The organism is Bradyrhizobium sp. UFLA05-112, from assembly GCF_053572325.1.
On the sequence record NZ_JBANBK010000005.1, the window covers coordinates 57,672 to 115,162 of the forward strand.

Consider the following 57,491-nt stretch of genomic DNA (forward strand, 5'->3'; position numbering starts at 1 on the left):
GCAATGAGCGCCACGAAAGACAGCGAAACGCTCGTCGCGGGCCACCCAGACCAGACGTAAGCTATCGAGGCGATCGCGAACCATGCGGCGGTGCGGACGCCAGCTTCGGCCGCAGTTCGATAAGATCGATGCAAGGGTGCCCGCCAGAGCCGCAGCGGCCATCTCGCCGACCTCAGGGCGACGAGATCCTGGCGAGCTTCGTCATCCCGGCGCAGAAATTCTCTGGTTGCCCATTCCGAAGCTTCGGTCTCGGGATCGCGCTTGAACCGCGCTGCCTGCAATTCGGCGACCAGCGCGACCGCAGCGCTACGTCCTGCGGCGCTTCTGACTGAACCGCTGCTCGACTCAGGCGCCATGCTCGCGATCTCAGGCCGGAGCGCCACAATGTCCCGTAGCAGCGTCAGGAATGTCGTCGCGTTGCCTGCTTCGCTGAAGGCGGCGCCTGCATACTGGCGAATGCGGCGATGAATCGCTGCAAGTCGTGCGACCAGCCGAGATTGATCGTCGGGTGCAAGTATCAGCGTATTGACCAATGCAGTTGCAAGAATGCCGATCGCGATCGCAGCGCCACGCGCCATGCCGGATTCAAACACGTGGTACGGGGTGTCGATCTGCTGTGTCGCAATAAATCCTACGGTGTAGCCGGACAGCACGGCCGCATAGGCCCGATAGCCGTCCAAAAGCTTCGCCGCAAAGACGCAAACGCCGAGCCACACCGCAAACGCCGCGAGGATGAGATCCCTCGTCTGCGAGAACAGACCGGTGATGGCGATCGACGCTGTCACGCCTACGACCGTGGCGAGCAACCGAAAACCCGCCTTGTCCAGCGCCTGACCGCGGGTTGGTTCGGCAAGAACCACAATCGTCAGAGCCGCCGTCGTCGGCGATTCAAGTTGGAGCCAAAAACTCACGAACAAGGCCAGGACTATAGCCAGCCAAACGCGAATGGCGAAGCTCCAGGAACTGACGGGAATGTTTGCCACACTGAATGTCCGTTCCCACGTCGTCGCAATCATGACCGCTCCTCATCGAATCTAGCGGATGCTCCGCCGCTCGCATTCAGTTCCCGTGTCCCGATAGCTCGACCGAGGCAACGAAGCGATAGCCCCGACCTTTGATGTTGATGATGAATCGATTTCCATCCCGGCCGTCACGTAGCGCGCGGCGCAGAGCAGACATATGGACCGTGAGATTGGAGGGGTCGACAAAAAGATTAGGCCAAACGCGAGCAGTCAAATCTTGCTTGCTGACTAGCTCCCCTCGCCGTTCAAGCAAAGCAATCAGGATTTCCAGAGCACGGCTTCCGAGAGGCACGGGCTTGCCGCTCTCCAACAAAAGAAACTCTGTCGGAAGCAGACAAAACGGTCCGAATGAAACTTTAGCTGGCGGGACAACGGCCGATTCGGTTCGCTTCTCGAAGAATGCCTTGTTCATATCCTGACGTTGAGCGGCGTGATTTACCTCAAATCCCGGTTCGATATCCGCCAAGCGTGCGATAGATGAGCGCATTATGACCTCGCGTGCCTGATACAGCTGGTGTTTCCGACAAGAGCCCAATGAGGGCGTAATTTGGCGGCTAGGTGCGATGCGGTCGATTGCGCAGGAGGTAGCCTGAGGCTCGCTTATGGTTGGTTGTGCTAAGCGATCGCTTAGAAGCGATCTGACGAAACCTCGCTCTGAAACCGTTAGTCGATGAGCACCTGACGGAGGGATCAGCCGCGCAGCAAGATGCGGCAGATACCAATTTGGCAAATGGATAGCGCCTTCGCCTCTCTAGAAGAGAAGGTCTATGGCTGCGGTAGCCTCACATTGAGGGTATCCGCCATCCGGCTGAGCTCGGGAAGCGAACGCGCCTCCATCTTCCGCATCAAGTGGGTGCGATGCACCTTCACCGTGGATTCGGTGATGCCGATATCATTGGCGATCTGTTTGTTCAGGCGACCGGCCACAACGTGAAGCATGATTTCACGCTCTCGGGAGCTGAGCGTGTCAAAACGCTTCCTGAGCGCAGCTAATGACCGTTCACTTTCTCGACGGATACGATCTCGAGCAAGGCCGGCCGCGACGGCGTCAAGCAGATCCTGATCACGGAACGGCTTTGTGAGGAACTCTAAGGCACCGCCCTTCATCGCTTGCACCGTCATTGGTACGTCGGCGTGCGCTGTGATGAAGATGATCGGCACTTGGCTGCTTGCAGCGGCAAGCTCGCGCTGGAGTTCAAGACCGCTTCGCCCCGGCATTCTCACGTCGAGTACGAGGCAAGTAGGGCCGTCCGGCGGCTCGGCTTTGAGAAATTCGGGAACAGATGAAAATTCGCGGGTATGCAGCCCGACCGTCCGCAACAGCCGCGCGACCGAACCGCGAAACTCGGGATCGTCATCGATGAGCAAGACACTTGGATCTGCGTTACCCATCTCCGGCACCCTGCGTTAGAGGGAGCGCATTCCTCCACCGGAACAACGTTATTTTACGGATAATCCGGCAGGATGAACAGCATTTGTTGCATAAGCGGATAGCCGGAGGCCTAAACCATCGCTTACGAGCGCCGTCATTGCATTCTTGTGGAATGTCCCCGACACTAGAAATTGCACGCAGGCGCGAAGTCTTCCGCCGGTATGGTGGAGCGAGTAAGGCACCTCGAAGCCGCCAATGTCGAACCGCACACTCATATCTATCGTCGACGACGATGAGCCTTATCGCGATTCAATGCGAAAACTCATCATGTTGCTGGGCTACGCTGTCGAAGCATTTCCGTCGCCGGCCGATTTCCTTGCATCGCGTCACTTACCTGAAACCGCCTGCTTGGTCGCCGACATCCACATGCCTGGAATGACCGGTGTCGAGCTGCACAGGCGTTTGGTCAATGCAGGGTACGCGATCCCGACGATCCTCATTACCGCGTACCCCGATGAGGTTGTCAGGGATCAGGCTCTAAAGGACGGGGTTGTTTGCTACCTCAGCAAGCCGGTAGACGACTACCATCTTGAACGATGCCTTCGTTCGGCCCTGCAGCCTGGTAGGCCGATCGAAGAAAACTCATGAGTCCTCTCGGGCCGCCGGCAGCGTGAACTGAAATACAGCGCCGCGAGGCTCGCTCGCCTCCACCCACAGCTTGCCTCCATGAGCCTGGATGATGGAGCGGCATATCGACAGCCCCATACCTGTTCCACTTGACTTCGTGGTGTAGAAGGCATCGAAGACTCGATCGAGATCCGCCGGATCAATGCCTGGCCCGGAATCGCGGACGGCCACGAGGGCGCCCGCTTCGTCCTGCTCGGTGCTGATCATCAGCTCTCGTGCCCCCGCCTCTACCGAGCCCATTGCCTCTGCTGCGTTCAGAATTAGGTTCAGCAAGACCTGTTGCAGCTGAATGCGATCCCCCAAAATCGGAAGCAATCCATCCGCAAGTCGGGTCTGAACCGAAACGCCATTCCTCTGGGTCACGCTTTGTGCCAATACGAGCACTTCGTCGATCGCCGCATTAAGATCAAAGCGCTTCTTTTGCGGCGGCGCCTTTTTGACGTGATCGCGCATCCGTCCGACGATGTCCGTAGCTCGGTCCGCGTCCCTGACAACACAACCGAACGCTTCCCTGGCCTCATCCAGATTCGGCGGATTCATTTCCATAAAGCGTATCCCCGCGCGAGCGTTGTTGCGAGCGGTAGCGATCGGATGCAGAATTTCATGAGACAGCGAGGCAGCCAGCTCTCCCATCATGCTCACGCGATTTATGTGGGCGAAATCAGATTGCATCTGCTGCAGCCTCGCCAGCGCTTGTGTGCGATCCTCAATGTCCGTGTTGGTGCCGTACCACGCGACTAGCGCTCCTGTGTCGTCGCGCAAAGGCTCGGCACGAATAAGGAACCGGCGATATGATCCGTCAGAACTGCGCATGCGGGCTTCGGCTTCACCTGCCTCTTCCGATGCAAACACCCGCAGCCAGCAATCATGCAGGTGCTCAACGTCGTCGGGATGGATCGAAGCAAGCCATCCCCAGCCCAGCGCTTGATCAAGCGAAAACCCCATGTAGTCGAGCCAGCGCTTGTTGACGTACTCAGTGAACCCGTCTGCCCTCGCGCGCCACGCAGCGGCTGGAATTGAGTCAAGCGTTTGCCGCACGCGCCTGATGTCGGCCAATTCGGCCTCGCTCCGTCGCAAGGCACTCTCGGCTGCCTTCAAGTCCTGGATATCCGTGTTGGTGCCGTACCACGCGACAATCGATCCTGTGTCGTCGCGCAATGGCTCCGCACGAATGAGAAACCACCGATACGATCCGTCAGAGCCCCGCATACGGGCTTCGGCTTCACCCGGCTCTTTAGATGCAAACACCCGCAGCCAGCAATCATGCAGGTGCTCAGCGTCATCGGGATGGATCAAATCAAGCCACTGCCAACCCAGCGCTTGATCAAGCGAGACGCCTGTGTAATCGAGCCAACGCTTATTGATGTAATCGGTGGAGCCGTCAGCTCCCGCGCGCCAAGCCATCGCTGGGATCGAATCAAGCGTCGCCTGTAGCTGGAGCGCTTGTTCCGCACGTTTGCGCTCGGTCAGATCGAGCACGAACGCGAAGCCCTCCTCCGCGCCTTTTGTGACGAGTGCGGCGCCAACAAGCACGGGAACGCGGCTGCCGTCTTTCCGAAAATACTCCTTCTCGAAGGGCGGAACGATCCCCGTTGAGTCCAGTAGTTCCCGCGTGAGCAGATCGCGCTCGCGCCATTCCGGGGGACTCAGATCGGCCCAGTGTACGCGCCCCCCATCCATGTCCTCGCGGTCATATCCCAGGATACGGAGAAACGCGTCATTGGCTTCAACAATCCGACCTTGGCGGGCAAAGAATATCCCGATGATGTTGGAGTCGACCAAACGTCTGATCTTCGCTTCCCGATCCGCGAGATCGCGATAAAGCCGCGAATTTTCAAGCGAGATCGCTGCTTGCGACGCAAGTACCTCCAGCAACGTGACGCGATCAGGCGTAAAGACGTTCGGTGCCAAATTATTCTCAAGATAGAGAATACCGATGAGCTTGTCCTGGCTAATCAATGGCAAACAGAGAATGGAACGAGGGCTGCTCCGAACGATGTAAGGATCCGCAGAAAACGCATTCTGAGATGACGCATCATTGAGGATCAGGCGCTCGTGGGTGCGCGTTCCGTATCGAACGAGTGACTCCGGGAAGCTGGCCGCCTCGTCGGGACTATTCCGCAAATGCACTGTTACATTTTCGCCACTGGCGAACGCGTCCGCTTCTATCTGCAGCACATCTCCTCGCGGAATGATCAAGAGACCTCGCTCGGCGCCGGCGTGCTCGAGCGCCGCTCGCAAGAGCCTATCGACGAGTTTTTCGAGAACCATCTCGCTAGAAAGTGCTTGCGAGGCTCCAATCATTGTCGCGAGATCGAGATGTTCGACAGGCGCTTCGATCGTGCTCGCTGGAGCTGGAGCACGCTCGTCCTGCCTCAGCCACGGATGGAGCTCATCGAGTTGCCGCACCTTGCCATGAGCTCCCCAACGCAGATAGCAATGCCGAGCGTCTCGCAAATAGACCCGAGCAATCTTCTCGAAACGCCGCTTCGTATAGAACCGCGCGGCGAGTTCGTTGGCGATCGCTTCGTTCTGGACGAAGCCGTTTGCGCGAGCTGAGTAGATCGCACGTTCGTACAGTTCCATCGCATCAAGCGGACGACCCTCGATACGGGCAATCTCGGCGCCGACCAGCGCCGCACGATCCTCAAAGTTCTGCGGGCAATTCACCGCCCATGCCCGAAGCTGTCGCTCGTGACGTTTAAGTCTTTCTCGATGATTGTCGTACGGGTCGGGGCCTATGGGCTCGTACAATGCGGCGCGAGCCAGCGCAGCATAGAAATGATATTCCTCCTCCTCCAGCATAAAGAGCGACAGCGTGTCCAGCCTCGCGTACCATGCCTCCACTTTCTCCACCGCGTCGATTGCCGATACGTAATCTTCGGCGAAGAAGCGCGCCTGAAGTTTTCTGATCCAGTAATAACAATCCTGGAATGGCTGGGTTGGTTGCTCCTCAAAGGCGCGCTCAGAGAACCGACCATCGTCCAGGGAGCCAAACTTCGTAGTTTCTCCACGTAGGGTCCGCACCAACGCGAGCGGCGCGGAAATTCTGTCGAGATAGAATCCGAAACGCCGCGAGAACTCCAACCCGTAGTTGGCCTCATGTTCGACCTGGTCGAGCGGATGGCCCAAGGCAAGGAAAACGGAATTGAGAGCACGAGAAGTCACCGCGGCATAAAGTGGATCGCCGTGCTCTTGCGCCATCTGGAAAGCGCGACGCGCCGGATCGATCGCATCCCCGAAGGGGCGTGTCCACGGAAGCAGCGTAGCAAAAACGAAATACGTCCGTCCCCCAAAATGATGCCATCCTCGACGCTCAAGCAGATCGCAGCCCATCCTTCCGAGTCGGTAACCTCGATCGTAGTGACCAAAGCGAGCGCTGGCGATCAGGCTCATTGCCGCGTAGTTGTATGGGGCCAACTCGCTATTACCACGCTCAAGGGTGAGATTGGCGGCCCTGCAGATGGCAAGCGCGAACAAGTTCAGATCGGTGTAACAGGCTGGTGAGTGCAGCGCGGTGACCAGCTCGATCGTCGCCAGCCCCTCCGGATCCTGCATGAGTGGCAGGTCAACGAGATCCTCGATCGCGCGATTTCCGAGCCGAGACCAGAACTGCTCGTACTCGGCGCGCGTTTCCGCCTCGGTGGGATGCGTCGACCAGTTGATACCCACATACCTGAGACATTCCAGCGCTATCTCCACTCCCTGCTCGTGCGCGTTAAGCATCATGTACAGATGCGCGCGCCGGCGTGCCACGACGCATCGTTGGACTGTGCCGACGGCACGCATTGCGAGCGCCACCAGACGTTGCTCGGCCGCTTGCAACGGTCCCATACCGATCTCACAGTCGGCCGATTGTAGCTCCAACTGGAAGGTCAGCTCCTGCCGGCGTTCCCACGCATCTTCCGGCAGCAGCGCCGCACCGGCGGTGAGATACGTCAGCGCGGAGGCGTAGGCCGACGCCGCCATGGCGCGCTTGCCAGCGGCGAGGTTCAGCTCGGCGAGCTGCTCTCGCTCCTCGTGTGCCCTGATCAACGGTCCGGCACGGTTGAACTGGTTGACGATCTCGAAGATGGCCTCGTCGTACTTTTCCGGAGGTGTCTGCGCCAAGAGCAGACGGCCGATGGTCAAATGCGCTTCCGCACGAGACGTCTCCGGGATCAGCGCATAGGCGGCTTCCTGCACCCGATCATGAAAAAACTTGTACGAGCGGCCGACATGATCGAGCAATTGTTGACTCCGGGCCTCCCACAGAGCTGCGTGCACCTTTTCTTCGGTCGTCGCCATGATTGTCGAAAGCATCGCGACATCGGCGACGTGACCGAGGCAGGCGAGCTGCCGCAACGCTTCCTGCGTGCCGAGCGGTAGCCGCGTCAGCTTCCCAGCCAGGAGTTCAACGACGTTGTCGGTGTACCGTTTGGCGTGGATGCCTTCGAGGTCCCAGGACCAGCACGCCTGCTCGTGGTCAAAGGCCAAGAGCCCCTCATCGGCGAGCACGTGAAGAAACTGGATCACGAAGAACGGATTGCCGTCCGTTTTGGCGTGCACTAACCCTGTGAGCGCGTCGCCCTGCTCGACGTCGCAGCGAAGCGAGTCCGCAACAAGTTTTCCGAGGTCATTGGTCGTCAGGGGCGCGAGCTTGATGTCCTGCACCCTCCCCGTTCCGCGGATCACCTCCAGCTTTCGTATCAGGGGATGGGATGCTGTGACTTCATTGTCGCGGAAGGCACCGACGAGGAGAAGATTGCGGAGATCGGATCGGTTCAATAGGTCGTCCAGGAGGTCCAGCGTCGCCGCGTCGAGCCATTGCAAGTCATCGAGGAAGAGAGCCAGGGGATGTTCAGGTCGAGCGAAGACACCGATGAACTGGCGAAACACTACCTGAAAACGCCGTTGCGCATCTTGTGGCGGAAGTTCAAGAACCGGCGGCGGCTCTCCAATGATGAGCTTTAGTTCAGGAACGAGATCCGCAATCAGTCCTGCGTTTTGTCCCAGCGCCTCCCGCAATGCATCGCGCCAGGGTGCAAGGTCCGCTTCGCTTTTGCCGAGCAGCGGCCGGATCAGGGTCTGAAAGGCCTGCGCCAGCGTCGAATAGGGAATGTCGCGCTTGTACTGATCGAACTTACCGGCAGCGAACAGGCCGCGCGGAGGTACCAGCACCGGCTGGAGCTCGTTGACAACCGACGACTTGCCGACGCCGGAATAGCCGTAAACCAGGACGAGTTCCGGGGGGCCACCATTGACCACGCGATCGAAGGCGGCGAACAGAGTCTCGACCTCGCGCCGCCGTCCATACAGTTTCTCGGGAATCACGAGCCGGTCGGACGTGTCGCGTTCGCCGAGGGGAAAGTCATCAATGCGGCCGTGCGAAGTCCATTCGATCAGACAGCTGCGAAGGTCGCTTTCGAGGCCGGCCGCGGTCTGATAGCGGTCTTCGGCCCTCTTCGCGAGCAGCTTCATGACGATCGCTGAGATGGCGCCAGGGATTTCTTTCAGCCGCTCGGCAGGAGGCACCGGCCGCCTGGCGACATGGCAGTGCACCCATTCCATCGGCTCTGCGGCGGCAAACGGCAACGCACCGGTGAGCATCTGGTAGAAGGTGACGCCAAGCGCGTAGAGGTCGCTCCGGGAATCGATAGACCGATTCATTCGTCCGGTCTGTTCCGGCGCCATGTAGGCGAGCGTACCGGCGATCGTCTCGAGAGGATGCGGCGACTGACGTTCGCGCGCGAAGCGCGTGGCGATGCCGAAGCCGGTCAACCGCACCTCGCCGGTCGCGTCGTTGAACAGGATGTTGGCTGGCTTGATATCTTTGTGAACGAGCCCGCGCTGGTGAAGTTTGCCGAGAGCCTGGGAGATAGCGATGGCGAGGTGCAAGAAGCGTCCCGCCTCCAATGGGACGTCGAGTAACTGCTCGAGCGGCACGCCGCCGGCATCCTCGAGCACCAGCATGGTTCGACCGGCGTCATTTACAAGATCAAGCGGGCGCACTGCCCACGTCGCGTCGAGTTCGTCCTTCAGTTCGTATTCGTGCCTGAGGCGCTCGAGGCTTGAACGGGACGGGTGGTCGGTGGCTGGAACAGCGATCAGCACCTCGCGACGCTTGCCGTCTTCGTCTGATCGCCAGCCGCGGTGAAAGACGCGCTCGCTGTCCCTCCACAAGACCTGAGAGCCACCGTCCGAGTTCGCGACGTTCAGCGACTGCAATACCATCTGTCAGACTCCGGCATCGGCTTTACCGGGTTGCACGCGCGGGCCTCTCTCCGCCTGCAGAAAATCGTACCCCACTGGTTGAGAAATACCAACCATCCATTGATCTTGCCTCATCCGGCGTACGTGGATCGCCTCCTCTTTCCCAGCAATTCCGCGCGATTCGCGATGCTTAACTCGCCACGGCGGCCCGTGTGCGTCAAATAGAGCCAACGTAGACAGGTTGAGAGAAAGCAACTTCGACACCGAAGGAAAGAACATGACAGTACTTGAAGCAACCCAATCGAAGAACTCATCGGGCGCCACCCGCGCCGGCCGCCTGTTCGTACTCGAACTGAGCGGCGATCGGATTCACTCGATGAATCCCGATGGTTCCGACCGCAAGACCATCGTCACCGACTGCCGCTACCCCGATGGCATCGCCGTGGATGTGCAGGCCGGTCACATCTATTGGACCAACATGGGCATCCCCAATCTCAACGACGGCTCGATCGAGCGTGCCGACCTCGACGGCGGCAATCGCAAGGTCATCGTCCCAGAGGGCGTCACACACACGCCGAAACAGCTCCATCTCGATAAGGAGAACGGCAAGCTCTATTGGGGCGACCGCGAGGGCATGCGTATGATGCGCGCCAACCTCGACGGCTCGCAGGTCGAAACGCTGGTCGAGACCGGCCGCGGCGACAAGGATGTGCGCGATCAGACCAAGTGGTGCGTCGGGATCACGGTCGATCCGAAGGGCGGCAAATTCTACTGGACGCAAAAAGGCCCCGACAATGGCGAGGTGGGCCGCATCTTCCGTGCCAATCTCGAGATCCCGAAGGGCGAGACGGCAGCGAACCGCTCCGACATCGAGGTGCTGTTCGATCGCCTGCCCGAGCCGATCGACCTCGAGCTCGATCTCGTGAACCGCGTCCTCTACTGGACCGACCGCGGCGATGCGCCACGCGGCAACACCGTCAATCGCGCACCGATCGACACAAAGGCTGAGCCGGAAATCCTCGTCACGCATCTGATGGAGGGCATCGGCATCGCACTCGATGTCCCCGGCCACCGGATGTTTGTCACGGACTTCGCCGGTTCGATCTATTCCGTCGACCTCGATGGCAAGAACGGGCGCAACTTCCTCTACGCCCAGGGCAACCTCACCGGCATCGCCTACGCCGAAGTCTGAAGACCGAACAGGAGACTCGAACCATGTCGAACAACAAACCCATTCGCCGCATTGCCATCGTCGGCACCGGCGTCATCGGCGCGAGCTGGGCAGCCTTGTACCTGGCCCAGGGGCTGGAAGTGGTGGCGACTGATCCTGCGCCGGGCGCAGAGACCAGGCTCAGGGAATTCGTCGCGAGCGCCTGGCCGGCGCTGACGCGCCTTGGACTCGCGCCCGGCGCGTCGCAGTCGAACCTGACCTTCACCGCCGACCTCGCCAAGGCGATGGCGAACGCCGACTTCGTCCAGGAAAACGGGCCCGAGCGGGTCGACTTCAAGCAGAAGCTCTACGGCCAACTCGACGAATTGCTCCCGCCACATGTGATCATCGCCTCAAGCTCGTCGGGAATCCCGATGAGCCAGATCCAGCCGGGTGCCCACGCGCATCCCGAGCGCTGCGTGATCGGACATCCCTTCAATCCTCCGCATTTGATCCCGCTGGTCGAGATCGTCGGCGGAGCCAAGACCTCGGCAGAGACGATCGAGCGTGCCGATGAATTCTACACGTCGATCGGCCGGAAGACGGTGCGCGTCAAGAAGGAGATGGCCGGCCACATCGCCAACCGCCTGCAGGCCGCCCTGGCACGCGAGGTGTGGTACCTCGTCGCCGAGGATGTCGTGAGCGCCGCCGATGTCGACACGGCCCTGTCATGGGGACCGGGTCTGCGCTGGGGCGTCATGGGCAACATGCTGCTCAATCATCTCGCCGGCGGCGCCGGTGGCATCGAGCATGCCCTGAAGGGATTGGGCGGCCCGATGGCGGCCTGGTGGAAGACGCTTGGTACGCCGGAGATGACCCCGGAGTTCCAGCAGAAGCTCATCGACAGCGTCCATGCCGAAGTCGGCTCGCGAAGCATCGAAGAGCTGGAGGCCGAGCGCGACGAGCTCCTGATCGGCCTTGTCGAAATGCGCAACAAGCGGACCCAGACCACCACCTCGCACAAGGTCGCAGCCGAGTAGCGATCCGCCGCAGGCCGCAACACTCCTCCAAACGAGAAGGAATTCACATATGAATATCGCGACGACCATCCAGCCGGCAGAAGAGCTCAAGCCGGATCTGCTCACCGAGAAAATCGTATCGAAGCTCGCAAATCCGGTGACCAACTCGGATTTCGATTTTCACGCCACCGTCGATGACGTCCTGAAGGACGTTGGACTGTCGACCGCGGACAGCGGCGGCAAAGTCACCTTCTACGGCCGCGATCCGATCATTCCGAGCCCCCATCGGTTTGGCACTATGGCCGCGGTCGCTTCGGCTGCCAAGGCGGTGGCAATCTCCGCCTTGTGGCGAGACCGGAGCGGTGAAGGACAGGATATCGCGGTCGATGTCCGCAAGGCGCTCCGACGCTTCTCCGGCTTCTACGACCGGAAATGGGAGACGATCAATGGCCGCGCACCTGCCCTGACTGATCCCATGAATCCATTCCTCGAATTGCCGCTGTTCCGCGAGACGCGGGATGGACGGCATGTCGTCGCCCTGAACATCTATCCCAAGTCCGGAGCCCGCGCCCTCAGTTTCCTGAGGTGCGGCGTCAGCGTCGAATCCCTCAACAATGCCATCCTGCAGTGGAGGGCCGACGATCTGGAGAACGCAGCCTCAGAAGCCGGACTCATCTTCGCGAAAGTGCGCTCCTTCGAGGAATTCCGTAAGGAAGCTCAATACACCGAAGTCCTGTCCAGGATGTCATTGATCAGCATCGAGAAGATCGGCGAGAGTGAGCCGATCCGCTTCAAGAAGGATGGCAAGAGCCCGCTGGATGGCATTCGCGCATTTGGAATGGGGCATGTGATTGCCGGCGCCGCTATCGGCAGGGACCTCGCCGGTTACGGCGCCGACGTCCTCAATATCTGGCGGCCCGACGACACTGAGGTCGACGGCCTCGCCTGGGACGCGCAGATCGGGATGCGTTCGACGTTCCTCGATACCTCCAAAGAGGACCGCGCAAAATTCGATGAGCTGTTGAAGGATGCCGACATCTTCTTCGCCAACAAGCGCCCGGGTTATCTGGAGCGCCACGGCCTTGACGCCGAAACGCTCGCCGCGAAGAAGCCTGGTCTGATCCACGTTCAGGTCCTGCTTCACGGCAACAAAGGTCCGTGGAAGAACCGTCCCGGATTCGATGAAATCGGTGCAGCCGTAACGGGCGTGTTCGCCACCGAAGGCACCCTCGCGCATCCAAAATCGCCGCCCATCATCCCGATTGTCGACAATATCGTGGCCTGGCTCGGCACGATCGGCACCATCGCGGCACTGCGCCGGCGCGCTGTCGAGGGCGGCAGCTACCGCGTCACCGTTTCCCTGACGCGAACCGTGCTGTGGCTGATCTCACTCGGCATCTTCGACAAGGAATACGCCAAGGCCGCTGCCGGATCCGCCGAGGAGCACGCGAACATTGCTCCGGACCTGTTCACCGCGCAGACGCCGCTCGGCACGTATCAGGGAATGACCGACCAGGGAATCCTGTCGGGGACTCCCGACTCCTTCAGGACGGTGCTCGTGCCACGCGGATCGAGCAAGCCCGAATGGTTGGAGCGTTGACACCATAGAAGTCCCGCGAAGCAGGTCTGCCATGAAAGACGTCTTGACTGTCGTCACGTTCGTCATTTGGGCGCTCTGCTTCGCGGTGTTCCTTGTAATCGTGAAGCCGGATGCGCTCAGTACGGTCGCCGCACCGAGCCAATCCGCGCGTTGCAAAAATACGGGTTTCTGGTGCACCGGGACGCCGTAGCAATCCCGAATGGCTGGCGTGTTGAGAGCTTCATTTTCAACAGAAGCTTGCTGAAGTCGTCGATGACAAGAAGACAAACGAGGTGATCCATGAGCGCGATGTTGGCTGAACCCCGGTCTGACGAGGCAACTACCGTTGCCGAGACCCCCCACCTAAAGCGAAAACGCGTCGTCATTGTCGGAGGCGGCTTTGCCGGCATAGCCGCGACACGGGCGCTGCGGCACGCTGATGTCGACGTCGTCCTGATCGATCGCCGCAACCACCATATCTTTCAGCCCCTGCTCTATCAGGTGGCGACGGCGGTCCTTTCGCCTGCGGAGATCGCCGCGCCCATTCGGCAGCTCGAGGTGAAGCAGCAAAACCTCAGCGTGCTTCTTGCAGAGGTCACCGGCGTCGACGTTGCTTCCCGCACAATCGAGACGGCCTCTCCTGGCGTGGGCGCCCGCAAGATCGCGTACGACTATCTGGTGGTCGGAGCCGGCGCGCGCCCAAGCTATTTCGGGCACGACGAGTTCGCGCAGTTTGCCCCGGGACTCAAGAACCTCAGCGATGCCGAGGCGATCCGATCCAAGATCCTGGGTGCGTTTGAACTCGCCGCAACGACCGAGGATGAAAGCGAGCGCGCACGACAGATGACATTCGTGTTGGTCGGCGCAGGCGCTACGGGCGTGGAACTCGCGGCGTCGCTGGCGCAGATGGTGAAGGTCACGCTACGCGGAAACTTCCGTCGCATCGATCCCACACAGGCCAGCATCATTCTGCTCGACGCAGGCAAGCGGGTTCTGCCGAACTTTGCGGAGTCGCTGTCCCGCAGGGTAGCCCGACGGCTCACGAAGCTCGGCGTGAAGATCTTGACCGGAGTGAAGGTCGAGACCGTCGACGCGGAGGGCGTGGTCGCCGGCGGAAACAGGATCCCGAGCGCCACTGTGTTATGGACCGCCGGGGTTGCGGCGTCGCCCATTCCAAAGATGCTCGGTACCAACACCGACCGCGCGGGCCGTGCGCTCGTTGATCCCTTCCTGAAGGTCGCGGACGCGCCCGGCGTGTTCGTCGTGGGTGATGCGGCGTCCGTCATGCAAGACGGCCACCCGGTGCCCGGCGTGGCGCAGGCGGCAATCCAGCAAGGGCGCTATGTCGGCCGGTTGATCGCGAAGGAACTGAAGGGACGAAGGGTCAAGCGTCAGTTCCGCTATTTCGACAAGGGCAACATGGCCGTCGTCGGCAAGAATTACGCCGTGCTGGAGCGCGGTTGGCTGCGCACAAGCGGGTTTCTGACGTGGATGGTCTGGGCATGCATTCACATTCTCGCCCTCCCGCAGCTGCAGAACCGCCTGCGCGTGCAGCGCCAGTGGCTCTGGTCGTATTTCACCGGCCAACGCAGCTCGCGATTGATCCCTGAGCCGCCGCGGGTCGCCGCTTCCGGATGCGAGCACTGAGCGGTCGGTTGCGCCGTGGACACCCCCTACCTCCCTGCACTCGCTGCGTTGGCGGGGTCGGCGATCGGCGGACTTACGTCGTTCGCGTCAACCTGGCTTACGCAGCACCATCAGGATCGCGTGAAACGCCTGTCGGGGGAAAAGACCCGACGGCAGAAGCTGTACAAGCAATTCATCGATGAGGCGTCGAAGCTCTACGCGGATGCGCTGGTCCACGATAAAGCGGAGGTCTCGGCGCTAGTCAGCGTCTACGCGCTGATTAGTCGGATGCGCGTCGTATCGAGCCCCGCCGTGATCGAAAAGGCAGATGCGGTCCTTCACCTGATCATCGATACGTATTTTACGCCCAACAAGACCTTTTCGGATGTTCGCGAACTGATGAACGGCCACGCCACCAACCCCTTGCGGGTCTTCAGCGAGGAATGCCGGACCGAATTGCAGTCCCTCAATGATCGTTGAGCACGCGCTCAACGTAGATGCCGCGATGCCCGAATTCGACGACAGCGGCATGCGGGCGCGGCGCTTCGCGATGACAACGTTCGCGTATTAGGCATCGGAGTTTCTATCCCGAGCCTTTGAAGACTTTTGAGTCTTGCGACCGGACGCGAGATCTATGTCTTCGCCCAGCCTGCATGGTCCGTAGCACGCGCATTGTTGTTGTTCGTTCTCGTTCCCAACGATTCGTTGGGATTCGGCATTCTTCACTCACGCTTTTGGCTTCAGTCAGTTTAGCTATCGGGGAAGTCGCTCGATCCCTTGCGACGGCGAACTAGTGGATTTCACAAACGACCCTCTGGCTTGAGGAAACAACCACCATGAACACCACCGCGATTCCGCTATCGCGCCTTTCATTGACTTCGCGGCCTGGTTTGATGGCGCGACTCCCCTACTTCATCACGTTGGTGAAGCCGCGCGTCATGGCGCTCGCGCTGTTCACCGCGTTCGTCGGATTGATGATCGCACCGACACGCCTCGATCCACTCGCTGGCCTGATTGCAATTCTCGCCATCGCAGCCGGTGCCGGAGCCGCCGGCGCACTGAACATGTGGTACGACGCCGATATCGACGCCATCATGGCTCGTACTGCGATGCGGCCCATTCCGCGCGGCAAGGTCTCGAAGCTTGAGGCGCTTGTCATTGGGCTCGTCCTTGGCGTTTTCGCGGTCGCGGCTCTCGCTTTGGCTACGAACCTCGCGGCAGCCGCGCTGCTGGCCTGCACGATCCTCTTCTATGTTGTCGTGTACACGGCGTGGCTGAAACGGACCACGCCCCAGAACATCGTCATTGGCGGTGCAGCCGGCGCGCTGCCACCCGTTATCGGATGGGTCGCAGCGACCGGACAAGCGGGGCTCGAGCCGCTTGCACTTTTCCTCATCATCTTCCTTTGGACACCGCCCCATTTCTGGGCTCTCGCGCTGAATCGCAGCGATGATTATGCCCGTGCCGGCGTTCCCATGCTGCCGGTGGTTGCAGGACGGGCGGCAACCACGCGGCAGATCCTGATCTACAGCAGCCTCCTTGTGCTTGCTTCGGAGTTGCCCTGGGGACTCGGGTTTGCAGGCGCGATTTATGGCGCGATCGCCACAATCTGCGGCGCGCTTTTCCTCCTGTTCGCATTTCAGTTGAACAAGAGCATTGGAGCCGATCGTCGCGCCGCTCACCGGCTGTTCCTGTTTTCCATCTTCTATCTGTTCGTGTTGTTTGCCGCGCTCCTGATCGATCACGGCGGCGGTTCGAATTCGCGGGAATCTGGCCCGCGCGCTGACCGCAGCATCGGATGGGTCCACGCCGGCACCCTGCACCGCACCGCTCGCAGCGGAAGCTGCCTCATCAATCTCAGCACGTGCGAGGTCTGACATGCGATACGGTTTGCTTTCCTTAGTCCTGATCGGCACCTTGCTCCTCGGTGGCTGCACCGAAGGCGTGTTCGATCCGAAGGGACCCATCGCGTTTGCCGAACGCCAGATTCTGATCAACGCGACCGGCATCATGCTGGCGATCGTGATCCCGGTGGTCATTGCGACGCTTGGCGTTGCCTTCTGGTTCCGCGCATCGAATGAGCGCGCGCGCTACCGGCCGGACTTCGTCTATTCGGGCCGCCTCGAGATGCTTGTCTGGTCGATCCCGCTGATGACCGTGCTGCTCACCGGCACGGTGGCCTGGATCGGTGCATACGATCTCGATCCGCCCAGGCAGATTGTTTCTTCGACGAAGCCGATCAAGGTTCAAGCCGTCTCGCTCGACTGGAAATGGCTGTTCATCTATCCGGAGCTGGGTGTCGCGAGCGTCAATCATCTGACGATACCCGTCGGCACGCCGGTGAGCTTCGAGCTGACCTCCTCGGGTGTCATGAACAGCTTCTTCGTGCCGCAACTCGCCGGCCAGATCTACACCATGGCCGGAATGGTGACGCGGCTCAACATACGAGCCGACTACGCGGGAACGTATCGCGGCCTGTCGGCCAATTTCAGCGGCGACGGCTTCGCCGATATGCACTTCAACGTCGACGCGATGCCGCCTGAACGCTTTGCGCAGTGGGCAGCTTCCACCCGCGGCGCCGGTCCAGTGCTCGATTCGAAGAGCTATGCCGATCTCGCAAAGCCGAGCGCCGCCGTGACACCATTTACCTATCATTCCGTCGCGCCCGGTCTGTTTGACAGCATCCGGATGTCTTCCATGCAGTCCGACGAAGCGTTGTGCCGCAGCTATCCCACATCGATGAGGGCCGAAAAATGACTCTACTTGGCAAACTGGACTGGAGCGCTGTTCCCTTCGACCAGCCGATCATCATGGGCACGGTCGGCGGCGTTGTCGTCGTCATCGCCTCCGTGCTGTCCTGGGTCCTTCTCAAGGGTTACGTGCCCTATCTCTGGCGGGAGTGGATCACCTCCGTCGACCACAAGCGCATCGGCGTCATGTACATTCTGCTGGCGCTGATCATGCTGCTGCGCGGTTTCGCGGACGGAATCATGATGCGCACGCAGCAGGCGATCGCAGTCGGCGGAGCGCAAGGCTACCTGCCGCCCGAGCATTTCGACCAGATCTTCTCGGCGCATGGCACGATCATGATTTTCTTTGTGGCCATGCCGCTCGTGATCGGCTTGATGAACTTTGCCGTCCCGCTGCAACTCGGCGCCCGCGATGTCGCGTTCCCCACGATGAACTCGATCAGCTTCTGGCTCACCGCGTCCGGCGTTCTCCTGACGAATGTCTCGCTCGCGGTCGGCGAGTTCGCGAAGACCGGATGGTTCGCCTATCCGCCGCTCAGCGAGCTGCAATTCTCGCCCGGCGTCGGCGTCGACTACTATCTCTGGTCACTGCAAATCTCTGGCATCGGGACACTGTTGAGTGGCGTCAACTTCGTCACCACGATTCTGAAGATGCGGGCTCCCGGCATGAGCTACATGCGCATGCCAGTCTTCTGCTGGACGGCACTCGCATCGAACCTGTTGATGGTGGCGGCGTTCCCGGTGCTCACCGCGCTCTTCGCGATGCTTCTTCTCGATCGCTACCTTGGCTTCCACTTCTTTACCGTGGATGCCGGCGGCAACGTGATGATGTATGTGAACCTGTTCTGGGTCTGGGGCCATCCCGAGGTCTACATCCTGGTCCTGCCTGCATTCGGCATCTTTTCCGAGGTGGCCGCGACCTTTTCTGGCAAGCCGCTGTTCGGTTATCGCTCGATGGTGCTCGCGACCATGGCGATCTGCGTGCTCTCCTACACGGTCTGGCTCCATCATTTCTTCACGATGGGCGCCAGCGCGAGCGTCAACGCCTTCTTCGGCATCACGAGCATGATCATCGGGGTGCCGACAGGCGTCAAAGTGTTCAATTGGCTGTTCACGATGTACGGCGGCCGGGTCCGGTTCACCGTGCCGGTGTTGTGGACGATCGGCTTCATGGTGTCGTTCGTGTTCGGCGGCCTGACCGGCGTGCTGCTGGCGTTGCCTCCGGTCGATTGGCAGGTCCACAATACTGTCTTCCTGGTTGCCCATTTCCATCATGTCATCATCCCGGGCGTCCTGTTCGGGTGCATGGCCGGCTACAATTACTGGTTTCCAAAGGCATTCGGCTTCAAGCTGGATGAGCGCTGGGGCAAGGCGGCCTTCTGGTGCTGGTTCATCGGCTTCCATCTCGCGTTCATGCCGCTCTACGTGACGGGGCTGATGGGCATGCCCCGCCGTCTGCAGCACTCCGATGTCCTCTCCTGGCAGCCCTGGCTCTTGGTCGCCGAGGTCGGTGCACTGGTCATCCTGGCCGGAATCATCTGCCAGGTCGTCCAGATCGTGGTGTCCATTCGTCATCGTGAGCAACTGCGCGACACGACCGGCGATCCGTGGAACGGCCGCACCCTGGAGTGGGCGACCGCATCGCCACCGCCGGCCTGGAATTTCGCGGTCCTGCCGCGCGTCGATGGGCTTGATGCCTTCTGGGCACACAAGCAGCGCGTGCTTGCGAAGCAGGAGCTGCCGCTGCGGCAGCACTCGTACCAGCCGATCGAGCTGCCCAAGAACACTCCGACCGGTGTCGTGACCGCGTTCTTCGCAGTGGTCACCGGCTTCGCCCTGATCTGGCACATCTGGTGGATGGCGGGCTTCGGAGTTGTCGGCGCGGCCGCGACGTTGCTGGCCTTCATGTTCCGCACAAAGGACGAAGTCGAGATTCCCACAGATGAGATCGAGCTGTTCGATCGCGCGCACCCGGTGGAGGTATCGCCATGAACGTCGCAGTTGAGATGGATGCAGTCCGCAAGAGCGAGCTGCTGAATGTCAGTGAAGTGGGTCCCGCACCCAAGCGCGTCGTCGCCGGCTTCGGGTTCTGGATCTTCCTGCTGAGCGACATCGTGATGTTCTCGGCGCTGTTTGCGAGCTATGCCGTTCTCACAAAAGCGAGCGCGGGCGGTCTAACCGGTGTTCAGCTGTTTGACCAGCGAAACGTCGCACTGGAGACCGCCCTGCTCCTGCTCTCCAGCTACAGCTGCGGAATGATGTCGCTCGCCATCAATTCGCGGCGATATCTCGCGACCTTCCTTGGCGCCGCGGTGACGTTCCTGCTGGGAGCGGCTTTTCTTGCTCTAGAGCTCCGCGAATTCCAGGGCATGATTGCGTTGGGAGCGACGCCCCAACGCAGCGCCTTTCTGTCCGCGTTCTTCACGCTGGTCGGCAGTCACGGGCTGCATGTGACGGTTGGCCTTGCCTGGCTGGTTCTCATGATGGTTCAGCTGTCATTGAGGGGTTTTCAGGACGTCGTCGTACGTCGCCTGCACTGCTTCTCCCTGTTCTGGCACGCGCTCGACATCATCTGGGTTCTGATCTTCACCGTTGTCTATCTGATGGGAGTCCTTCCATGACCATGACCACCGAAACACATTGGGACGTTGCACCGGGAGACAGGCCGACGATTCCGGCCTCGGAGCAAGGCGCGTCTTCGGGCTTCCTTGTGTACACGATCGGGTTGTTGCTGGCCGTGATCCTGACGGTCACGTCCTTCTGGGTGGCCAACACCTCGGCAATCTGGGCGCCCGGCGTGCCGGCGGGCCTCGCCGTTCTTGCCATCGCGCAGATGGGCGTGCACCTCGTGTTCTTCCTCCACATCACGACCGGACCGGACAGCACCAACAACGTCCTGGCGCTCGCATTCGGCGTGCTCATCGTCTTCCTGGTGCTCGGAGGATCGCTCGTGATCATGGCCGACCTGAATCAGAACATGATGGTGCATGGCGAGATGGTGAACTTGCAAATGCAGCGCTGAGAAGCGGGACATCGCCCCGCGATCGGATCCAACAGTCGAGGAAGGAGCGCGCAGTGCCATTCGCCGCCGACGTGAGGCAGCATCGCTGTCCGATCTTTGTGGCAGTCGGGCAACGAGCCGACGAATTGGCTCGTGGCTCCTTGCTCCTGCGAAAGCTCAACCGTAGGCTCTGGGGAGGGAGGCTGCCGTGAAGATAGGGCGTGTCGCACTCGGCGTTTGTTTCTGCCTTGCCATGGGACGGAACGCGTCGGCGTACACCGGATTGAGCCACTTCGGTTATCTTGCAGCCGAACAGCCCGCGACAGAACAGAAGCCTGCGGCTGCACCTCGCAAGGGAAAAAAGTCGGGCCGGCCACGCCAGGCCGCGATCAAGCCCGTTGATCCCTGGCAGGCAGTACCCACGAAATACGCGTCCCTGGCAAATCTGGCTCCCGGCCTCTTCCCCTTCTTCAACAATGGACCGGTGTTCGGGCTTCCGGGAACGGTGACCGGCGACATCTGGAACCGTACTCAGCTCACCGGCGACTGGGGCGGAGTGCGAACGGACTGGGCTCGCAATGGCGTTTTCATCGACGTCTATTCGACGAGCTACTATCAAAATGTAACGTCTGGTGGACTAAAGACCGGCGGCGCCTTTGTGCAGAATACACAGGCCTCGCTCAATATCGACACCGGGCGTGCTGGTCTCTGGTCTGGCGGCCTGCTGCATCTGACCCTGCAATCGCGCTATGGCGACCTTCCCGCGAATACCTTCACGGTAGGCGCAACGACTCCCCAGTACATGGGGCTGGTTCTTCCCGACCCGCTTCGCCCAAATGATGTCCTGCCCGCCCAATTCTTTATCACCCAATCACTCAGCAAGGAGATCAGCGTCCTTGTTGGCAAGGTAACCGTCGTCGACCTTGCGGATCAAACTATGTTCGGCAACAACTCCAAATACTACTTTGCCAATTTCAACTTCAATAAGAGTCCGGCAGCGCTCAATTACTTCAACGCTGTTTCATGGACGGCAGTGGGCGCGTGGTCGCCCAGTCCACAGCTTGTCGTTTACGGCGGTGTATTCGATCCGAATTCCAGGGCAGACAACTTCGCCGACCATGCCTTCGACAAGGTCAATCTTTATCTCACCGCGATCCTGTCCTACACGGTTGGCGGTCTTCCCGGTCAATTTGCACCGGCCTTCAACTGGTCCAACAAGCCGAAAATCGATCTCGCGTCACCCTTCGGATCCTTGACGACGCCCGCTGCCGCAACCCAGGCCGTTGGTGCTTTGTTGGGTGCTTCCCCGTTTGACGGTTTACCTGCCAATTTCAAAAATGAGAGCTGGGTCGCGATTGCCAATTTTTCGCAATATCTTTACGTCGTTGACGACGCCACCACGACCTCCCAGAAGCTGAAAAGTGGTGAGCCGATCCGTGGCATTGGAATCTTTGGCAGGGCCGGATATGGCCCACAAGTTACGAACCCCATTACCAACTACGCAAGCGTCGCGCTTATTGCAGAGGGTCTCTACAGTGGAAGGGAATACGATAGTTTTGGAGTGGGATACTACTACAACAGGATCAGCAGCAATCTGAAAGCGGACATCACGCAGCTGACACTGGGAACCACCACTGCGAGCGACGAGAGCGGCATTGAAGTCTTTTACGATTTTGCAGTGACGCCGGCTATCCGATTGATTCCCAGCTATCAGCACATATGGCATCCCCTTGCTGCCCAGGTCGCCAAGGGCCAGAATCACTCCGACGTCTTTCAGACGCGCCTCACTGTGGCTTGGTGAATGACGAAACGTAACAGAAATGGGCTCGTTGATTGAAGCCAGCTGCTCCATTCACTTGCCTGCTGCCGCGTGTCGGTCGTCGTTTCCAGCTGAACCGGCACCTGCGGCTTCAGGCCGCGAGACGCTGCTCTTGCTCGGCGTCTGCCAAAGGCTCGCCGACTGCCTTGCAGAGGAAACGAGCGAGCGCCGCCTTCCGAGAGCCGCGGTCAAGTGCGTACGCGGTCTGCTTGAATTCAACGCCGTTGAGCAAGCCCTGGACATAACCCGAGATCGTGTCCGCTGCCATGATCAGCGCGGTATCAAGCGTATGAATGTACTTGCTCGTAACCGATCCCTTTGCGTGCCCGACAAGGGCGGCGATCGTGACCTCGGTGAACCCGAGGTCGTTCGCGATGCTTGCGAAGCTGTGTCGCAATACATGCGGCGTGATATCGGCGAGTGAAGTATTGCGGAAGATTTTCTCCCAATGATTGGGAAAGCTGCCGAACGCATTGTCGTCGCCGTGGCCTGGGAAGACGTAACTGCCGGCTTTGACCATCCATCGCCGTTCCAGAAACTCCACCACCGGCAACCCGATGGCCCGGGTGGAGGCTCCCTCCTTACTTTCGGCCAGACGCAAGCAGCTCGCCTCCATATCGGCTTCTGCCCACCGCAGCTTGACCATTTCCGAACGTCGGCATCCGGTCAGAGCAATCTGACGGATGATGTCGGTCGTCATCTGGTATCTCTCGTCCTCGGCCGCTTTACGCAAGATTCCGCCGAGGGTGCGATACTCAGCTTCGGTCAAGCGGCGGTTGCGAACCCTGTCCTTCGGTTTGCGAATCCCATGCGCGGGGTTTGTCTCGATGATGCCGGCCTCCCCGGCATAGGTGAGAATGCCTCCGAGCAGACCGACCGTCCGCGTGGCAGTGCCAACTCCACCTCGAACGATCGCTTTGCCGCGGAGCTTCTTGGTCTTGACGCTGACACGCGTCTTGCCGGCCTTGATGTCCTTCAAGACCTTGTTGACGTCGGCTTTGACGAGATCCTTTACACGCCGCGTACCGATGAGCGGCAGGATATGGCGGTGTATGCGGCCAGTGTCGGTGACGATTGTCGTCGCCTTCTTCGGGCGCCCGCCCTTTCCGAGTATGAGGCCCGCCTTTAGGTCGTTGAGATAGAGGTCGCACAGCTCTTTGACAGTGATCGCCTTGTGATCGAGCTGGCGCTCCTCGGCCGGATTGTCGCCTTGCGCAACCCGGCCTAGCTGAACCTTCGCCTCTTTCCTCGCAAGCTCTGGCGTCCAGACGCCATGCTGCCCGATCGTGTAGCGGCGCGAACGACCGGCAGATCGATATTGAATGAGATAACTGCGCTTGCCTGACGTGAATACGCGTAGACCGAATCCAGGCAACTCGTCATCCCAGATGACGTAGTCTTTGTCCTGTGCTGCCGCGGCGTCGACAATACGCTTAGTGAGCTTTGCCATCGAATTTCTCCGACTTGAAGCCCGTCTCCCGCGTAAGCACCACGTAAGCAGTTGGAAGGAAATCGGGGCGTGCGGCAGGATAGGCGTTACGGCCGCCGATTCCAGTTTCCCTAGTAATTCGAGTAGCATAGCGAAGCATTACTTGCCCCATCGCATTTTTGCGTAGGGCAGCCTAAATTGCTCCGAAGGCAAAGGTCACACGTTCGAATCGTGTCGGGTGCGCCAGCAAGTTCAAGCAGTTGTACGATTTTCGCCGTTTCGAAGGTGAGCCCGGGTAAGCAAGCCGAACGGCCGCACTAGCCTTTAACGATTCCGGTTATCTCAAGGCTGAACGCGACCGAACAGCTTGTTCGCGAGATCGGCCGAGGCATGAGCCTTGCCGACAAAGGCGGACAGATAACCAAGCACTTCGCCGGTTGCAGAGAGGATTGCGTCGCCCTCGACGCGGTAAGTCTCGCCGTTCTTGCCGATGAGCTTACCATCCTTGACCGATCCGATTGCCTCGCCGGTTTCAGGGTGAAGAACAACACCATAGGCTTCCATCGCGTCGCTCCTCAGCTTTGGCTGTATTGATCGCCGACCGGCACGATCGGCGGCTTCGGCGCCGCGACGGCGAAGGTGATCGGGTTCACGCTCAGGGCGATACTGCCGGGGCTTAGCAAGCCGGTGCTGCCGGCTGTGACGGCGATCTGCGCCATCTGCTTCACAGGCGGCTAAAGATACTCGAAATGGCTGCCGGCAAGCTAGGCGCTGAAGGCGGTGCCGAGAATGACGGGCGCTAATGGGCTACCAGTACGCTGTCTGATCGACATGTCCATGTACTCGAATCAATAGCGCTACCACCTGAACAATACGCTCCCGCGCAGTCCGGGGCGTCACAGGGACGTGAGTGCCCCGCGCCGACCGACCTCACTTGGCATCAGCCCGATCTTGGTTGGGAGGGTTTTCAACACCCACGAAACGCAATAGATCGCGGCCGCCCCGAGCCAGCCGCGAAGCCCCTCGCGCACGGCTCAGGTTGCAGAATTTCCCTCGGAGGTGACATGCAGGATCTTGTCACCCCTTCGGACGCAGCCATCGTCAAAATGGAATCCGAACAAGGTCTCGGCCTCATCTCCGAAGACGGTCAAATACCGGATTTGACCGTGAACGATAATCCGCGCGTCACCCTTGGCGATCGCCATCGCCTGTTCCTGTGTCAGAGGCTCGGTTGAAATCAGTTTTATGCTCTCGACAGCCCCGCTGCCGAGAGAGGAGCTCGACCTGGGCCCAGACTGTTTGAGCGTGAGGGGCCGTTTGTCGCTCTTGAGGCGATATTTGAGGGCTGCCACAAACGTCGTGTTATGCGAGGGCGTCTGGCCACTGTTCTTGGCAACGACAGAGATAGAGACCGGCTTGCCGACTTCGTACTCTTCTGTCCGGCAATTTTGGACGGAGACATAGGCCCGCAATTGCAATCCGGCGTTCCGATCTGCACTTTTGACCAAGGCGCGCGTGGCTAGCCATAACGCCACAGTCGCCAGGAACAGCAGGAACGTGAAGCCGACCAATAGCGTATCGCTTACCTTGAGGCGATAGCCGTAGATGGCCGGCCAATATTCGTCTCCTTCCGGCGTGGCTTCTCTGATCAGATCAGGCCTTTTTCCCCCGAGCACGGCTCCTTTCTCGAGATCAGCTTCGGCGAACTTCTGTTCGTAAACGGGGTTCGCCTGCTTTTCCGTTGTATTGGGTCCATAGACTCCCCAAAAGACGCTTCCGCCGAGCGCGAAGCCCATTACAAGAGCAAACAAGGGCCAAATCAGAGAGCGAGGCGTCATGGCAATTTGCATTGATGTGAAAAACTCAGTTCTGAAGCTAAAGTTGACTTAGAGCCCGCGTTTTGCGGCTCCAAGGCCTCTCTCACCCACGACCGGCAGTAGCTTGAAGGCGCTCCACGTCGCTAGTAATCGATAATTTGCGCCATATTTGCAATGCCGCTTTGATCGCGGGATGTGGCATCGAAAGATCACCCTGGGCGAAATGCGCGAGATCGGATGTCCGACCGGGGCGATTATGGAGCACTAGCAAGTACCGCCCGCACCCAGAGCGCAGCCGTGGGATTGTCAGGAAAAGCCCCAGCTGAAACCTCACGGACAATCAGATTGGTCCCCGGTGGGAGCATAACACCGGTTTCGTCATTAGGAGAGATCACACCCGAAGCTTCCTGCTGAACGTCCCTTCGCCAACCCGGAAGCCGCTGCCGGCAAGCCCGTCGAGCTTGCCGCCGGCATCGAAGCCGTCCAGGACGGCCACATCCCATCTCGGGAAGATCAACGCGCCGTTTCTCTACGCTTAAGGCCAACGGGCCCGAGTTTGGCGCCGGGATCAAACACGCGGTCGAACGCGGTTGGCTCGAGCTGCACGAGAGCGGGACCTATGTCCGGCTCCTGAAGGTCGACGCCGCGGGACATCAATCGGAATGAAAAAGAAACCCGCCTCCGAGTTAGGGAAGAACTGCACGAAATGCGTCCGAAGGCGGGGGCACGAGGACTTAAGTATTGCCATAACATCGAATGACAGTCCGTAAGCCCGCCATCCGACCAGATCAAACTAGCAGGACACCTTGGGAAAAAGTGGTAATTGGGTCTAGCGTGACTCTTGGACGCACCTCTGTGAGGTTGCTGGCCTTTCGAAGATCCGATCGAGGTTAGCCGGGCGCAAGCTGGTCACGCTGCGCGATGCGAGTACATCGCCAAGCTGCCCAAGGCCGTGCACAACGCGCCTTTCATCAAGACTGCCGTCGTGCAGGGGGTTACCGACGGCGCGACGGCTGGCAGAAGCACTGGATCAAGGTGAAGAACCGGAGCCACCCCGCGATGGGGCGCGAGATCTGAGGGCACCTACGTTTAAGCAGTACAGGTCGTGAAACTGCGAGGTATATTCATTTTTGATACGCATGACCAAACCGGATACGGTCGCCAACGTGAAGGACTCATAGACCCGCGATCTCTTAAGGCACCGAGGAACAGTGAAGTGTTGCGAGCGTTGAATTGCGGCTGGAGGCACAGCTGTGATCCGTTATTTTTTCGACATCAGGGACGGAGCCGCGCTTTATCCGGACGAAGAAGGCCTAGAACTGGCGAATCAAAGATCCGCCGAGCGGGAGGCGGTTAATACGTTGGCTGACATGGCGAAGGATCCGCTCGGTATGCGCGATCAGCAGGACATCGCTATCGAAGTCCGCACAGAGGTTGGACCGGTTTTTCAAATCGCCCTCGTATTCGGAGCGAACCGGTTGAAGAACTAGTGAAAATCCGAAGGCATCCCGCCCATGACGCGGATTCGGCGCCGGCAACAGATAGCGGTCGAGGGCGGCTGACTGGAGGCGCACGCGAACGGGACCATGCCGAACCCGCGAACCCAGGGCCTAGGGTTGCAGCATCAAGAGGATGCGATGGCGGTCTTGCTGGCGCCGCCGCTGGCTCTCACGCAACGCCTCCAATTCAGCCTCAGCGTAGCAGGTATCTTGATTCTGTCGTTTCAGACTAACTAGCAGCGCCTCTTGCTCTGCTAAGCGCCGCTCGCACCCAACTACCTCACGCTCTACCTGCCTCAACTCATCGAGAAGTGCGTCATTAATCATCATCATCAAACACGCTGACTCTGCCGACTGGTCCAAGGCAGGGCCCGCGCGGAGAGCCCCGCAAATTGAGACTACCCCGCCTCGCCAGGTCTGGAGAGTTCACTAACGCACACAACCCACATTAAATTTCAAATCCTCCAAGTTCAGTTTTCGATGCGGTCAGCACAGCTCTAGGAACCTAGGATGCTCTCTACACTTGCTTCTTTTTCTTCTCTTCCCAGGGAGCTCCCATGGCCAAAACGAATTGCTTGATTGTGCGAGCCGTCGGAAGTCAACTAGATCAACTGCGCGGAGAGGCATCCCGCCTTTCCCGAGGAAATAAGATCGACTGGTGGGTTGAGCGCGGCGACATTGGGACGCGGTTTTGCTTTGAGACCGCTGAAGCGAAACAAGCGTTTGCGTCAATCTGCGAAAACTTCGCAGTTGCTTGTAGGGAAGTCTAGCGAACGGTGTAGCAGGCCCGCCCGCGTGAACGGTGGCCTGTTCGAGTTTCACTTTTTCAGGCAAAGACCGATTGTCGGCGGGGTCCCGCACTTCGCGCCGTCCGCGGTTCCTCCACTTGGACAGAACACGGAGACAAGGGTTTCGTTGCTGTCGCAGTTGACGGCGCCGTCGGTCTGCACCGTTCGGATATTGAACGACGCTGGATCGCCCTTGTCGCCCTTGTCACCTTTCGGTCCCTGGGGTCCTTGTGGTCCCTGCGCGCCGGCTGGGCCTTGGGCACCTGGCACACCCTGAATCCCTTGGGCACCTTGCGGGCCGGCCGGCCCCTGCGGTCCTGGATCACCTTTCGGTCCAGGCTCCCTGCCACATGCTGCAAGTACGAGCGCGGCAGTCATCACGGCTACCGTAATCACTTTACGCATTGCGATCCTCCCGACGAGCGAAAAACAGTAAACGTAGCGGCAAAATGACACGATGGCCAACAGCGGAGCTTGTGGTGCAATGCGTTAGCCTCTGTGGTCAGGCTTTGATCCGTAAGGGTCGGAGATTTCCAATGTCAGATGCAACGCGATTTCAGTATACGAGCTCCTCGGTTCCGAAAGCTTACGATGAGTTCTTCGTGCCGCGGTTATTCGAGCCATGGGCAATACTGTTGCTCGATGAGGCCAATCTTCAAAGTGGCGAGGCCGTCCTGGACATCGCCACTGGTCCCGGGACGGTTGCACGACTCGCTGCAGCACGAGTTGGGCCCAAGGGCCGCGTCGTGGCGATCGATATCGCACAGCCAATGCTGGACATCGCTAAGGGCAAAGCGCCGCTCCTAGATGCTGCCCTGATTGAATATCTGCAATCTCCGGCCACGCAACTGCCATCCGAGGCCGGCGTGTTCGACGCGGTGTTGTGCCAGCAGGGATTGCAGTTCTTTCCTGATAGACCGGCCGCCCTGAGAGAGATGCATCGAGTACTGAAGCCAAATGGACGTGCGGCAATGGCCGTGTGGGCGGAGCTTGAACGCAATCCGATATTCGTAGCGTACCATACAGCCCTGCGTGCCACAGTGCCCTCCGAGCTGTCCGATTTAGCGACAGCACCGTTCAGTTTCTCAAGCGGCACGGCGTTGAAGGCCGCAGCCGAAAATGCGGGTTTCCGCCAAGTCCGTTTGTTGACGCCGAAGCTGCTCATGGTGTTGGAGGGTGGGTTGGAGCAAGCAGTACAATCCTTCGCTGCCACGCCAATATCGCCGAGTGTTGCAGCACTTCCCCAAGACGTTCAGGAAGCTTTCTTTGCCCGCGTGCGGCACGAAATGACTCCCCTCTTAAGGGAGGGCAAGGTGGTCGGGGAAATGCATTCAAATATCATCATAGCCAATCGCTAACTTCACGCCCGATCCATGCTGGTGAGCGGCCGACATGTCAAAGCAACGCAAGGATGTTTGGGCCAGTGGAAACGCCTACGCGCCGAAATTTATAGAGCCTGAGCATGATCTCCGCGCAAACCCGTTCCGCGTTTGTCGCGGGGGAAAACCGCTCCACACTTTTTCGGATCATGGACTGGGTTCGCAGCCGTGGCGCCTCAGTTGCGCTGGATCAGGTCCCAGCGGTTGCCACAGATATCCCTGAAAACCGCGACGACCCCATAGGCCTCATACCGCGGCTCTTCGACGAAGCGCACGCCGGCTGCGATCATGCGCGCATGATCGCGACCAAAATCATCCGTCTCCAGGAACAGAAAGACCCGCCCGCCGGCCTGGTCACCAATGCGCGCTACTTGGGCCGGATTGTCAGCCCGCGCCAATAGCAGGCCGGAGCCGGCGCCCCCCGTGGGCGCACGACCACCCAACGCTTGCCGCCGCCAAGCGGCGTGTCCTCGCAGAGCTCGAAATCCAGGGCACCGGTGAAGAAGGCGATCGCCTCGTCATAGTCCGCGACTACGAGGCTGACGAGGGAAAGCCGCTGATTCATCGTCCAACCAAGGGAGTTGCGCGACGTTGGCTGTCAAGAAGGGCAGGATACCATGATATCGGCTCGGTCAGGCGGCAGCGCGATGTGGCGTGCTGCAGCGTGAGTGCATGTAGCCGCTCAATTCCAGAGCCGGCGCACCTCCTCCAGTCAGCCAATGGTGTGTGCATTGCAAAACGGCATAGAGGCCCTAGCGCATTTCCTTCCGCGGGTGCATGCTGCCTTTCGCGGGGCTATGAGGAGGCTTGGCGATGCGTCACCCATCCAAACCGCTACTCGACAAGGCATTCGCTTACAAGGCCGGCGCGATCGGTCTCGGGTTGCTTCCCATAGCTATGGCGTTCGCTGCAGTCCTTATACCCTGATCGCGGCGTCGGACCCGCGAGCGCGACTTCGCAAGGCTTTCCACACCTGCGACCAGCAGTGGGCTTGCACTGCGCGGGTCCACTAGGAGTTTATCATTTGCCAGCCAGTTTCGGACGTCGCTGATCGCGGCATGCACCGCCCTCGCCCGCCGCAACGAGGGCGTTCCTTGTCGTGCGACTCGACTGGTCTACTTCGGCAATGCGCCGTTGTCGCGAGCGGACGGTGCCTGCCTCAGAGCGGGCAAGCTGTGCCCGGCGCCGGCGCGCACCCCTGACCAGGAATGATCGGTTGTGGCGTCGGAAGCGGCGGCCACGGATGAATCGGCACCGGATGGATCGGCACCGGATCGACCGGGATATGTGGCGGCCACCACGGCAACGGCGGAGGGCCGATGTGCACGGGAGGCAGCGGACCGATGATGATCGGCAAAGCGGGGTTCGCGGCATTACTGTCGGCATGCGCGACGCCGACCAATGCGCTCACAACGAGGGATGAGAGGCAGAACGCACGGAAAATCATTGTCGTCGGCTCCTGACTAGGCGCACGGCCAATACGATCGTGCCAAGCAAGAATTCCATTGCGCATCGCCAGCGCCAAGCCGGACATGAGAGCTAGAGATAAACGACTAGTCCCAAACAACTAGCCGCTCACCGAGGCGCAGCCGCAATCGAAAGCCCAGTTTGATGGACCGATTCTGCGGCGCGGCGGCAAGCTGACGGAGACACCGTCGAGCTTCCCGAGGTCTCTTTCAGTTTCAGTGCTTGCTCGGTTCGAACATCACGATCACGCCGGTGGGCTCCGGCTCGTGCGCCCTGAGGCTCGTCAGTTCCGGGGCGGTTCGGTCAGCGAGACCGTTGGTCTGTTCTTGAATACGTCGCCGATGGCGCGAAAAAAAATCGATACATGGATCGATACATGGAAGGTGCTTTTGAGGGTAACACGCGAGCGTTGAGTAACGCGCTGTCGCGGGCAACCGCCGGTTCGGTCGCAAAGTCGCGACGAGCGGCATCACTGACGCGTCTCGCGTCCAGTCGTCATCGACCGCGGCACGCCCATCAGCGCGCCGACGGCCGTCGCGGTCGCGCAAACTCCTTCAATGCTTGCTCGGCTCGAACACCACGATCACGCCGGTCGGCTCCGGCTCGTGCGCCCTGAGGCTGGTCAGCTCCGGATCGCTCCAGTCGGCAAGGCTGACGACTTCGCCGGTCCGGCTCTCCATCGCGGATGAGTCGGTGGGCTCCAGCACTTTCAGTCCGCTCTCGTCGACGAAGAACGTATGATCTCCGAACAGGCTGTTGAGCTGAGGCACGGCCGGGTGTCCGTCGGGAAGCACCTGGGCGTCCAACTGTCTCATGGTCTCCTTGACCTGGATGGCGTTCAGCTTCATGAGCCGCTCCATTTCGCGCTTGTGTGGTGTCCCTGGCGTCGCCGTGGCGGACTTTGTTCCAGCACTGGCCGCCCCGGCTTAGACTCCCGAACAGATCGCACGCGCAATTGTTCCGCAGCGCCTCCACGTCCGAGGCGATCGGTTGCGTCCGCCGTGCTCGTGGCATGATTGGGGCGACATCGAGATGGCAGTCGCACGTGGTCCAAAACGCGGCGGCGGTTGCATTCTCAAGAGGCGGCTAAAGATCAAGACGCGTCTAGAGATCGAAATTGGTCGGCAGCATGACCACATCGCGAATGGTCATGCCACGCGGGCGCGTCAGCATGAACATCACCACATTGGCGACCTCGCTGGCTTCGAGCAGGCTTCCGGAGGCCCTCGCTTCCTCCAGCTTCTCCGGCGGCCAGCCCGCGATCAGTGCGGTGATGACGGGACCGGGCGAAATCGATCCCACGCGGATGCCGTGCTTGATCACCTGGCGTCGCACGGTCTGCACGAAACAGTTGATCGCCCATTTGGACGATGCATAGACCGGCTCCCACGGTGTCGGAAAATGCGCCGCGAGCGAACTCGTGATGATGATGTCACCCGTCCGGCGCTCGATCATGTGAGGCAGCACGTCGTGGACATTCTTCATCACGACGTTGACGTTCAGGTTCAGCATCCGGTCGATCGCGATGCTGTCGGCCTCGACGAGATCGCCGCCAATGTACGTGCCCGCATTGGCGTGCAGGATGTCGAGCTGACCGGTCTTCTCCAGAACGCGCGGCAAGAGCGTGGCGCACTCCCTCGGGTCCAGCAGGTCGATGACGAGCGGGATCGCGGCGTCGCCGTGCCTGTCGCAAATGGCCTTCAGGGCTGCGGCGTCGCGGTCGACCAGCACCACGCGCGCGCCTGCGGCCAGCATCGCCTCGGTGCTCGCCAGGCCAATGCCCGACGCAGCCCCTGTCACGACGGCAACCTTGCCTTCCAGATCTCCTGCCATGGGCGCTTCTCCCTTGCTGGGCGCTTCTTCAGGCGCCCGCCGTGGCGCGGGGCCGTCACTCCCCGCGGTTTTCCCCGACCGATAACGCGCAGATGCGCGAGAGGTGCGTGTAGGGCAGGCCCGTCTCATTGGCCCAGGCATTGAACTGCGCCTGCACCTTGGCGAGATCGCCCTTTGACTTCACCTCCTCGGCGATGTCGAGGCCGGCATCGCGCAGGCACGCGACGACGTCCCTGGAGGTGACGAAGCCGTCCCAACCGACGAAGCGCAGCAGCATCTGGCCGGTGTTACCGCCCAGCCGGCTGCCACGCTTGGCAAGCAGATCGAGCAGGCCGACCTCGTCCGAAGCCGGCCATTTCGCCAGAAATTTTCCGAAGCTGCCATGCTCCTTGGCGATCTCCTGCACGAAGGTGGCATTCTCGCGCACCGACAGGATCTTTGCACCGTTGCGCACGATGCGGGCGTCGCGCATCAGGCCTTCCCAGTAGTCCTCGGGCTGAAAGGTCAGCTTGGCCGGCTGGAAGTGCAGGAAGGCCTGCTCGAAGCCGTCCCATTTTGAGTGGATCACGCTCCAGGCAAAGCCGGCGCAAAATACCCGCTTCGTCATCTCCGCGAGAATGCGATCGTCAGGCAGCTTTGTCAGCGCCTTTGCATCGGGCTTCGCCGGCAGGAGCTTCTCGAGCTGCTTGGGCCCGCCCTTGCGCTTCTCGGCGCGGGCGCGAATGGTCTTGAACGAGGTCATGCGATCACCTGCCATGAGGCCGCGCTACGACACCAGACTTCGCCGGGGAGGTCCAGCCCTTGCCAATTTGCCGCGGCTGCGGGCCGGCCACGCTGGTCTGCTTCTTGCTTTTCCGATGCGGAATTCCCGCGTTTTCTCATTTTCTGACCTGACGGATTTTCAATGCGCTGCCTGGTCGTCGCCGACCTACATTACTCGCTGCCGCAGCTCGACTGGCTCGTCAGCGCGGCGCCGCAATTCGACCTCGTGATCTTCGCCGGCGATGCGCTGGACATCTCCTCGCAGGTGGATTTTCGCGCGCAGATCGTGGTGGTGAAAAAATACCTCGCGATGCTGGCGCGTCAGACGCGCGTCATCCTGTGCTCGGGCAATCATGACCTCGACGAGCGCAGCGCCGAGGGCGAGAAAATCTCGCGCTGGATCACGGAGGCCCGCGAGCTCGGCATTGCCTGCGACGGCGACGACCTGAGGATCGGCGACACGCTGTTCACGGTCTGCCCGTGGTGGGACGGCCCGGTGGTCAAGGCGCGGATTGCCTCGCAACTGAGCGAGGCCGCCACAAGACGACCGCAGCGCTGGATCTGGGCGCATCACGCGCCACCTGCGAATTCGCCGACGAGCTGGGGCGGCAAGCGCTTCTTCGGTGACGTCGATCTGGTGCAATGGATCGCGCAGTATCAGCCGACGATGGTGATCTCCGGCCATGTGCACCAATCGCCCTTCATCACCGACGGCGCGTGGTACGACCGGCTCGGCACCACCTGGGTGTTCAACGCAGGCCTCCAGCATGGCCGGCCACCGACCCACATCGTGCTCGATCTCGACGCGGGCAAAGCGTTCTGGCTAGCGGCAGGCGAAGCGCAATGTATCGATCTCGATGCGGCCCTGCGGCGGCCCGCGTCGGCAGTCGCCGAGCCGCCGGACTGGCTCACATTCTTGGATCGGATTGCCGATCCGAGCCTGGCGAAACCTCCTGCGACGGCAGGTTGATCATGCTTTGCAGGACGTCGCCGACCATCGCCAGATGGTTGCCTTGCCCGGCATATTGCCGCTTGAGATCGGCAAGATAGGTGTTGGCGACGTTGAGCCGCTGCGCCAGCATACGCGCAAGCAGAAGCGCGACCTCGGGCTCCTGGATCAGGAACGAGGCGGCATCGTCGAACTCGTAGATGACGGAATCGGCGCAGGCGCGCACCGTCGCGGTGTGCGGCTGTTGGAGCAGTACCGACATCTCACCGAATACGGCGCCGGGCTCGGCGATGGTCGCAACCACGGTGCCGCCCTTGATCACCTCGAGCTTGCCTTCCATCAGCACGTAGAGATGCCCCGAGGCGCCGCCCTCGGTCAGGATCAGCGCGCCGGCTGCGACCCGCCGCTCCGTTCCGCTCCTGCAATAGTCCAGCACCGCGCGCATGTTGATATCCCCGTCCGTGCCAGACTAGGCACCGATGCGATCGGCGTCGAAGGGATAAAAGCGGCGAAGCTGCTCAACTTTTCGGCATCAGTGGCCATACCGCATCGCATCACAGGCTCGGCGCCGGCTCCAGCGGCAAGGACTGCAAGCCACCGAAGCGGCGTTCGCGCCGATGGAAGGAGGCCAGCGCCTCGGCGAGATCGCTGGCCTCGAATTCGGGCCACATCCGCTCGGTGAAATGCAGTTCGGCATAGGCGCCCTCCCACAGCAGGAAGTCCGACAGGCGCTTTTCGCCGGAGGTGCGGATGATGAGATCGACATCGCGCAAGAACGCTTCGCCGGTGACGAGCTGCGAGAAGGCCTCTCGGGTGAGGCTCGTCAGCGCGGCCGCCTTGGCGGCGGCGTTGAGGATGGCGTCGCGCGCCGAATAATCGACGGCGATGCGCAAATGCAGCGCTTTGCCGTGGGCGGTTGCGCGCTCGGCGCCGGCGATTGCCGCGGCAATGCCCTCGGGCAGGCGGTCGCGACGGCCGATCACCGAGAGCCGGACGCCGTTCTTGACCAGGCTCTGCACCTCGTTGGCGAGATAGAAGCGTAGCAGCGTCATCAGGGCCGCGACCTCGGCCCTCGGCCGGCGCCAATTGTCGGTCGAGAACGCATAGAGCGTCAGGGTGCCGATGCCTTGCTTGGGTGCGGCTTCGACGATGCGCCTGATCGTCTCGACACCGGCTTCGTGGCCGCGGACGCGCGACAGGCCGCGCCGCGTCGCCCACCTGCCATTGCCGTCCATGATGATGCCGACATGAAGCTTGTCGTTTGCCTGCGTGACGTCACTTTGCATTGCAAAGTCTCCGATCAAAAAAGGGGGGGGTCAGGTCGAGATGATGCCGAGGCGGCCGAGCGGCGGCGCCTCGCGGCCGGCGGCCTTGGCGGCATCGCGCACCAGGCGTTCGAGCACGGTGAGATAATCGAGGAACCGGCGGCGGCCGGCCTTGGTCAGCCGGCAGGTGGTGTGGGGACGGTTGCCTTCGTAGCCTTTGGTCACGTCGACGAGGCCGGCCTCCTGCAGCACGGCGAGATGCCGGCTGAGATTGCCGTCGGTCAGGCCGCAGAGCTGCTTGAGATCTGCGAAGGCGAGCCCCTTCGGATGCGCCATCAGCGAGGTCAAAAGGCCGAGCCTTGCCTTTTCATGGATGACGCGATCGAGCCCCTCATAGGAGAAGGGTGCACTTTCAATCTTCGACATCATGGTCTCCGGACGCAACATAGAGAATGCCGGCCATCAGCGACTGCCCGATTACGAAGGGCAGCCCCATGGTCCAGGGCGAGAGCGTGTGAGTCTGGCTCGCCAGCACGACGATCACAAAGCCCGACACGAAATACCAGGCGCCCGCCAGCGCGACACTGCGCGGCAGCGAGCGGACGGAAGCGAAGATGCCGAGCGACACCAGGACCTGCCACAGGCCCGGCAACAGCCAGAGCGTTTCGGCCGCGAACTTCCACAACACCACCGCGAGCAGCACGCCGGCAACGCCAGCCGGCAGGAACTGCTCGATCGCCTGGTGAATCATGACATCGGCAAGACCGGAGTGATGGCGGCGCGAGCGCGCGCGCATCTCGATCCAGATAACGAAGCCCGAGAGGCCGGCCGCAAGACCCCAGCCGAGGAAAAAGGCAAGCGGCTGAGCGCTCGGATCGTCAATAAACCAGTATTGCAGGATGGTGGTGATGAGCGCGAGCGCGCCGGTTGCGACCATCGTCGCGGGACCATAGCCACGAAAGGCGGTGCCGGCTGCGATCTGGCTGCGGATCGCCACGATATCGGCCAGCGCCTTATCGAGATCGCGCATCTGCAACGTCGAACCTCGCTACACCCGCGGACCCCATCCGGGGGCGTCGTTTACTTTGTAATGCAAAGTATACCGTATCGCAAAGTAAAAGCAAGGGCGCCGTCATCCAACCGGGCGACGGCCGGCGCCGAACAACTGCCGGTTGCGCCAAACCGGGTCGTACGGGTAAGGTGTCGAACGAGAAGCGTTCCGGGGCTTTGCAATGTTGAAGTGGGCAGTGGCATGCGTGCTGCACATCGTTCTGATCGGGGTTGTCAATGCCGCGGGGCCGTTCGGATCCGTCAATATCGGCAATTGGATCGGCGGCGCGTTCAGCAATGATGAGTCCGGCGCGTTCTCTCATTGCGCAGCGACGGCGCCGTATGCCAACGGCGTCATTCTGGTCGTCGCCCAGAATGCAGCGGGCTCGTGGCTGCTGAGCTTCGCCAGTCCCGGTTACAAGTTCAACAAGGACGAGAACGCCGCGATCGACGTGACCTTTGACGGCCAGGAGCAAGCGCGCGTGTTTGCCACAGCCAATCGATCCGACATGCTGACCGCGATCATGCCGCCGAACGTGGTGCGGTCGTTTCAGAAGGCGAGCCTGATGGTCGCGACGGCCGGCCGCACCGTCCTGCAATTCCAGTTGACGTCGAGTGGGCCCGTGATCGCGGCGCTGGCCAATTGCGTCACCAAGGTGAAGGCCGACGGGCTAAGCAAGGCCGGCGATTTCACCAAGGTCGCGGCGAAGCCGGCGCCCGCTGACAAGCAGGCGCCGCCCAGCGGCAAACCGGGCAAGACCGGAAGCTACAGCGGCACAGGCTTCGTGGTCAGTGGCAGCGGTCACGTCGTCACCAACAATCATGTGATTGACGGCTGCGTCGGGGACATCAAGGGCAATCTCACCGGCGAAGCGAGGATGGTGCTGCGCGTGGTGTCGCGCGATGCGGTCAACGATCTGGCGCTGCTGCAGGCGCCAGCGACGGCGACGTTCAAGGACTTTGCCAAGATCCGCGATCGTTCAATCCGCTCCGGCGATTCCGTCGTGGCGATCGGCTTTCCATATCATGGCCTTTTGACCTCCGACTTCACGGTCACGACGGGCATCGTGAGTTCGCTCAGCGGCATTCTCAACGACACCCGTCACCTACAGATCAGCGCGGCCGTCCAGCCAGGCAACAGCGGCGGCCCGCTGTTCGACACGTCCGGCCAGTTGATCGGCGTGGTCGTGTCGAAGCTCGATGCCAGGATGCTGATGAGGGCGACGGGAACGATCCCCGAAAACATCAACTTCGCGATCAAGACCGGCGCGATGCGCGACTTCCTCGACAATTCCGTCGTGCCCTACCAGACCGCCGAGCCGAAGGGTGAGCTCAAGACCACCGACATCGCCGGCAACGCCCGCGCCTATACGATGCTGATCTCGTGCACCGGGACGGAGCAGGCCGACGCAAAGCGATAGGTTTGCTGCGCGTTGCCGCAACAAGCGCGACTGTCATTCCCCGCGAAGGCGGGGAATCCAGTACGCCGCGGCCTTTCCGTACTCGTCACGGCCTCTGGAATACTGGATCGCCCGCTTTCGCGGGCGATGACACTGTGGATGTGGACGGCGCCTTGCCACAAGCGTCGCTGAAGACCCAGCAACCCGACCAGCTCAGCCATGGCAGCACGCCGCCTTTGCTGCATCAGGCTCGTACTGGTCGCGTAGCCGCACCCAGTCCATCGGATAGGGCAGGCCTTCCTCGTGACGACCGAGCGGGGTGAGATCGAGATACTGGTAGGCCGCGTTCATCATGTCGAGACCGCGGGCAAAGCACGAGTAAGTGTGAAAGACGGCGCCAGTCTCGTCGCGGAAGAACACGCTGATGCCGGGCAGCTCGGGGCCGTAGAACGGCGTGGTGCCGAAATTGTATTTCGGCTCGCCGTTGTCGATCTCTTCGCGCGTAAACGTTACGCCAAAGTCATGGTTGAAGTCATTGTCATTGTCGCCCGAGGACACCCAGTCGAACGTCCAGCCCATGCGCTTCTTGAAGGCCTCGAGCTTGGCAACCGGCGCGAGCGAGATCGCGACCATGGCGGTATCGCGCGCGGCCAGATGTGGCACCATGCGCTCAAAACCGTCGGCCCAGAACGAGCAGCTCTTGCAGGCCGCCTCCCAATCGGGCGCGAACATGACATGCTGCACGACGAGCTGCGGGCGCCCCTTGAAGAGGTCGGCAAGCGTCACCTTGCCGTTCGCGCCGTCGAACACGTAATTCTTGTCCACCTTGATCCAGGGAAGGTTGCGGCGCTCCTCGGCGAGACGCTCGCGCGCTTTGCTGAACTCTTTCTCATGCGCCAGGTGCGCCTTGCGGGCAACGATCCACTCCTGGCGGGAAACGATCTGATGTTGCTGCATGATGAACTCCGTTGATCAGGCGACGAAGGCGTCGAGCTTGTCGAAGAACGAGCTCCAGCCGCGTTGATGGTTGTCGCGTGCGGTTTCGTCGAAGAACTGGGCATGATGGAAGATCATCAGCGTGCCACCGTTGTCGGGCTTGAACGTGATGGTGACGAGCGACTCGCGTTCCGGCGTCGAGTGCCAAGCCCAGGAGAACACCAGCCGCTCGTTCGGCACGACCTCGCGGTAGGTCCCCCCGGCCTCGAAATATTCGCCGTCGTCGCGGGTGAAGCTGATCCGGTAGCGGCCGCCGGTACGGACGTCGAGGTCGGCCTGCACCGTCGCGGGCTTCATGTTCGGCGGGCCGAACCACTGCGCTAGCTGCTCTGCCTGCGTCCACGCGGCGTAGACCCTTTCCGGCTTCGCGCGGAGCCGGCGCGTGAGGGTGAGGCTTGGACGTTCGCCGGCGCGGGCTGCGGCTGCTTGGTTGACGGCCATGGGTCTTCCTCCACAAAAGCTGCAAGGCGATCGAAATTGTCGGACCAGAAGCGCGCGTAGCGATTGAGCCAGTTCATCGCCTGCTCCATCGGCTGCGCGGTGAGCCGGCAGGCGACCGTCCGCCCGGTCTTCTCCCGCACGATCAGGCCTGCATCCGACAACACCTCGAGATGCTTCATGATTGCGGGCAGCGAGATCGAAAACGGCGCGGCCAGTTCGCTGACCGACAGGCCGTCCTCCTCGCCGAGCCGTGCCAGCAGCGCACGCCGCGTCGGATCGGACAACGCCGCAAAGGTTCGGTCTAGCGTCTCGCTCTGATACTTAACCATGTGGTTTAGTATAGGTGGAAGCAGCCTGCCGTCAAGCGGGAACGCGCATATGGAGGTCCGCACGACTGCGTGATTGCGCGCTCGCCTAAAAATCGGTTCCGGAACGCAAATGAAAAAAGCCCCGCCTCGCGGCGGGGCTTCGTCAGCGTCGACATGCGCGAGCCGGTATCGCTACTCGACCTTCAGGCCGGCGAACTCGACGACCTTCTTCCACTTGTCGGTCTCGGCCTTGATCATGTCGCCGAACGCATCCGGCGTCTGCACGAGCGGCTCGCCGCCGAGCTCGACCAGGCGCTTGGTCATGTCGGGCTCTTTCATGATTGCGTTGATCTCGCCGTTGAGCTTGGCGATGATCTCCTTCGGCGTGTTCTTCGGCGCGCCCATGCCGAACAGCGCACTCGCCTCGTAGTTCGGGACGGTCTCCGCGATCGCCTGCACGTCGGGTAATTGCGAGGAGCGCTCGGCCGTGGTGACGCCGAGCGCGCGAAGCGAGCCAGAGCGGATGTGCTGGATGATCGAGGGCATGTTGTCGAAGATCACCTGCACCTGGCCGCCCAGCATGTCGGTGATCGCGGGCGCCGCGCCGCGATAGGGCACGTGCTGCATCTTGCAGCCGGTCATCGCCATGAACATCTCGCCCGACAGATGCACCGAGGTGCCGTTGCCCGAGGAGGCCATGTTCACCTTGCCGGGATTGGCCTTCACATATTCGATAAATTCGGCGACGTTCTTCGCCGGCACGTCCTTGTTCACGGTCATCACGTTCGGCACACGCTGGAACGACGCTACCGGCGCGATGTCGCGCACGAAGTTGAACTTCAGATTGGCGTAGAGCGAAGCGTTGATGTAATTGGCCGGATTGACCAGCAGCAACGTATAGCCGTCGGGCTCGGCATTGACGACGGACTCCGTGCCGATGTTGTTGCCGGCGCCGGGCTTGTTCTCGATCACGAATTGCTGGCCGAATTTTTCCGACAGCCGCTGGCCGATCAGCCGCGCCAGGATATCGGTGGCGCCTCCCGGCGGATAGCCGACGACCCATTTCACCGGCCGCGCCGGATAATCCGCCGCAAAGGCCCTCGAGAGCGGCGCGGTTGCAAGCGGACTGGCGGCAAGCAGGCCCAGCGCAGTGCGGCGTGTGATCATCTGAAATCTTCTCCCAGTTTGTTGTTCTTGATGGCAGCGCGTTGTAACAAAGCCCGCCACCGACGAGAAGTGCGCTACCCGCATCGCGACGAAAGGATAAGGCATGTCCGTCAAGGTTCAGGCCCTCGATCACCTCGTCGTCAACGTCGCCGACGTCGCGCGCACCGCCGAGTGGTACCGCAAAATCCTCGGCATGGAAGTGAGGGTGTTCGACCCCGGCGGCGGCAAAGCGCCGCGGACGTCGCTTCAGTTCGGCAACCAGAAGATCAACGTCCGGCCGCGCGATGCCGACAAGGTTGAGTGGTTCACCGCGGACCATGCGACCGCCGGCAGCGAGGATCTGTGCTTCCTCACCACGGCCACCCCCGACGAGGTGGTGGCGCATCTGACGGCGCATGGCGTCGCGATCGAGGAAGGCCCGGTGGCCAGGCAGGGCGCCCGCGGCACGCTGCGCTCGGTCTATTGCCGCGATCCGGACGGCAGCCTGGTCGAGATTTCGTCGTATGAGGACGGCGGCCGGCAGAATTCGTAGGGTGGGTTAGCCCCGCGGCTGCGCGAAGCGCAGTCCGCTAGGCGTAACCCAACATGGCTGCAGGCGGTGGTGGGTTGTGCCTCGCTAACCCACCTAAGGCCGCGGAGAATGTTTCGTCAGAACGATCCCAGCGCGACCGGGCGGAAGGCCTGCACGAGCTGCTGGTCCAGCTTGCCGCCCATGCCCTCCAGCATCGCGAAGGCGCGGGAGTGGGTGAAGGGCAAGCGGTAGGCACGCTTCTCGACCAGTGCCGCGTAGATGTCGACGATGGTCGTCAGGCGAACGATGTCGCTGATCTGGTTCGAGGAGAGCTTGTTCGGATAGCCACTGCCGTCGAGGAATTCGTGGTGGTGCAGCACGACATCGAGCATTTCCGGCGGGAAGCCGCCTTGCTCGGCGAGCGCTTCGTAGCCGCGGCGCGGATGCTGGCGGACCTCGTCCAGCTCCTCGTCGGTGAGCTTGCCGGGCTTGTCCAGAAGCTGTGTCGGCACGAAGGCCTTGCCGACGTCGTGCAGCAGCGCGGCGCGAGTCAGGCGGCGCTGGTCGTCCTCGCGCATGCCGAGATGCTGCGCGAAGGCGACTGCAAAGCCGGTGACGAACAGACAGTGCCGGTAGCTGCCGACATGGTGGCAGCCGACGGTGGTGAGCCACTCGCGCAGCGAGGAATGCTTGATCGCCTTGAGGATCTTGTTCTCGGCGGCGACGACGTCATCGAACGTCAGGGGCACGCCGAGCGGCAGTTTCTCGAACATTTTCGCCAGCACGCCGTGCGCCGCCTCGACGCCGCGGTTCAGCGTCTTGCCGCGATCGCTGGCGTCATAGGTGGTGGTGTCCGGGAACGCGGCACGGATGCGCTGCAAAATGGCCTCGGGTTGCAGCGGCCGCGAGATCGTGTCGGTGGCGCCCAGCGCCCAGGCCTGCATGGTGCCGTGGTGGAGCGCATCCGCCAGCACGAACAGCCGCGGCATCGAACGATAGGCGTCGCCGCGCAGCTTGTTGCGCACCCGCTGCACGCTCTCGGACGAGCGCAGGTTGATGTCGACGATGATGCCGGAGAGATCGCGCGCCGGCTGCTCGGGGATCTCCTGGGTCGAGACCGTTGCGACCTCGCCGACCGACTGCAGGATATGGGCAAGCTCACTGCTCTGGTCGCTGCGGTCGGAGGCCAGCAAGAGCCTGCGTTTGGCGGCGGGTTTGGCTGAGGCGGTCATGGCTTCCCCAAAAGCAACTGAAACAGGCAACTGAAAAGAGCACTGCGCTCGACTGCACCACCCTAGCGGCATCAGGTTCTCCGGCCCTTAATGCGCGTGCTGAACGGGAACCTGCGGGGTTTGTTCAAATTTGAGGGATCTTGCCGAGGTGCCTAGAGACAGTGGACGTCACCAAACTCACCGCCGTCATCGTCCGGCTTGACCGGACGATCCAGTACTCCGAGACGGCTGTGATTCAATCGAGAAGCCGCTGCGTACTGGATGCCCCGCCTGCGCGAGGGCATGACAGCGAATGTTCGGAGCAGCATACCGATCAACAAAAAATCCGCCGGAGGCTGCCCCTCCGGCGGATCGTCTCGATTGCAATTTGCGGCGAGCTTACGCCTTCATGTTCGCCTTCACGGCCTCGGCCGTGATCGGCAGGCTGCGGACGCGGGCGCCCGAGGCGTTGAAGATGGCGTTGCCGATGGCCGGGGCGACCACCGTCACTGCGGGCTCGCCGACGCCGGTCGCCTTCTCGCCATTGGCGATCACGGCAACCGCGACCTCCGGCATCTGGCTCATGCGAAGGGGCGTGTAGCTGTCGAAGTTGGTCTGCTCGATGCCACCGTCCTTCAGCGTCGCCTTCTCGTACATCGCAAGCGACAGGCCCCACAGCGCCGCACCCTCGACCTGGGCGCGGATGTTGTCGGGATGCACCTGCGTGCCGACGTCGGTCGCGACCGTGAGCTTCTTCACAGTCACCTCGCCCGAGGGCGCAACGGCGACGTGGGCGACGCACGCCGTCCAGCTTGCGGTGGCGCGCTCCTGCGACGACACGCAGGCCACGCCCATGCCTTCACCCTTGGGGAGCTTCTTGGTGCCGTAGCCGGCAAGGCCCATCGCGGCGAGCAGCGTGTTGCGCAGCCGCTGCGCGCCGCCGTCATTCTTGCCCGCGCCGTCGAGCAGCGAGATGCGGAGCTGGGCGGGATCCTTGCCCGTCGCAGCCGCGATCTCGTCAATCATGCTTTCGACGGCCCAGAAGGTCCAGCCCGGTGCCACCGAGCGGAGCTGACCGGACGGGGTGGCGTTGTGCGCCATCTCGTTCTTGATCGCCCGCACATAATGGTTGGGTACGGTGTAGAAGAAGTCCGACCCGTTCACCGTGAAGGAGTCCAGCGGACCCTTCTTGTCGACCGAGGGCGTCAGGAAATCGGGAATTCCCCAGCGCGCGGTCGGCCAGGCCGAAACCACGTCGTGGCTGATCGCAACGATCTTACCGTCGCCGTCCACGCCGGCCTTGACCTTTTGATAGGTGAGCGGACGCGAGAAATCCATCGTCATGTCGTTCTCGCGCGAGTAGATCACCTTGACCGGCTTGCCCACGGCCTTGGCCGCCTGCACCGCCGGCACCATCATGTCGGCATCGAGTCGCCGGCCGAAGCCGCCGCCGAGCCACATCTGGTGCATGACCACGAACTTCGGGTCGATCCCGGCCGCACCGGCGGCGATCGCGCCGGAGCGCGTCGCGAACTGATTGCCGGAATAGATGTGCAGGATCTCGCCCTTGAACTCCGCGGTGGCGTTCATCGGCTCCATTGGCGCGTGGATGTTGATGTTGGTGGTGTACTCCGCCTCCAGCACCTTGGCCGCCGAGCCGAACGCCGCCGAGGGATCGCCGTCCTTGACGAAGTACTGGCCGGAATCGTCGAGGCCCTGGAGCCGCTTCGCTTCGTCCAGCAACGACTGGCTCGACAGCTTCGCGTTCGGACCGCCGTCATAGGCGATCTTCAGCGCATCCGCCGCCTTGCGGGCCTGCGCGTAGGTGTTGGCCACCGCGACGACCCAGCCCGAGGTGGTCTGCGTCTTGTCGTCGATGATGACCGCCTTGATGAAGCCCGGCATCTTCTTGGCGTTGCTGTCGTCGACCGATTTCACCGTGGCGCCGAAGCGCACCGGTGGGGTGACGACCTTGCCGTAGGCCATGCCGGGCAGCATGACGTCGATGCCATACTTGGCCGTGCCATTGGTCTTGGAGGGAATGTCGAGCTGCGGCACCGACACGCCGATCATCGTGTATTGATCCGGCGTCTTCAGCGCGATCGCCTTGAGCTCGTCGGCCGTGAAGGTCTTCGTCGCCTTGCCGCTCTTGACCACGTCGGCAAAGCTCATGTGCTTCTTCGACTTCGCGTGCGAGATCACGGAATCGCGCACCACGAGCTCGCCTGCCGGCACGCCCATCGCGGTCGCGGCAGCGTCCGTCAACGCCATGCGACCCGCGGCACCGGCGCGACTCATCGCGTCGAAGTTCATCATGGTCGACCAGCTGCCGCCGGTGATCTGTGCGCCCAGTACGGGGTCGTTGAACTTCGGATCGTTGGACGCGAGCTGCACCCGCATATCTTTCCAGCTGGCCCCCAATTCCTCGCAGACGATCTGCGCCATGGTGGAGGCGATGTGCTGGCCCATGTCGGCCTTGCCGCAGGTCACGGTGACGAGACCATCCGGCGCGATCGAATACCAGACGCTCGGCTCGAAATTGGCGGGCGCGGCGGCAAGCGCGTGGTCGATGCCGGGAACGCCGGCATAGCCGAGCACGAGACCGGTCGCCGCGGTGCCGACCAGGAACGAGCGGCGGCTGAGATCAGTCGCCTCGGGAGTGACGTTCTTCACGTGCTGATTCATGTGGGCCTCCGCTCATTGGCGGAAGCGGACGCGGTGCGCATCTCGGTTGCCGCACGCATGATCGCCTTCTGGATCCGTGAATAGGTCATGCAGCGGCAGAGATTGCCGTCCATGTGCGCGACGACTTCTTCCTTGGTCGGGTTGGGGTTCTTCGCCAGCAGCGAAGCGGCCTGCATGATCTGCCCGGACTGACAGTATCCGCATTGCGGGACCTGCTCGGCGATCCACGCCTTCTGCAAGGGATGGTCGCCCTTGGCGGAGAGACCTTCGATGGTGGTGATCTTCTTGCCGGCGACGTCGCCGACCATGGTCTGGCACGAGCGAACGGCTTCACCGTTGACGTGCACGGTGCAGGCGCCGCACAGACCGGCACCACAGCCGAATTTCGTGCCGGTCATCTGCAATTGCTCGCGGATCGCCCAAAGGAGCGGCGTATCGTTTGCCGCATCCACGGACATACTCCGCCCGTTGATGGTGAGAGTTGGCATGGTTTCTTCCCCTGCCGGTGCATGAAGCCGCTTACGGCGGCAACTTGTCTGACCGACACCCACCGGGCTGGCGTCGGCCTTGGACGCAAGAATGATCGCGTTCGTTTGCGGAGGCAAATGCAATTTGGAATCGATCGAAACAAACGTGATGCACGCATCACCTTTGTGCGTCGCGACAGGACCTTGATGCAAACCGGCTGACGGAATAAGCGGCAAAATTCGTGCGACGCATGCATGCCATCGCGGCATGCCCTCAAGGATCTGCAAGTATCCTCGAAGTAACCTGGCACGCCAGGATGTCCGAAGCAGGCGAAATTCGTAGGGTGGGTTGGCCGACGAACTCCCGTGGTTCAACAAGCGCCGCAGGAAGGCGTAACCCGCCACGCCGCTGGTGAGAAAAAATGTGGTGGGTTACGCTGCGCTAACTCACCTGCAAATCAGCGCGATGCCATCGATCGATCGGGACGTCGCTGATCGTGGTCGGCGCCGACGACACGCCGTTCCTCGCAGCGTCCGACTACATGGCGGCAAAAACCCCCGGCGCACACAAGGTCGTGATACCCGCGGCCGGGCACGCCGTGAACATCGATCAGCCGTAGGCTTTTGTTGACGCGATGGTTCCCTTCCTGAAAAATCTGCCGCGCGAGGTGCGCCGCGAAGGGACCTAAACGATGAAGTCGACGACTGTGGCGGGATTGGCAATCGCGCTAGGCATGATGACGGCCGCGGCGCACGCGGAGCAATGGGCGCCGCCGCGCCTGCCCTTCGTCATGACATTATCGAACACCACGCCGCTGGCCTTCGGAATGGATGCCGCCCAGGCAGCGCATGCGCTGGGCCAGCCGCTGCAATATGTTCGCGGACGCCCCGGCAACGAGATCTACCTCGCCTTGCGCAATCTCGGCGGCAGCCGGCTCATCCCCTACCGCCACCGCCTGTTCCTGCAATTCCGCCATGGTCGCCTCGCAGGCTGGAAAGAGGACTACGGCGAGAACTGGATGTGGGAGTAAGTGCCACCCCTCATGGTGAGGAGCGCCCACCGGGTCCGCGCGAAGCGCGGCCCGATGGCAGGCTCCGGCGCGTCTCGAACCATGCAGGCCCCGCTTAAGCAACAGGGCCTTCATCCTTCGGGACGCGCGCAAGGGCGCGCTCCTCAGGATGAGGTGAGAGAGCGGAATTTCGGGATCAACAACTCATTCAACAACCAACAACGAAGGACAACCTCGTGGGACATGACATTAAACTGACGGCCTCCGACAATTTCCAGTTCGGCGCCTATCGCGCCGATCCCAGTGCTGCGGCGAAAGGCGCGGTGGTGGTGATCCAGGAGATCTTTGGGGTCAATCATCACATCCGTTCGGTCTGCGATCGGCTGGCCAAGGAAGGCTATGTCGCAATCGCGCCGTCGATCTTCGATCGGACCTCGCCAAACTTCCAATCGGGCTATTCGCCCGACGAGATCGCCGAGGCGCGCAAGTTCGTCGCCAATCCCGACTGGGCGGCAATGTCGCGCGATACGCAGGCCGCGATCGATGCGGTGAAGAGCGTCGGTCCGGTCGGCATCATCGGCTTCTGCTTAGGCGGAAGCATCGCCTATGTCGCAGCGGCACGACTTTCCGGCCTCTCGGCCGCGATCGGCTATTACGGCGGCGCCATCGTGCGCTTTGCCGACGAGAAGCCGAGGGTGCCGACGCAGCTGCATTTCGGCGAGAAAGACGCCGGCATTCCCCTGACCGACGTCGAGACCATCAAGGGCAAGCGGGCGGACGTCGAGGTCTTCATCTATCCGGGCGCCCAGCACGGCTTCCATTGCGACGAGCGCCCAAGCTACGACAAGGCCAGCGCCGATATCGCCTGGCCGCGCAGCATGGCGTTCTTTGCGACGCATTTGAAGTAGCGCGCGCACCCTCTCACCGTCGTCATTCCGGGATGCGCAGACGGACGCAGGCCCGGAATGCTGAGGAGAGAGAACCGCACCGCTCACGCTGCGGGAATCGTGGGGGTGATGAACTGGTCACCTGCCCCATTCACCGTGTCGTACGCGAAAAGATCTCTAAAACCTTGCCAGCCAGGGCGTTGCCGAGATCCGCATTGTTTTGCGCGCAGAAATGGATTCCATCCAGCCCCCCTGTTGAGATCACGCTTCCTGCGTCGAAGAAGTCGACCTTCATGAAGTTGGCGAGAGATCTGTACTGTGTGGCAAGCTCGATCGTCTTCTCGCGCCCGCCCTCAAACATTCCCTGGAGCCAGGGATCGGCTACGGGCGCGAGTGGAGGCGGCGCCACAACGAGCACCCGCGGGGCTCCATAAACCGTGCCTACGCCACCAGTCGACGTGAGCACCTGGCCGACCAGCTTCGACATGCCGACCGCAATGTCATATGACGAGCGATGATAGTAACTCTTCGCATCGTTCGTTCCGAGCATGATGACGACGAGGTCCAACGGAAGATGACTTGCCAGAGCGGAGGGCAGATAGGCGGATCCGTTCAGGCGCGCATCAACGGGATCATCGATCGCCGTCGTTCGTGCGCTCAAACCCTCCTCCACGATTTCGTAATCGGACCCAAGCTTGGAGGCCATGATCCCCGTCCACCGCTCTGGATAGGGAAATCTCGTCGTTGGTGCTCCCTCGCGAACAGCAATCCAACCCCAGGTCAGAGAGTCGCCAAAACACAGGATTCGCCTGGCCATGAGATCCTCGCTCAGTTGAACAAAGGAACGGATGCTGGGGAAGATTGCAGCGAGCACTATGGACGCCGGGTCATCGCCTACCTCCGGCACCCTTCGCTCTCGCCGCTATAGCTCCAGTTAGGCTGATGAACGGCTCTCTCAGCATGTCATACCCGGATGCGTGTGTCAGCACGCAGGCCCGGACTGACGAAGAGAGGGCTGAATGAATTTCTAGAACCAGCGCTCGCCGACGTACACGGTGTCGCCGGGACCGACGGGGGTGCCGAGCGGCACCACGGCGCGCATCGCGCCGCCGGCATCGCTGCGGGTCACCGTGACCACGTCGCGCTTGGCGCGAGGCGAGAAGCCGCCGGCGATCGCCACCGCGCTCTCGACGGTCATGTTCGGCACGTAAGGATATTGGCCGGGCGCGGCGACTTCGCCCAGAATGAAGAAGGGACGATAGGCTTCGATCTCGACCGCCACGGACGGTTCCCGGATATAGCCGTTGCGCAAGCGCGCGGCGATTTCGGAGGCGAGCCCCGCCGTGGTGCGACCGCGCGCCGGCACTCCGCCGATCAGCGGCATGGTGATCGCACCGCCGGCGTCGATCGCGTAGGTGTTGGTGAGACCTTCCTGGCCGTAGACCACGACGCGCAGCTTGTCGCCGGCATCGAGATGATAGGACGCGTCATAGCGCACCGGCGCGGCATAGCCGACCGCTACGGGCGCGGGAGCTGCGGCAAAGGAATTGCGGAGCGCGCTGATGGCGCCGCCACCGGAATTGTCGACCGCAACCGGCTGCGGTCCGGCGGGCTGGCCATAGGCCATGTAGTCGAGATCGCTGCGCGGCTGCGCCACCGCGACTGGACCGACGGTTTGCATGCAGCCGCCAAGGGCAAGCGCGGCGGACGCTGCCAACATCGACAATCGAAACGCGCGCGCAACCCGCACTGGAGCCATCCCTCGAACCGAGATGGCTCCAGTCTTGCACCTGTTATGGTTAATAAAACGTTGAGGGGCGTAGGGCGCGACAATGCGGACAACGGGCACCGTGCGCTCCCTCTCCCGCTTGCGGGAGAGGGGTGGGGAGAGGATGCCTCCGCAATGAACGCTCTTTGAGTGGAGAGAGCCCTCACCCGCATTGCATCTCACGATGCAATGCGACCTCTCCCGCAAGCGGGAGAGGTGCAGCGAGTTCGCGGCTTACGCGCTGACGCCGACGCCGATCGGGCAGGAGACGCCGGTGCCACCTAAGCCGCAATAGCCGGCCGGATTCTTGGCGAGATATTGCTGGTGGTAGTCCTCGGCGAAATAGAACTCGCCGGCGGGGGCGATCTCGGTGGTGATGGCGCTGAGCCCCTTGGCTGCGAGCGCCTTCTGATAGAGTGCCCTGGAGTCGTCAGCCGCCTTCTTCTGCGCACTGTTATAGGTGTAGATCGCGCTTCGATATTGCGTGCCGACGTCATTGCCCTGACGCATGCCTTGCGTCGGGTTGTGGTTCTCCCAGAACACCTTCAACAGCCGCTCGTAGGAGATCTTCTTCGGATCGTACACGACAAGCACAACCTCGGTGTGGCCGGTGCGGCCCGAGCAGACCTCTTCATAGGTGGGATTGGGCGTATGGCCGCCGGCATAGCCGACCGCAGTGATGTAGATGCCCTCGCCGAGCTCCCAGAATTTGCGCTCGGCACCCCAGAAGCAGCCGAGCCCGAACACGGCCTGCTCGAGACCCGCGGGGTAAGGCGGCTTGAGCTTCTGACCGTTGACGAAATGGGTGGTAGCGGTCGGTAAAGGCTCCGCACGGCCCGGCAGCGCCTCGGCTGCGCTGGGGAGTGCAGTGGTCTTGCGCATGAACAGCATGGGTCGGATCTCCGAAACGAGCTGTCCGTCGCCCAAGCAGAGGTGCTTGAGGCGGCGTGCTCGTGATGCCAGGTGAATATAGGCATTTACGCCTGAAGAGGCAGCCCTGTTACGCCGGCGCCATTGCAGGAGCGGTCAGTCCCGCGAATAGCCGATCAGGGGTTTCCGCGGCCGGAACAGGATCATCAGGAGGATCCCGAGAATGCCGAGCACGGCAAAAACCGGCTGATCCAGCACCAGGCGGATCACCGAGGTCCATAGCCAGGGGGCCTTGGCCTCGACCCAGGTCCGGAACGCCTGCTGGCTGGATTGATGGATATCGTTCCAGAACTGGCCGAACCGGGTGAACCGGAGGGTCTGGTCCGCCACCCAGCGGGCGCCGTCATAGACCATGAAGATGAAGCCGCCAGCCAGCAGCAACAGGCCGATCAGTCGGAAAAAGCCGCGGATCATGCATCACCTTAAATGGGCCCGTCCGGCCGGGACGAGGCGAAACGCCGCCAGCCAATACCGGGGCGAGAACGGAAATTCAACCTCGTCAGTACGTTACGGCAGTTCCCGCCCTGACAAAGGCGGCTTTCCGGCCTCCCGAAGCCGTTGACGGTGCCGCAGGCCCCCTCTATAAGGGCGCCAACTGGCGGTGGGCGCAATCCCGCCGCCGCTGTTCTTTGAGCCATGCGAGACAGCCGTACAAGGCAATAGCCGCAAGGCTGGCGCGCGGGTTCTAAAGAACAGCCTTAGCAACCGAACACCCTAAAACCGAGCGTCGATTTCGCGGTTCAAGCAGCCGGCGCTAATCCGAGCAAGAAGCGACCGGTCACCGCAGAGGATTTTTGAGACAATGGCCAACACCACTTCCGCCAAGAAAGCGACGCGCAAGATTGCCCGTCGTACCGCCGTCAACAAGTCGCGTCGGACGCAGATGCGCGGCGCAGTCCGCACCGTCGAAGAGGCGATCAAGTCCGGCGATCGCGCCGCTGCGCTGAAGGCGTTGGCGAATGCCGAGCCCGCCCTGATGCGCGCCGCGCAGCGCAACATCATTCACAAGAACAACGCGAGCCGCAAAGTGTCGCGGCTGACGCATCAGATCGCCAAGCTCGGCAAGTGATCTGACCGAACATCGCGTAAGCAGACGAAGGCCCAGCATGCGCCGGGCTTTTTCTTTTTGTCGTGTACCCGACAGAGATCAGAGCGCCTCAGCCGAAGCCTCTGAAGCAGAGCTCCGCGATCCGAGCCGTTTGATCCGAGCTCTGCGATGGGGGCTCGCTGACAGATAAGAACTCTTGATCGCAGCTCCTGAAAAAATTCTTCGCCGCGCTATTTTACCTCCCGTAGTCTTACTGCTGGCGATTCTGTCACACTGGAAACTTTCATCGCAATTGCGAAAAGCCTGTGTGGCGCAGCAGGACGAATTCCTGCCTCGCCATTATTTGCACACAGTAGTTCCCAGGCGAGCTGTGCAACGGCGGGGTTACCCTGCAAAACGAGACTCGAAAAACGATGTCTCGATAATCACTTATCCACATAGTGACGGGAAGCATTTGGAAAATTGGCTCACACGGCACTCGCGTGACGCTTTTGTAAATTTTTTTTGCGCGCCGTCGGAGAATTGTCACATGACGCGCATTGCCTTCGATTCTGCACGGCGATTCAAAAACTTGGTTCTCGGCCCTGTGAACAACTCTGCGCACGCGTTAACGCAGATCAGGATTTAAGCTCCTCAACTGTGAATCAATTCCGTTGCGAGTCTCTGCGCATCGTGTATTTCTTAAAGCCGTCCGCAGCGCCCACGATCTTGAGACCAGCGCGGTTTTAGAAACGGGGTGAGCGTGCAAATCGGCGGCGGTGTGCACGTGGGCGACGCTTTACCAAGCGATTGTCGGTTTCAAACCCATAGCAATATGGGAACGATAGTGCTTTGTCCAAATGTCTCCAAGCGGGGCATTCGTGTCTCGTTCGCGTTTAGACGCAACGGAGAGACAGCGACGAACCACCCGACAAGCGCGAAGGCGGCGCCATCCGGACGAGCTAGGAAAGACGGGCGGACCTCGCGTTGGGAATGTGGAGTTCCTACGCGAAGTTCATAGGCGACACGCAGGACCTTGCCGTGAGCAATCACGGCAGGACGGGGAGGCACCATGTCGAACGAACGCAACGCGGTATTGAATCACATCTCTTCTTCCAACGATGCCGTTTCGAGTTCGTCCTCCGACCAGCCTCCGGCGTGCCCTTGCGCGCTGAGTACGCGCTGACCTCGCGAACCCTCCATTCTTGACATCATTGGTCTGTTCAACGGCATTCGCGCCGAACGGCTGACCTGTGCCTTCAAGATGGCCTCGCTTGAGGTCGTGCCGTGGCAGGAAACCTGCAACGGCACTCGCAACGCAACCTTATCTCCAAAGAAAAGTTTTCAAACAATGACATCGGAACAGGATCGCTGGTCACGCGTGAAGGGGCGGCTACGCTCGAGTGTTGGCGAGGACGTCTACACCAGCTGGTTTGCACGCATGGATCTCGAAGGGGTCCAGGAGGAGAGCGTGCGGCTGTCAGTGCCTACGCGCTTCCTGAAGAGCTGGATCCAGGCGCATTATGCCGAGCGCGTGCTCTCCTGCTGGCAGGCCGAGATGCCGGAAGTGCATCGTATCGACCTCACCGTGCGCACCGCTGTGCGCCCGACCGTCGCGCTCAAGGAAGCGCCGGCGCCGATTGAGGCCAAGCGCATGGATGGCCGCCCCTCGGCCGAGCTGCGCGCGACTGCGACCGCGCCGGTCTCCGCCAACCATGACGCGCTCGGCGGCTCGCCGCTCGACCCGCGCCTGACCTTTGCAAGCTTCGTCGTCGGCCGCGCCAACACGCTGGCGCATGCGGCGGCACGCCAGGTCGCGGAGGGACGCCGCGGCGATCCCGTGATGTTCAATCCGCTCTACATCCATGCCGGCGTTGGCCTCGGCAAGACGCATCTCTTGCAGGCGGTGACCTGGGCCGGCAATTCCGGCAGCGAGCGCAAGGTGCTCTATCTCACCGCGGAAAAATTCATGTACGGCTTCGTCGCCGCGCTGAAGACGCAAACGGCACTCGCCTTCAAGGAGGCGCTGCGCGGCATCGACGTCCTGGTCATCGACGACCTCCAGTTCCTCCAGGGCAAGTCGACGCAGGCCGAGTTCTGCCACACGCTGAATGCGCTGATCGATGCCGGCCGCCAGGTCGTGATCGCGGCCGACCGCCCGCCGTCCGATCTCGAGAGCCTTGACGATCGCGTCCGCTCGCGGCTGGCCGGCGGCCTCGTCGTGGAGATGGGATCGCTCGGAGAAGATTTGCGGCTTGGCATTCTCAAGTCGCGCGTTGCAGCGGCCCGCGCCCATCACGCCAGCTTCGACGTGCCTGAGGAGGTGCTGAACTATCTGGCGCGCACCATCACCCATAACGGCAGGGATCTCGAAGGTTCGATCAATCGGCTGCTTGCTCACTCGAAACTGAACAACCAGCCGGTGACGCTGGAAATGGCCGAGCGCGAGGTGCGCGACCTGATCCGGCCGCAGGAGCCCAAGCGCATCAAGATCGAGGACATCCAGCGCGTGGTGGCACGACAATATAATGTCAGCCGCTCCGATCTCTTGTCCTCGCGCCGCACCGCCAACGTGGTCCGGCCGCGGCAGGTCGCGATGTACCTCGCCAAGACGCTGACCCTGCGCTCGCTGCCGGAGATCGGCCGCCGTTTTGGCGGGCGCGACCACACCACGGTGCTGCACGCGGTGCGCAAGATCGAGGCACTCGTCAGCAAGGACGCGGCGCTGTCCGAAGAGGTCGAGTCCTTGAAGCGCCAGCTTCAGGAATAAACCCCTAAGGCCATTCCCACCTGCGATCGTCCCGGCTTCGCCGCCGGGGCGATGGGCAAGATCGGGATGTAAATCGTGGGGAACAGCTCCCCAATCCCTTGAATCGGATGGCTTTACGCGCCACCTTGCGCGACCCTGACGGCTTTGATCATATCGGCTGGATGATCCGGCTTTGTCGGGTTTCTTCCGTGCCGCGGCGCCGCTTTCGGCCGCCCGGCTTTTCCAACGATGTGTTCTCTTGGGGATCGGGCGGGTAGTGCAATGAAGGTTACGGTCGAACGCGCGCAACTCCTGAAATCGCTGGGCCACGTCCACCGCGTGGTCGAGCGACGCAACACGATCCCGATCCTCGGCAACGTGCTGGTGCGCGCAGAGGGCGCGAAATTGTCGCTGAAGGCGACCGACCTCGATCTCGAGGTGACGGAGACGCTCGCCGCGGAAACCGCGACCGCCGGTTCCACGACCGTGCCAGCGCATATGTTCTACGACATCGTGCGCAAGCTGCCAGACGGCTCGCAGATCGTGCTGGAAGGCGACGGCGACCGCTCAGTGCTGGCGATCCGCGCCGGCCGCTCGCGTTTCACGCTGCAGACGCTGCCGGAGAATGATTTTCCCGATCTCGCGGCTGGCGACATGTCGCATTCCTTCAATCTCGCCGCCAAGGACGTGAAGCGGCTGATCGACCGCACCCAGTTCGCGATCTCGACCGAGGAGACGCGCTACTATCTCAACGGCATCTATCTGCATGCCGCGGGCTCTGCCAAAGCGGCGACCCTGCGCGGCGTCGCCACCGACGGCCATCGCCTCGCCCAGATCGACCTGGTGCAGCCCAACGGCGCCGCCGGCATGCCCGGCGTGATCGTGCCGCGCAAGACCGTCGGCGAGGTGCAGCGCCTGATCGAGGATAGCGAAGCCGAAGTGACGATCGAGCTGTCGCAGGCCAAGATCCGCTTCACCATCGGCAATGTGGTGCTGACCTCCAAGCTGATCGACGGCACCTTCCCCGACTACGGCCGCGTCATCCCACAGAATAACGACAAAGAACTGGTCGTGGACAAGAAGGATTTTGAGGCCGCGGTCGACCGTGTCTCCACCATCTCCAGCGAGCGCGGCCGCGCGGTGAAGCTGTCGCTGTCCGCTGGCAAGCTCGTGCTGTCGGTGACCAATCCGGATTCCGGCAGCGCCACCGAAGAGCTCGAGGTCGAATACGCCTCTGATGCACTCGATATCGGCTTCAACTCGCGTTATCTGCTCGACATCGCCGCCCAGATCGAGGGCGAGGTCGCAACCCTCAAGCTCGCCGACCCCGGCTCCCCGACCCTCGTCCAGGACCGCGACGACAAGAGCGCACTGTACGTGCTGATGCCGATGCGGGTGTGAGGCCTGCTCCTCTCGCCATGGCCGGGCTTGACCCGGCCATCCATCAAGTAAGATGACCTATTGGGTGTACATCCTCGCCCGTAAACCCGGTGGAACGCTGTGATGAAATTGTCCGCTGATGCGGACGATGGATTGCCGGGTCAAGCCCGGCAATGACGAGTTGATATGACCCCCTCCCGCATTCATCGCCTGACGCTGACGCAGTTTCGCAACTACCGCGCGGCGGGGCTCGAGACGGCGGCTGACATGGTGGCGCTGGTCGGGCCCAATGGTGCGGGCAAGACCAATTGCATCGAGGCGATCTCGTTTCTGTCGCCGGGCCGCGGCCTGCGGCGGGCGACGCTGGAGGACGTTGCCGACAATCAGGGCGATGGCTCCTGGGCCGTGTCGGCGCAGGTCGAGGGCGCGCTGGGCCTTGCCACGCTCGGCACCGGTATCGATGCGCCGCGCGCCGACAGCGCAGTGAGCCGACGTTGCCGCGTCGACCGCGAGCCGGTCAACTCGGCGAGCGCCTTCGGCGACCACATCCGCATGGTATGGCTGACGCCGGCAATGGACGGCCTGTTCATGGGCGCAGCCTCCGAGCGACGGCGCTTCTTCGACCGCCTGGTGCTCGCCATCGACAGCGAGCATTCAGGGCGCATCTCCGCGCTCGAGCGTTCGCTGCGCTCACGCAACCGGCTGCTCGAAGTGCGCAACTATGACGACCACTGGTGCGACGCCATCGAGCGCGAGACCGCCGAGCTTGCGGTCGCGGTCGCAGCGACGCGCGGCCAGACCGCTGCAAAACTCACCGAGATGCTCAACACGCGCGCGCAATCTTCCGCCTTCCCGTCGGCGCAGATCGCGCTCGACGGCTGGATGGAGAACGCGCTGCTCAGCGAGACCGCCACCGCCGTCGAGGACCGCTACCGCCAGATCCTGCGCGACAACCGCCCGCGCGATGCGATCGCCGGCCGCACCACCGATGGGCCGCACATCACCGACCTCCAGGTGATCTACGCGCCAAAAAGCATGCCGGCGCGCGATGCCTCGACCGGCGAGCAGAAGGCGCTGCTGATCGGACTCGTGCTGGCGCATGCAACGCTGGTTGCCGAGATGACCGGCATCGTGCCGCTCTTGCTGCTCGACGAGGTCGTCGCGCATCTCGACCCCAACCGCCGCGCCGCCTTGTTTGCCGAGCTGCAAAAGCTCGGCGCGCAGGTGTGGTTGACCGGCGCCGACCCTGCCGCCTTTGCCGAGATCGGCGCCAGCGGCGAAGTGTTCGACGTCGAAAACGGGCGCATTTCGGCACGCCGATAGGGCGTCACTGTTGAACCTGACGGGCTCCCCTGGCGACTAGTCTCTTGAGGCCGCGCCGGCCGTGTCGCAGTCGTTGCTATCGCGCGAGGCCCCGAGCGGCGCGCGACATCCTTGGAGAGTAAGCATGTCTCTTATACACATCTCGGGGCCGCTCAAGCTCGATCCCGATGTCGATATGCCTGTGCCGACCCGCATCAGCCACAGAGAGTTCACCTCCAACTATGCCAACGGCGTCAAGTCCCCGATCCGGCGCACGCTCAAAGCCAGCATACCCGCCGAGTTCGGCGACGTGCTCGCGTTCTACCGCACCGAGCTGGCAAAGCGCGGCTGGCAGGAAGTGGCAGATGGCGCTGCGGTTGCGGCCGAGCAGGCGGAGCTCTCGTTCGCATCTTCGGAGGGGCCGGCCACCCTGAAGCTTGGCCGTGCGAAGGACGAGACCACAGTCGACCTGGTGCAGCGGAATCCGGAGGCCGCGGCCAAGGCCAGGTTCCTGCCGATGCCCGGACAAGCGCGCCTGATATTCGGCTATCTTGTACCGGACGTGGCTTTGCTCGCGATCAACGATCAAACCATCAAGATCGCAGGCGGCGTGAACCACCCACAAACGCTGGATCTGCCACCCGGCACCTATTCCTACGAGCTGCTCGTGTCGGGCCACCCAGTCGGCACCAATACCATCACTGTGGCCTCAGGCGAGGCTTGGTCCCTCGGGGGAGATAACGGCGATAAGCCCTCCCGGATTTACTGAACCCCAAAGCCTTCCCCGGGGCGCCCAC

General features: G+C 61.7%; 50 protein-coding genes and 3 pseudogenes (1 of these 53 only partly in view). 25 read left to right on the forward strand and 28 right to left on the reverse strand.

Features of this window, described 5'->3' with window-relative positions:
- The 3 genes from SO180_RS04540 to SO180_RS04550 form a co-directional block, all read right to left on the reverse strand.
- A protein-coding gene (locus SO180_RS04540; RefSeq protein ID WP_449377623.1) for an FUSC family protein crosses the window boundary here: on the reverse strand, positions 1-1,016 show its 5' portion. The gene continues 787 nt to the left of window position 1, outside the view; 1,016 of the gene's 1,803 nt are visible here — the first part of the coding sequence; it begins with the start codon at positions 1,014-1,016; its stop codon lies off the left edge, out of view.
- A 43-nt stretch (positions 1,017-1,059) separates the two neighbouring features.
- The gene (locus SO180_RS04545; RefSeq protein ID WP_449377624.1) at positions 1,060-1,509 is read right to left on the reverse strand and encodes a winged helix-turn-helix domain-containing protein; all 450 of its coding nucleotides are present in this window, start codon (positions 1,507-1,509) and stop codon (positions 1,060-1,062) included.
- Positions 1,510-1,787: 278 nt separating this feature from the next.
- Positions 1,788-2,414 carry a response regulator transcription factor gene (locus SO180_RS04550; protein WP_449377625.1) on the reverse strand — a complete coding sequence of 209 codons (627 nt, stop codon included), beginning with the start codon at positions 2,412-2,414 and terminating at the stop codon, positions 1,788-1,790.
- 235 nt (positions 2,415-2,649) lie between these two features.
- Between SO180_RS04550 and SO180_RS04555 the strand changes: the two genes are divergently transcribed.
- Positions 2,650-3,042: a response regulator transcription factor gene (locus tag SO180_RS04555; RefSeq protein ID WP_449377626.1), complete on the forward strand. Its 393-nt coding sequence runs from the start codon at positions 2,650-2,652 to the stop codon at positions 3,040-3,042.
- On the opposite strand, the gene SO180_RS04560 is transcribed toward SO180_RS04555, so the two are convergent.
- Positions 3,037-9,294 carry a PAS domain S-box protein gene (locus SO180_RS04560; protein ID WP_449377627.1) on the reverse strand — a complete coding sequence of 2,086 codons (6,258 nt, stop codon included), beginning with the start codon at positions 9,292-9,294 and terminating at the stop codon, positions 3,037-3,039. The genes SO180_RS04555 and SO180_RS04560 overlap by 6 nt on opposite strands.
- Positions 9,295-9,550: 256 nt before the next feature.
- On the opposite strand from SO180_RS04560, the gene SO180_RS04565 reads away from it, so the two are divergent.
- The 11 genes from SO180_RS04565 (at position 9,551) to SO180_RS04615 (ending at position 22,199) form a co-directional block, all read left to right on the forward strand.
- Positions 9,551-10,465: a 3-hydroxyacyl-CoA dehydrogenase gene (locus SO180_RS04565; protein WP_449377628.1), complete on the forward strand. Its 915-nt coding sequence runs from the start codon at positions 9,551-9,553 to the stop codon at positions 10,463-10,465.
- A 23-nt stretch (positions 10,466-10,488) separates the two neighbouring features.
- Positions 10,489-11,463 carry a 3-hydroxyacyl-CoA dehydrogenase NAD-binding domain-containing protein gene (locus SO180_RS04570; RefSeq protein ID WP_449377629.1) on the forward strand — a complete coding sequence of 325 codons (975 nt, stop codon included), beginning with the start codon at positions 10,489-10,491 and terminating at the stop codon, positions 11,461-11,463.
- 49 nt (positions 11,464-11,512) lie between these two features.
- Entirely contained in the window at positions 11,513-13,042 is a 1,530-nt protein-coding gene (locus tag SO180_RS04575) for a CoA transferase (protein ID WP_449377630.1), read from the forward strand.
- 279 nt (positions 13,043-13,321) lie between these two features.
- On the forward strand, positions 13,322-14,668 hold the full coding sequence (locus SO180_RS04580; RefSeq protein WP_449377631.1) for an NAD(P)/FAD-dependent oxidoreductase: 1,347 nt from the start codon (positions 13,322-13,324) through the stop codon (positions 14,666-14,668).
- 15 nt (positions 14,669-14,683) lie between these two features.
- Complete coding sequence (locus tag SO180_RS04585; RefSeq protein ID WP_449377632.1) at positions 14,684-15,127, forward strand: hypothetical protein; 444 nt, start codon at positions 14,684-14,686, stop codon at positions 15,125-15,127.
- A gap of 356 nt (positions 15,128-15,483) precedes the next feature.
- Positions 15,484-16,524: a heme o synthase gene (locus SO180_RS04590; protein WP_449377633.1), complete on the forward strand. Its 1,041-nt coding sequence runs from the start codon at positions 15,484-15,486 to the stop codon at positions 16,522-16,524.
- 1 nt (position 16,525) lies between these two features.
- Complete coding sequence (gene cyoA, locus SO180_RS04595; RefSeq protein ID WP_449377634.1) at positions 16,526-17,404, forward strand: ubiquinol oxidase subunit II; 879 nt, start codon at positions 16,526-16,528, stop codon at positions 17,402-17,404.
- Positions 17,401-19,389, forward strand: a complete 1,989-nt coding sequence (gene cyoB / locus SO180_RS04600; protein WP_449377635.1) for a cytochrome o ubiquinol oxidase subunit I — start codon at positions 17,401-17,403, stop codon at positions 19,387-19,389. The genes cyoA and cyoB overlap by 4 nt, the downstream gene beginning before the upstream one ends.
- A gap of 14 nt (positions 19,390-19,403) precedes the next feature.
- Positions 19,404-20,018 carry a cytochrome (ubi)quinol oxidase subunit III gene (locus tag SO180_RS04605; protein ID WP_449377705.1) on the forward strand — a complete coding sequence of 205 codons (615 nt, stop codon included), beginning with the start codon at positions 19,404-19,406 and terminating at the stop codon, positions 20,016-20,018.
- Between the two features lie 2 nt (positions 20,019-20,020).
- Complete coding sequence (gene cyoD / locus SO180_RS04610; RefSeq protein ID WP_449377706.1) at positions 20,021-20,419, forward strand: cytochrome o ubiquinol oxidase subunit IV; 399 nt, start codon at positions 20,021-20,023, stop codon at positions 20,417-20,419.
- A 187-nt stretch (positions 20,420-20,606) separates the two neighbouring features.
- Positions 20,607-22,199, forward strand: coding sequence for a carbohydrate porin (locus SO180_RS04615; protein WP_449377636.1), 1,593 nt, complete (start codon positions 20,607-20,609; stop codon positions 22,197-22,199).
- Positions 22,200-22,308: 109 nt separating this feature from the next.
- On the opposite strand, the gene SO180_RS04620 is transcribed toward SO180_RS04615, so the two are convergent.
- The 4 genes from SO180_RS04620 to SO180_RS04635 form a co-directional block, all read right to left on the reverse strand.
- Entirely contained in the window at positions 22,309-23,667 is a 1,359-nt protein-coding gene (locus SO180_RS04620) for a tyrosine-type recombinase/integrase (protein WP_449377637.1), read from the reverse strand.
- Between the two features lie 321 nt (positions 23,668-23,988).
- Positions 23,989-24,210 carry a KH domain-containing protein gene (locus SO180_RS04625; protein ID WP_449377638.1) on the reverse strand — a complete coding sequence of 74 codons (222 nt, stop codon included), beginning with the start codon at positions 24,208-24,210 and terminating at the stop codon, positions 23,989-23,991.
- An 11-nt stretch (positions 24,211-24,221) separates the two neighbouring features.
- Positions 24,222-24,365: a hypothetical protein gene (locus SO180_RS04630; protein WP_449377639.1), complete on the reverse strand. Its 144-nt coding sequence runs from the start codon at positions 24,363-24,365 to the stop codon at positions 24,222-24,224.
- A 315-nt stretch (positions 24,366-24,680) separates the two neighbouring features.
- Complete coding sequence (locus tag SO180_RS04635) at positions 24,681-25,457, reverse strand: hypothetical protein (RefSeq protein WP_449377640.1); 777 nt, start codon at positions 25,455-25,457, stop codon at positions 24,681-24,683.
- 1,259 nt (positions 25,458-26,716) lie between these two features.
- Here SO180_RS04635 and SO180_RS04640 point away from each other — a divergent pair.
- Both SO180_RS04640 and SO180_RS04645 read left to right on the forward strand, forming a co-directional pair.
- Entirely contained in the window at positions 26,717-26,953 is a 237-nt protein-coding gene (locus tag SO180_RS04640) for a DUF6894 family protein (RefSeq protein WP_449377641.1), read from the forward strand.
- A gap of 1,333 nt (positions 26,954-28,286) precedes the next feature.
- Positions 28,287-29,108: a class I SAM-dependent methyltransferase gene (locus SO180_RS04645; protein WP_449377642.1), complete on the forward strand. Its 822-nt coding sequence runs from the start codon at positions 28,287-28,289 to the stop codon at positions 29,106-29,108.
- 197 nt (positions 29,109-29,305) lie between these two features.
- Here the strand turns inward: SO180_RS04645 and SO180_RS04650 are convergent.
- The 5 genes and pseudogenes from SO180_RS04650 to SO180_RS04670 all read right to left on the reverse strand — a co-directional run bounded on the left by SO180_RS04650 (position 29,306) and on the right by SO180_RS04670 (position 33,171).
- Positions 29,306-29,694 (reverse strand): annotated as a pseudogene (locus tag SO180_RS04650) (VOC family protein).
- A 594-nt stretch (positions 29,695-30,288) separates the two neighbouring features.
- Positions 30,289-30,576 carry a hypothetical protein gene (locus SO180_RS04655; RefSeq protein WP_449377643.1) on the reverse strand — a complete coding sequence of 96 codons (288 nt, stop codon included), beginning with the start codon at positions 30,574-30,576 and terminating at the stop codon, positions 30,289-30,291.
- 574 nt (positions 30,577-31,150) lie between these two features.
- Complete coding sequence (locus tag SO180_RS04660) at positions 31,151-31,444, reverse strand: hypothetical protein (RefSeq protein ID WP_449377644.1); 294 nt, start codon at positions 31,442-31,444, stop codon at positions 31,151-31,153.
- Positions 31,445-31,700: 256 nt separating this feature from the next.
- Positions 31,701-32,429, reverse strand: a complete 729-nt coding sequence (locus SO180_RS04665; RefSeq protein ID WP_449377645.1) for an SDR family oxidoreductase — start codon at positions 32,427-32,429, stop codon at positions 31,701-31,703.
- Positions 32,430-32,484: 55 nt separating this feature from the next.
- The gene (locus SO180_RS04670; RefSeq protein ID WP_449377646.1) at positions 32,485-33,171 is read right to left on the reverse strand and encodes a DNA-3-methyladenine glycosylase I; all 687 of its coding nucleotides are present in this window, start codon (positions 33,169-33,171) and stop codon (positions 32,485-32,487) included.
- Between the two features lie 162 nt (positions 33,172-33,333).
- Here SO180_RS04670 and SO180_RS04675 point away from each other — a divergent pair, with 162 nt between their 5' ends.
- Complete coding sequence (locus SO180_RS04675) at positions 33,334-34,161, forward strand: metallophosphoesterase family protein (protein ID WP_449377647.1); 828 nt, start codon at positions 33,334-33,336, stop codon at positions 34,159-34,161.
- On the opposite strand, the gene SO180_RS04680 is transcribed toward SO180_RS04675, so the two are convergent.
- From SO180_RS04680 to SO180_RS04695, 4 genes are all read right to left on the reverse strand, one after another.
- Positions 34,100-34,585, reverse strand: a complete 486-nt coding sequence (locus SO180_RS04680; protein WP_449377648.1) for a Crp/Fnr family transcriptional regulator — start codon at positions 34,583-34,585, stop codon at positions 34,100-34,102. The genes SO180_RS04675 and SO180_RS04680 overlap by 62 nt on opposite strands.
- A 109-nt stretch (positions 34,586-34,694) precedes the next feature.
- Positions 34,695-35,426 (reverse strand): di-trans,poly-cis-decaprenylcistransferase, encoded by a 732-nt coding sequence (locus SO180_RS04685; RefSeq protein ID WP_449377649.1) that lies wholly within the window; start codon positions 35,424-35,426, stop codon positions 34,695-34,697.
- 30 nt (positions 35,427-35,456) lie between these two features.
- On the reverse strand, positions 35,457-35,831 hold the full coding sequence (locus tag SO180_RS04690) for a transcriptional regulator (protein ID WP_283038759.1): 375 nt from the start codon (positions 35,829-35,831) through the stop codon (positions 35,457-35,459).
- A complete protein-coding gene (locus SO180_RS04695; RefSeq protein ID WP_449377650.1) occupies positions 35,818-36,435 on the reverse strand; it encodes a hypothetical protein in 618 nt (205 codons plus the stop codon). Before SO180_RS04695 ends, SO180_RS04690 begins: the two co-directional genes overlap by 14 nt.
- 202 nt (positions 36,436-36,637) lie before the next feature.
- Between SO180_RS04695 and SO180_RS04700 the strand changes: the two genes are divergently transcribed.
- Positions 36,638-37,876 (forward strand): S1C family serine protease, encoded by a 1,239-nt coding sequence (locus tag SO180_RS04700; protein WP_449377651.1) that lies wholly within the window; start codon positions 36,638-36,640, stop codon positions 37,874-37,876.
- A 192-nt stretch (positions 37,877-38,068) separates the two neighbouring features.
- Here SO180_RS04700 and SO180_RS04705 read toward each other — a convergent pair whose 3' ends face one another.
- The 4 genes and pseudogenes from SO180_RS04705 to SO180_RS04720 all read right to left on the reverse strand — a co-directional run bounded on the left by SO180_RS04705 (position 38,069) and on the right by SO180_RS04720 (position 40,767).
- A complete protein-coding gene (locus SO180_RS04705; RefSeq protein ID WP_449377652.1) occupies positions 38,069-38,812 on the reverse strand; it encodes a DUF899 domain-containing protein in 744 nt (247 codons plus the stop codon).
- A gap of 15 nt (positions 38,813-38,827) precedes the next feature.
- A pseudogene (locus tag SO180_RS04710) lies at positions 38,828-39,160 on the reverse strand (SRPBCC family protein); the annotation flags it as partial.
- 11 nt (positions 39,161-39,171) lie between these two features.
- The gene (locus SO180_RS04715) at positions 39,172-39,621 is read right to left on the reverse strand and encodes an ArsR/SmtB family transcription factor (protein WP_449377653.1); all 450 of its coding nucleotides are present in this window, start codon (positions 39,619-39,621) and stop codon (positions 39,172-39,174) included.
- 171 nt (positions 39,622-39,792) lie between these two features.
- The gene (locus tag SO180_RS04720; RefSeq protein WP_449377654.1) at positions 39,793-40,767 is read right to left on the reverse strand and encodes a Bug family tripartite tricarboxylate transporter substrate binding protein; all 975 of its coding nucleotides are present in this window, start codon (positions 40,765-40,767) and stop codon (positions 39,793-39,795) included.
- Between the two features lie 103 nt (positions 40,768-40,870).
- Here SO180_RS04720 and SO180_RS04725 point away from each other — a divergent pair, with 103 nt between their 5' ends.
- The gene (locus SO180_RS04725) at positions 40,871-41,299 is read left to right on the forward strand and encodes a VOC family protein (RefSeq protein WP_449377655.1); all 429 of its coding nucleotides are present in this window, start codon (positions 40,871-40,873) and stop codon (positions 41,297-41,299) included.
- Positions 41,300-41,415: 116 nt separating this feature from the next.
- Here SO180_RS04725 and SO180_RS04730 read toward each other — a convergent pair whose 3' ends face one another.
- From SO180_RS04730 to SO180_RS04740, 3 genes are all read right to left on the reverse strand, one after another.
- Complete coding sequence (locus tag SO180_RS04730; RefSeq protein WP_449377656.1) at positions 41,416-42,510, reverse strand: HD-GYP domain-containing protein; 1,095 nt, start codon at positions 42,508-42,510, stop codon at positions 41,416-41,418.
- Between the two features lie 378 nt (positions 42,511-42,888).
- On the reverse strand, positions 42,889-45,174 hold the full coding sequence (locus tag SO180_RS04735) for a xanthine dehydrogenase family protein molybdopterin-binding subunit (protein ID WP_449377657.1): 2,286 nt from the start codon (positions 45,172-45,174) through the stop codon (positions 42,889-42,891).
- Complete coding sequence (locus tag SO180_RS04740; protein WP_449377707.1) at positions 45,171-45,662, reverse strand: (2Fe-2S)-binding protein; 492 nt, start codon at positions 45,660-45,662, stop codon at positions 45,171-45,173. The genes SO180_RS04735 and SO180_RS04740 overlap by 4 nt, the downstream gene beginning before the upstream one ends.
- A 467-nt stretch (positions 45,663-46,129) precedes the next feature.
- On the opposite strand from SO180_RS04740, the pseudogene SO180_RS04745 reads away from it, so the two are divergent.
- From SO180_RS04745 to SO180_RS04755, 3 genes and pseudogenes are all read left to right on the forward strand, one after another.
- Positions 46,130-46,261: pseudogene (locus tag SO180_RS04745) on the forward strand (alpha/beta fold hydrolase); the annotation flags it as partial.
- A 72-nt stretch (positions 46,262-46,333) separates the two neighbouring features.
- A complete protein-coding gene (locus SO180_RS04750; protein ID WP_449377658.1) occupies positions 46,334-46,672 on the forward strand; it encodes a hypothetical protein in 339 nt (112 codons plus the stop codon).
- A gap of 215 nt (positions 46,673-46,887) precedes the next feature.
- Positions 46,888-47,559, forward strand: a complete 672-nt coding sequence (locus SO180_RS04755; protein WP_449377659.1) for a dienelactone hydrolase family protein — start codon at positions 46,888-46,890, stop codon at positions 47,557-47,559.
- A gap of 130 nt (positions 47,560-47,689) precedes the next feature.
- Here the strand turns inward: SO180_RS04755 and SO180_RS04760 are convergent, their stop codons facing one another.
- The 4 genes from SO180_RS04760 to SO180_RS04775 all read right to left on the reverse strand — a co-directional run bounded on the left by SO180_RS04760 (position 47,690) and on the right by SO180_RS04775 (position 50,650).
- Positions 47,690-48,355 carry an SGNH/GDSL hydrolase family protein gene (locus SO180_RS04760; RefSeq protein WP_449377660.1) on the reverse strand — a complete coding sequence of 222 codons (666 nt, stop codon included), beginning with the start codon at positions 48,353-48,355 and terminating at the stop codon, positions 47,690-47,692.
- Between the two features lie 210 nt (positions 48,356-48,565).
- Positions 48,566-49,258 carry a polysaccharide biosynthesis/export family protein gene (locus SO180_RS04765; protein ID WP_449377661.1) on the reverse strand — a complete coding sequence of 231 codons (693 nt, stop codon included), beginning with the start codon at positions 49,256-49,258 and terminating at the stop codon, positions 48,566-48,568.
- Positions 49,259-49,540: 282 nt separating this feature from the next.
- Entirely contained in the window at positions 49,541-50,197 is a 657-nt protein-coding gene (msrA, locus tag SO180_RS04770; RefSeq protein WP_449377662.1) for a peptide-methionine (S)-S-oxide reductase MsrA, read from the reverse strand.
- 135 nt (positions 50,198-50,332) lie between these two features.
- Complete coding sequence (locus SO180_RS04775) at positions 50,333-50,650, reverse strand: hypothetical protein (RefSeq protein WP_027527813.1); 318 nt, start codon at positions 50,648-50,650, stop codon at positions 50,333-50,335.
- 388 nt (positions 50,651-51,038) lie between these two features.
- Here SO180_RS04775 and rpsT point away from each other — a divergent pair, with 388 nt between their 5' ends.
- The 5 genes from rpsT (at position 51,039) to SO180_RS04800 (ending at position 57,463) form a co-directional block, all read left to right on the forward strand.
- A complete protein-coding gene (gene rpsT / locus SO180_RS04780) occupies positions 51,039-51,305 on the forward strand; it encodes a 30S ribosomal protein S20 (protein ID WP_027527812.1) in 267 nt (88 codons plus the stop codon).
- Positions 51,306-52,614: 1,309 nt separating this feature from the next.
- Positions 52,615-54,033 (forward strand): chromosomal replication initiator protein DnaA, encoded by a 1,419-nt coding sequence (dnaA, locus tag SO180_RS04785; protein ID WP_449377663.1) that lies wholly within the window; start codon positions 52,615-52,617, stop codon positions 54,031-54,033.
- Between the two features lie 261 nt (positions 54,034-54,294).
- The gene (gene dnaN, locus SO180_RS04790) at positions 54,295-55,413 is read left to right on the forward strand and encodes a DNA polymerase III subunit beta (protein ID WP_449377664.1); all 1,119 of its coding nucleotides are present in this window, start codon (positions 54,295-54,297) and stop codon (positions 55,411-55,413) included.
- 165 nt (positions 55,414-55,578) lie between these two features.
- Complete coding sequence (recF, locus tag SO180_RS04795) at positions 55,579-56,715, forward strand: DNA replication/repair protein RecF (RefSeq protein WP_449377665.1); 1,137 nt, start codon at positions 55,579-55,581, stop codon at positions 56,713-56,715.
- A gap of 124 nt (positions 56,716-56,839) precedes the next feature.
- Positions 56,840-57,463 carry a hypothetical protein gene (locus tag SO180_RS04800; RefSeq protein ID WP_449377666.1) on the forward strand — a complete coding sequence of 208 codons (624 nt, stop codon included), beginning with the start codon at positions 56,840-56,842 and terminating at the stop codon, positions 57,461-57,463.
- Positions 57,464-57,491: the final 28 nt, after the last annotated feature.

Coding starts and splice junctions, on each gene's coding strand:
- SO180_RS04545 (WP_449377624.1), bottom strand. CDS start 1,509: ATGCGCTCATCTATCGCACGCTTGGCGGATATCGAACCGGGATTTGAG.
- SO180_RS04550 (WP_449377625.1), bottom strand. CDS start 2,414: ATGGGTAACGCAGATCCAAGTGTCTTGCTCATCGATGACGATCCCGAG.
- SO180_RS04555 (WP_449377626.1), top strand. CDS start 2,650: ATGTCGAACCGCACACTCATATCTATCGTCGACGACGATGAGCCTTAT.
- SO180_RS04560 (WP_449377627.1), bottom strand. CDS start 9,294: ATGGTATTGCAGTCGCTGAACGTCGCGAACTCGGACGGTGGCTCTCAG.
- SO180_RS04565 (WP_449377628.1), top strand. CDS start 9,551: ATGACAGTACTTGAAGCAACCCAATCGAAGAACTCATCGGGCGCCACC.
- SO180_RS04570 (WP_449377629.1), top strand. CDS start 10,489: ATGTCGAACAACAAACCCATTCGCCGCATTGCCATCGTCGGCACCGGC.
- SO180_RS04575 (WP_449377630.1), top strand. CDS start 11,513: ATGAATATCGCGACGACCATCCAGCCGGCAGAAGAGCTCAAGCCGGAT.
- SO180_RS04580 (WP_449377631.1), top strand. CDS start 13,322: ATGAGCGCGATGTTGGCTGAACCCCGGTCTGACGAGGCAACTACCGTT.
- SO180_RS04590 (WP_449377633.1), top strand. CDS start 15,484: ATGAACACCACCGCGATTCCGCTATCGCGCCTTTCATTGACTTCGCGG.
- cyoA (WP_449377634.1), top strand. CDS start 16,526: ATGCGATACGGTTTGCTTTCCTTAGTCCTGATCGGCACCTTGCTCCTC.
- cyoB (WP_449377635.1), top strand. CDS start 17,401: ATGACTCTACTTGGCAAACTGGACTGGAGCGCTGTTCCCTTCGACCAG.
- SO180_RS04605 (WP_449377705.1), top strand. CDS start 19,404: ATGGATGCAGTCCGCAAGAGCGAGCTGCTGAATGTCAGTGAAGTGGGT.
- cyoD (WP_449377706.1), top strand. CDS start 20,021: ATGACCACCGAAACACATTGGGACGTTGCACCGGGAGACAGGCCGACG.
- SO180_RS04620 (WP_449377637.1), bottom strand. CDS start 23,667: ATGGCAAAGCTCACTAAGCGTATTGTCGACGCCGCGGCAGCACAGGAC.
- SO180_RS04625 (WP_449377638.1), bottom strand. CDS start 24,210: ATGGAAGCCTATGGTGTTGTTCTTCACCCTGAAACCGGCGAGGCAATC.
- SO180_RS04630 (WP_449377639.1), bottom strand. CDS start 24,365: ATGGCGCAGATCGCCGTCACAGCCGGCAGCACCGGCTTGCTAAGCCCC.
- SO180_RS04645 (WP_449377642.1), top strand. CDS start 28,287: ATGTCAGATGCAACGCGATTTCAGTATACGAGCTCCTCGGTTCCGAAA.
- SO180_RS04655 (WP_449377643.1), bottom strand. CDS start 30,576: ATGATTTTCCGTGCGTTCTGCCTCTCATCCCTCGTTGTGAGCGCATTG.
- SO180_RS04660 (WP_449377644.1), bottom strand. CDS start 31,444: ATGAAGCTGAACGCCATCCAGGTCAAGGAGACCATGAGACAGTTGGAC.
- SO180_RS04665 (WP_449377645.1), bottom strand. CDS start 32,429: ATGGCAGGAGATCTGGAAGGCAAGGTTGCCGTCGTGACAGGGGCTGCG.
- SO180_RS04670 (WP_449377646.1), bottom strand. CDS start 33,171: ATGACCTCGTTCAAGACCATTCGCGCCCGCGCCGAGAAGCGCAAGGGC.
- SO180_RS04675 (WP_449377647.1), top strand. CDS start 33,334: ATGCGCTGCCTGGTCGTCGCCGACCTACATTACTCGCTGCCGCAGCTC.
- SO180_RS04680 (WP_449377648.1), bottom strand. CDS start 34,585: ATGCGCGCGGTGCTGGACTATTGCAGGAGCGGAACGGAGCGGCGGGTC.
- SO180_RS04685 (WP_449377649.1), bottom strand. CDS start 35,426: ATGCAAAGTGACGTCACGCAGGCAAACGACAAGCTTCATGTCGGCATC.
- SO180_RS04690 (WP_283038759.1), bottom strand. CDS start 35,831: ATGTCGAAGATTGAAAGTGCACCCTTCTCCTATGAGGGGCTCGATCGC.
- SO180_RS04695 (WP_449377650.1), bottom strand. CDS start 36,435: ATGCGCGATCTCGATAAGGCGCTGGCCGATATCGTGGCGATCCGCAGC.
- SO180_RS04700 (WP_449377651.1), top strand. CDS start 36,638: ATGTTGAAGTGGGCAGTGGCATGCGTGCTGCACATCGTTCTGATCGGG.
- SO180_RS04705 (WP_449377652.1), bottom strand. CDS start 38,812: ATGCAGCAACATCAGATCGTTTCCCGCCAGGAGTGGATCGTTGCCCGC.
- SO180_RS04715 (WP_449377653.1), bottom strand. CDS start 39,621: ATGGTTAAGTATCAGAGCGAGACGCTAGACCGAACCTTTGCGGCGTTG.
- SO180_RS04720 (WP_449377654.1), bottom strand. CDS start 40,767: ATGATCACACGCCGCACTGCGCTGGGCCTGCTTGCCGCCAGTCCGCTT.
- SO180_RS04725 (WP_449377655.1), top strand. CDS start 40,871: ATGTCCGTCAAGGTTCAGGCCCTCGATCACCTCGTCGTCAACGTCGCC.
- SO180_RS04730 (WP_449377656.1), bottom strand. CDS start 42,510: ATGACCGCCTCAGCCAAACCCGCCGCCAAACGCAGGCTCTTGCTGGCC.
- SO180_RS04735 (WP_449377657.1), bottom strand. CDS start 45,174: ATGAATCAGCACGTGAAGAACGTCACTCCCGAGGCGACTGATCTCAGC.
- SO180_RS04740 (WP_449377707.1), bottom strand. CDS start 45,662: ATGCCAACTCTCACCATCAACGGGCGGAGTATGTCCGTGGATGCGGCA.
- SO180_RS04750 (WP_449377658.1), top strand. CDS start 46,334: ATGAAGTCGACGACTGTGGCGGGATTGGCAATCGCGCTAGGCATGATG.
- SO180_RS04760 (WP_449377660.1), bottom strand. CDS start 48,355: ATGGCCAGGCGAATCCTGTGTTTTGGCGACTCTCTGACCTGGGGTTGG.
- SO180_RS04765 (WP_449377661.1), bottom strand. CDS start 49,258: ATGTTGGCAGCGTCCGCCGCGCTTGCCCTTGGCGGCTGCATGCAAACC.
- msrA (WP_449377662.1), bottom strand. CDS start 50,197: ATGCTGTTCATGCGCAAGACCACTGCACTCCCCAGCGCAGCCGAGGCG.
- SO180_RS04775 (WP_027527813.1), bottom strand. CDS start 50,650: ATGATCCGCGGCTTTTTCCGACTGATCGGCCTGTTGCTGCTGGCTGGC.
- rpsT (WP_027527812.1), top strand. CDS start 51,039: ATGGCCAACACCACTTCCGCCAAGAAAGCGACGCGCAAGATTGCCCGT.
- dnaA (WP_449377663.1), top strand. CDS start 52,615: ATGACATCGGAACAGGATCGCTGGTCACGCGTGAAGGGGCGGCTACGC.
- dnaN (WP_449377664.1), top strand. CDS start 54,295: ATGAAGGTTACGGTCGAACGCGCGCAACTCCTGAAATCGCTGGGCCAC.
- recF (WP_449377665.1), top strand. CDS start 55,579: ATGACCCCCTCCCGCATTCATCGCCTGACGCTGACGCAGTTTCGCAAC.
- SO180_RS04800 (WP_449377666.1), top strand. CDS start 56,840: ATGTCTCTTATACACATCTCGGGGCCGCTCAAGCTCGATCCCGATGTC.